This window comes from Xanthomonas sp. BRIP62411 (assembly GCF_003993525.1).
Classification (GTDB): Bacteria; Pseudomonadota; Gammaproteobacteria; order Xanthomonadales; family Xanthomonadaceae; genus Xanthomonas; species Xanthomonas euroxanthea.
The window spans coordinates 1-57,525 of record NZ_QEZI01000012.1 but is presented as its reverse complement, the minus strand read 5'-3'; the positions used below and the strand labels follow the sequence as shown (position 1 = coordinate 57,525).

Sequence of the window (57,525 nt, the reverse complement as noted above, 5' to 3'; positions counted from 1 at the left end):
TCTCCGAGATGCTAGAGAACGTCAAGCGCGAAGTGATCAACCTGCTGGCGCGCGTGCGCATCCGCAGCGAGGAGGAAGTGGCCGAGCTGGAAGAGCAGGAACGCCTGCAGGCGCAGGCGCGGCTGATGGCCTCGCAGTTCCAGCATCAGGACGCCGGCGGCTACGGTGCCGACGAGGAAGTGGAACAGATGCAGGGCGGCAACGCCCCGGTGCCGGTGTCGCAGGTAACCCGCGACGAGCCCAAGGTGGGCCGTAACGATCCATGCCCCTGCGGCAGTGGCAAGAAGTACAAGCACTGTCACGGTCAACTCAGCTGAGCTGAGTTGACCGTGGTGCAGCCCGCCTGGCGGGCTGCACACCAGGCGTCCGCGTAGCGGACGCCTGGTGCACGGTCCTTGCTTCCGATCCCCGCGCCGTTGGCGCGCCCCCTTACCAAGGGGGCTCTGCTGACGGAGGGATTCGTTGGAGCTGCTGATACTCAGGCGTGGAATGTGGGTGGCGGGGTGCAATGACCCCACTGAATCTCACGCTTTTTCCAACTCTCCGCCTAGTCCCTGCCAACGGCTTGGCTTGCGTGGTTGCCAGGCACGGTCTGCAACCCGTGGCATAGACGCCAGGAGCGTTCGACCAGCTCGATGGGCGCTGTCCTGGTGAGCCTGGGCTTGGCGCGGTTCGCCCCACGCTTGTCCATCGCGCGCCGGTGGCAACCATGCCTGCTGCACGCAGGCTTTTCCGCCTGCGACACTGCGGGGCGTATGCTCGATCCACGTCCCACGGGGGAGTGCGTCATGTCGCAGCTGTCGAGCCAGCAACTGAAGGTGTTCGTGCCTGCACGCGACTACGCGCTGTCGCAGCGGTTCTATCGCGCGCTGGGCTTCGTGCAGGAGGACGAGGTGGGCAATGTGACCTGCTTCCGGCATGGCACGCATTGCGCATTCCTGCTGCAGGATTTCTACCTGCGCGAGCTGGCCGAGAACCTGATGCTGCACCTGTGGGTGGACGATGCCGACAGCTGGTGGCAGCACGTGCACGATACCGGCCTGGACGCGCAGTTCGCAGTGACCTGCAGCGTGCCGGAAGACCGGCCATGGGGCGCACGCGATTTCACCCTGCACGATCCCAGCGGAGTGCTCTGGCGCATCGGCCATCCACTGTAGACGTGAATCGGGAATCGGGAATGGGGAATGGGGAGTTGCAAAGGCGGGCATGGTGCGTGCTTCAAACGATTCCCGATTCCCGAATCTCCAATCCCCGCCCTCAAGCGATTGCGCTGAACCGCTCACTCACGGCACTCTTGTGCCCATGCCCGATTCTCTGAGATCCATCCACGTCGTCGCCGGCGTGATCACCGACGCCCGCGGCCGCATCCTGCTGACCCGCCGCACCGAAACCCGCGACATGCCCGGCCTGTGGGAATTTCCGGGCGGCAAGCGCGAACCCGGCGAAACCTCCGAACAGGCCCTGGTGCGCGAACTCAATGAAGAGCTCGGTATCGAGGCGCAGGTCGGCGAGTGGTTGATGGACGTGCCGCAGCTATATCCGGACAAGCGGCTGCGCCTGGAAGTGCGCCACATCACCGCCTGGAAGGGCAGCCCGCGCGGCCGCGAAGGCCAGGCAATGACCTGGGTGGCCGCAGACAAGCTGACCCGGTATTCGATGCCGCCGGCCGACGTGCCGGTGGTCGGCGTGCTGCGCCAGCCCGACCGCTATCTGATCACGCCCGAGCCGGACGATGACGCGTTGTGGCTGGAAGGCCTGGAGCGTGCGCTGCAGGACGGCATCACGCGCATCCAGCTACGTGCGCGGCAGGCCGAACCGGCACGCTGGCAGGTGTTGCTGCAACAGGTGCTGCGCCTGCGCGGCCGTACGCGCGCGCAGCTGCTGCTCAACCGCGACATCGCACTGGCCGGCGAACTCGGCATCGGCGTGCACCTGGGCGCGGAGCAATTGGCCAGCCTGCAGGAGCGCCCGTTGCCGGCCGAACACCCGGTTGCCGCCTCGTGTCATGGGTTGGAGGATCTGCGCCACGCCCAGCGTCTGGGCTGCGATTTCGCGGTGCTGGGGCCGGTGCAGGCGACTGCATCGCATCCGGGTGCGACACCCCTGGGATGGGAGGGGTTCGAACGCTTGCGCGAGCAGGTCTCCTTGCCGATCTACGCACTCGGGGGCATGCAGGTCGACGACCTGCGCGCGGCACGTGCGCATGGCGCGCAGGGCATCGCGGCGATTCGCGCGCTGTGGCCGCAGTGACTGCGCCGTCAGCGACCTTGGTGGTGTTGGGCGGATTGCCCGGTGTCGGCAAGAGTTCCATTGCTCAGGCGCTGCTGACGCACTGCACTGCGTTTTATTTGCGTATCGATACGATCGAGCAGTCACTGCGCGAAAGTGGTGCACTCGCCAACGACGTCGGACCAGCCGGCTACATGACCGCCTATGCGCTTGCCGCGGCCAATCTGCGGCCGGGTCACGTGGTGGTCGCCGATTGCGTGAACCCACTGCCGGTCACCCGTGAGGCGTGGCGTGATGTGGCGCGCCGCACACGCAGCCGCCTGCTGGAGATCGAAGTAGTGTGCAGCGATCGCAAGATGCATCGGCAGCGCGTGGAATCGCGGCAGAGCGAGGTGCCTGGATTGCGCATGCCGGATTGGTCCTCCGTGCTCGTGCATGACTACGTGGCATGGACCGAGCCGCATTGGGTGATCGACAGCGCCGGGCTGGACCCGCAGCAGGCGGCTAGCCAGATCATGGACCGGCTCGCCGCGTAGCCTGCAGATGAGGCATGTGGTCCGAAGGGTTCTCGCAGCCGATGCGCTGCTTACCTTTGCAACCCACGCAGATACTTCGCCACTGCGATCCGCCGGCGTCCGTCAAGGCGGGCGTTGCGCTAGAACGTCACCCAGAAGCAGTTGTACTGCCGACGCAGCCGCAACACGCTGCGCGCGGGCGTGCCGCTGGCGAGATTCTGCTCCAGGCGCAGGCCCCAGGGGCGTGGGCGGCCCGGGGGTGCCGGGAGTAGGGTGTCGGTCGCACTGCCGTCCAGTGATGGAGCCGCCGCCGATGTGTTCGCATCGGCTTGCCAGGTTGGCGGATCGCGTTGCGGGTACATCGGGACGATATCCAGCAACGGGCGTTGCACGATGGCTTCCAGCCGGCTCAGTACCTGGCTGGCGGCCGCGTCGGACTGGCCGCTCCACAGGTACAGGCTGGAGAGCCGGTTGACGTCGCGGCTGTCCACCGCCAGTTGCAGCAACGACACCAGTTCGCTCAACCGGCGCGGGCAGCCGTAGCCAGACAGGCCGGTAGTGCCCTGCGTGCGCGTGGCCGGCGGCGGGCGCGCCGCGGCGCCGACATCTTCGCAGCGGCGGTCGGTGAACATGGTCTGCCCGTCTGCTGTCACGCAGCGGCGGATCTCCTGCGCCTGCCCGCGCATGGCCGGGCAAAGGCAGGACAGCAGCAGCAACGGCAGCAGGAGGCGGGGCATCGACGCAGCGTAACGGGCCGTGCGTGAGCCGGCGCGCAACGTGCCAAGACAGCGGTAGCCTGTACGGCGCTTGCGCATCACGCGCGCCTGCCGGTGCCGTGCCCGCACAGACAGCCAGCATGGCATGGCATCGCTGGCGTGGCTCAGCGCCCGAGCAGCTGCAGCACCTGCGTGGTCGGCTTGGCCAGGTTGAGCGTGTAGAAGTGCAGGGCAGGCGCGCCACCGGCGATCAGGCGCTCGCACACGGTGGCCACCACTTCCGCACCGAAGGCGCGCACCGCCTCGGCATCGTCGCCGAAGGACTGCATCTTCTTGCCGATCCAGCGCGGAATTTCCGCGCCGCATTGCTCGGAAAAGCGCCGCAGCTGCGAGAAATTGGAGATCGGCATGATGCCGGGGATGATCGGGATCTCCACGCCCATGCGCTGCACCGTGTCGCGGAAATGAAAGTACGCATCGGCGTTGTAAAAATACTGGGTGATTGCGGCATCGGCGCCGGCATCCACCTTGGCCTTGAAGTAACGCAGATCGCTCAGTGCGTCGGTCGCCTGCGGATGGGTTTCCGGATACGCACCGACCTCGATCCGGAACGCATCGCCATGCTCGGCGCGGATGAAGGCGATCAGGTCCGAGGCATAGCGCAGGTCGCCCGGATGGCCCATGCCCGAGGGCAGGTCGCCGCGCAGGGCGACGATGCGGGTACAGCCGATCGCGCGATACAGCTTGAGCAGCTCGCGGATCTCCTGGCGGCTGCCGCCGACGCAGGACAGGTGCGGGGCGGCCTCGAAACCGTGCTTCTGCTTGAGGTGGCGCACCGTCTCGGAGGTGTAGCTGAGCGTGGAGCCGCCGGCGCCGAAGGTGCACGAGACGTATTCCGGCGCGTAGCCCTTCAACCTGGCCGCCGTGCGGTCCAGCTGTGCGCGCTGGTCGTCGGTCTTGGGCGGGTAGAACTCGAAACTGAGAGGCGTCATCGCGGCGGGTCCGGCGGATCGTGCCGGCATAATATCGCTTCATCGCGATGAATGCATATTTGGTTGCGGGTGTCCTGGATGCGGCTGCCTCGGGGAACTCGTGCATGCCTGCGCCATGTGCGACAGGGTTGGGGCCGCTTCGGGCGCCAGTCTCGGGGTGCGGCGTACACGCTAAGCTCCAGTCCCCAGGCCACTTGATCGGAGCGCGACATGCAAGAACAGCAAATGGATGTCATCGCCGAATCGCTGGGCCGCATCTGGGTTGCGTTGGCACGCAGCGTCGGTGATCTGGCGCTTGCCCTGGCCGAGCAACCCGGCGTGGATGGCGACAAGTTGCTGAGGCACTTCGCCACCCGCCTGCCGTCGGATCAGGATGACGGCACCTCCAAGGTGTTCGAGGCGATTCGCCAGTACAATCGACCAGGACGCCGCGCCCAGCGCGCAGTGATGCGTTGCCACGTGCCTCTGCAATGCAGGCGCGCGTGCTGATGCGGTGTGGTCTTGCGATGCGCTTGCCGGCAACGGATGACGGCCCGGTCTGCGGGCCTGCGGGCAGTCGCCGCACAGCGGCGCACCCGGACTGGCATCAGCGGTGGCGTGCGTCCGTTGCAACACCGCTTCAACGCGTGCGCCGGCCATCGCGTAGTCGCTCGCCCTGCGTTGGTTGAGAGTGGGGTCGCGCCGCGCGTGGGTGAGGTGTCGCGACCGGGCGTGCGCCATGCCTTGACGCAGGGATCCCTACACTGGGCGCACTTTCTACGGAGTGCTGCGCATGAGCGATACCACGATGACCGCAATCGCCATCCGCGATGGCAAGGGCGATGCGGATGCGCTTTACCCCGACGAGCAGCCGCGTCCCCGCCCCGCGCCGGGGCAGGTGCTGATCCGCGTGCATGCGGCCGGCATCAATCGTCCCGATCTGCTCCAGCGTGCCGGCCACTATCCGCCGCCGCCCGGCGCACCGCAGACGCTCGGGCTGGAAATCGCCGGGGAGATCGTGGAGCCGGCCGGCCGCTGGAAGGTGGGCGATCGGGTATGTGCACTGCTGGGCGGTGGCGGTTACGCGCAATACGCAGCGGTCGATGCGCGGCATGTGCTGCCGATTCCGGCCGGCATGGAGATGGCGCATGCCGCGGCGCTGCCGGAAACCGTCTTTACCGCGTACGCCAACCTGTTCGAGCATGGCCGGCTCGCCGCCGGGGAATGGCTGCTGCTGCACGGCGCCACCTCTGGGATCGGGGTGACGGCGATCCAGATGGCCAAGGCCGCCGGTGCGCATGTGCTGGCCACCGCGCGTTCGGCGGGCAAGGCGGCGCAGGCACGCGAGCTGGGCGCCGATGTGGCGATCGACTCCACCACCGAATCCTTTGTCACCGTGGCCAAGGCGCACGGCGGGGTGGATGTGTCGCTGGACATGGTGGGCGCTGCAGTATTCGCCGACACCCTGGAGGCGCTCAATCCGCGCGGACGTATCGTCTACATCGCCTCGCAGGCCGGCTCGACCATCGAGGTACCGATTCCGTTGCTGATGCGCAAGCAGGCCATCCTCACCGGCTCGACGCTGCGCCCGCGCAGTGCCGACGAGAAGGCGCGCCTGGCTGCGGAAGTGGAGCGCGTGGTGTGGCCGTGGATCGCGCAGGGCAAGCTGCGCGTGCTGCTCGACAAGCGCTTCCCGCTCAGCGAAGCCGCTGCAGCGCACCGCTATCTGGAGCAGGGCAGCCACCTGGGCAAGGTCGTGCTGGAGATGTGAGTGCATGCGGCGGCCTGCCTGACAGGCGCGTGCGTGTCGGGCAGGTGGCGCGGACTGTCGCAGCGTGAGGTTGCCGGCCAGCGCATCGCAATGCGCGTCCAGGCAGCTGTCTGCAGCCGGCGTGGCTGCCACGGCAGGTCATGCAGGCGTGTCGACCACCGCTTCGAGGTGGTGCCCATCGGGATCGATGACGAACGCGGCGTAGTAATCGTCGCCGTAACCCGGTCGCAGGCCGGGGTGCGCCGTTGCAGCTTCGCTTGTTGCCGCAATGGCCGCCCTTGCACGGCCGCCGGGCGCCGCAGGTATAGCAAAACAAGCAGGAGCGATGTCTCGCAGCGAACCGCGGCCTGACCGTACACTGCGCCGTTGCGTGCGCTTGTGCATCGCGCCGCTGCCGCAGTGTCCGTGTACAAGCGCCTGAAACGGGCGATCGCGGGTCCCGCCACTTCACCATCAGCCCGAAGGTTTCGATGAAGCATCCAGACGCATTGCGCATTGCCCTTGTCGGCATCGGCAAGATCGCCCGCGACCAGCACGTGCCCACCATCGCCGCGCGCGCCGATGTGCAGCTGGTGGCCACCGTGAGCCGGCATGGCACGGTCGACGGCGTGCCGGCCTATCACACCCTGGAAGAGGCCTTCGCTGCGCATCCACAGATTGAAGCGGTCGCGCTGTGCACGCCACCGGTGGGGCGGCATGCGCAGGCACAGGCCGCGCTGGCGGCCGGGCGCCATGTGTTCCTGGAAAAACCCCCGGCCGCCACCCTGGCCGAGATCGACGACCTGCGCGCATTGGCGCAGCGCGCGCAACGCAGCCTGTTCACCAGCTGGCATTCGCGCTGCGCCGCCGCGGTGGCGCCTGCGCGGGCGTGGCTGGCCGACAAGCAGATCCTGCGCGCGCATATCACCTGGAAGGAAGACATCCGCCATTGGCATCCGGGCCAGGACTGGATTCTGGAGCCGGGCGGCATGGGCGTGTTCGATCCCGGCATCAACGCGCTGTCCATCGTCACGCATCTGTTGCCGCGCCCCTTCGCGCTGCGCGAGGCAGAGCTGCACACACCGGAGAACCGTCAGGCACCGCTGTACGCCAGGCTCGGCTTTGTCGATACCGCCGGTGTGCCGGTGACGGCAGAATTCGACTTCCTGCAGACCGGCCATCAGCGCTGGGATATCGAAGTGGACACCACCGATGGCCTGCTCATGCTCAGCGAGGGCGGCGCCAGGCTGAGCATCAATGGCCAGCCGCAGCCAGTGGAGGCGGCCGGCGAGTACGACGGTTTGTACCGCCGTTTCGTGCAGTTGGTGCGTGCCGGCGAGTCGGAGGTGGACGTCACCCCGTTCGTGCATGTGGCCGATGCGTTCATGCTCGGCGCGCGCAAGGTCACCGCGCCGTTTGCCTGGTAAGTCGGCGCGGCATCGCTCGCGTTCCAGCATGGCGTTGAATGGAAGTGCGCTGTGCGCAACACCCCGACTGAGGTCTCGACGACCCGGGCAATGACACGGCACCAGGCGCATGCAGCGATGTGCCTGGTGCCTGCGCTCCTACCTGCTGTCCAGCGCCACGGTGCCAGCTGCCACGCCGCTCGCATCCAGCGGCCTGGCACGCGTCGCAGTGCGCGCAGCGTGCTGGCGCAGTGCGGGAGTGATCTGCGCACGGAAGCGCCGTACCACCCATGTCTCGTCCAGTAGCGCAAAGGCGAAAAAGCCCAGCAGCGTGCCGGCAACCAGCGTGGGTGCATGTGCGAACGTGCCGGGCAGCAACAGGCTCAGCCACAGGAAGATGTTCGGCGAGGTCTGCAGCAGGTGGATGTCCGAGGCGATCGCCGCGGATACGGCCTTGCCCGTCACGCGCTGGTAGGCGGACAGATACGCTGCGCTGCCCAGGCGGCAGGCCAGCAGCAGCGCAAACGGCAGCAGCAAGGCGGCCCATGCCTGCCAACCCCCATGCCGCAGGGCGTCTGCCAACGGCCTGCCACCCGCTTGCAGCCCCACCAGCAAGGCCAGCGGCACCATCGTCAGCGAGCCCGCCCAGCCCCAGTTGGTGGCCAGTTTGCCGGCTGCGATCGGCCGCGCACGTCGCCAGCCCTGTGCCAGCAGGGACGGCGCCGCCAGCGCGATCAGCAACACCACGAAGAAGCGTTCCAGTGCATGCGCATTGCCCAGCACTTCGTGGTGATCCAGGAACAGCAACAGCAATGCAACCGGCAACACGATCGACAGCACCAGCGTGTAGCGCGCCGCAAAGAAATAATCGCCGCCGCGCGCAAGCGAGAAGGTGGGCACCGACAGCGCTGGTGGCACGATCAGCAGCAAGCCGAGGACATGCACCCATTCGTTATGCGACTGCGTGAGCAGCACCATGGCCAGCCCGGCGCGTGCCGCACTGACCACGCTCAATGCGAGGTTCTCCGGTCCTCCGGTCAGGCGCAACGCACCCGGTTCGATACGGACCGACAGGAAGAACGCATTCACCGCCAGCAGCGCCACGATGATGGTGGAGATCAGGCCATGCGGTAGTGCGAGGCCCATGCACGACAGCGCAAAGCCGGCCACGGCGGCGATCAGCATCCATTGCAGCAAATGGATTTCGGTCTGCTCGCCCAGGTAGTTAAGACGCGAGGAACTGTGCGCGGTCATGCGCTTGAGCTCCTCCCACGACAACGGGCGCGAATTGGGCAGCCGGAAGTCGATGTACTCGGCGGGCGGCAGGCCCGAGGCGATCAATGCGAACACTTCGACGATGTACTTGTGCGCCACCACCAGCACCTGCTTGCCCTGGCGGTCCAGCGGTGCCAGCACCGTGTCGTAGTAGTGCTTGCAACGCGCGTACATGTCCATCCAGTGCTCGCCGTCAGGCGGTGCACCATCGGCATCATGAAAACAGGCATCGAAGAGGCCATGGCCGATCGACTTCTTGATCAGCGTCTTGTTCTTGCCGGCGAAAATGCCGAAGTCGCGCTCCTTCAGCGCATCGCTGTACAGCACCTGCGGTGCGTCGCGGACGCCTTCCAGGATGATCGCCGCGGTGGCCTGGGCGCGTTCGAGCGTCGAGACATGCACCTGGTCGAAACGCAGCCCGCGTTGTCGAACGAAGTCGGCTGCCTGCCGGGCCTGTCGGCGGCCCAGTGGCGTCAGCGGCGAATCCTGCGCACCGGCAAAATAGTTCTGCTCGTTGGCGAGCGACTCGCCATGGCGGACGAAGTACAGAGGCATCGGCTTGCTCCGGTTGCTCGATTGTTCGGCGATCGAGAGCGTTGTCCAGATGATCTGGCAACGCCCTTCGCTGCACTCGGCACGCCTGCCTGCAGACGACAACGGCGTGCATCGGGCTGCCACATAGGTCCGGGGCGCAGCAGGATTCGTTGCACCAACAAACTCTCCGTGCCGGTTTGGTTCAGCGCCTGTCCAAGTTTGTGTTGATGGCCACTGGATACAAAGGCGACAGCTGCGGCACGACCGCCCGCCATGCCGCATGCCGATGCCTGAAAGCACGCGGCCTGCGCGCGCATGCTGCGGCGCAGGCCGCGTATCGAGCCGCTGGTGACGCGGTGCTGCACAGGCGTGCGAATGCTTACCTGCCCGGTCAACGGTCACCTGCGTGCGGCCGATTCAACGACCGTGGCGATCGCTCAGCGACGCCACATGCGCGCGCCACGCGCCGGCAGCGTAAAGGTGTGGGAGCTGCCGGTGATGCGGACCACGTTGCCGGAGCCCAGCGCATCGGTGTAGTCGGCATTCCAGTACAACACGCTGTTGTTCATGCCCACCGTGGTGGTGATCGGATTGCCGCACTTGTTGATGCCAACGATGCCCAGGCTGCCACGACGGAACAGGATATGGCAGGCGCTGGACGACAGCATCTGCATGTCGGTGCCCTGCATGCCGTTGTGGAAGCCGATCATGCGACGCAGATCCTCGCGCTGGTAGGCGTTGACCCAGCGGTTGTCGCCGCTTTCGTTGTTGTCGGTGTAGATCATCGGCATGCCACCGTTGCGGCCGATCAGATACACATATGCCAGCGTCTCATCGACCGGGTCGAGGATGGCGTAACGGAAGCCGGCATTGTTGGGGATGTCGTGGGTGACGGCGAAGGTCACCGCGCGATTGCCCGGCAAGGCCTGCCCGGTGGATGCCGGATCCACCAGCTGCTGCAGGCTCGCGCCAATGGCGAATGCATTGCGGACCGCGTTGAACAGCGGGAAGTCGTAGGCCGCATGCGGTGTGGATTGCAGATACGGTGCCAGGAATTGATCGTGATCGCCGTTACCGGTGCCGCCGCCGGTGATGACTTCGCCGAACACATACACGCCGGAGCGGATGCCGGCATCGAACACGCGGTTGAGGTGGTCGAAGGACATATGCTTGGCCGCGTCGACCCGGAAGCCGGTAACGCCCAGGCCCTTGAGTGCCTGCAGATAGGCGCGCTGTTGTTGCACCACCCACTCATTGCCGAGCAGATCCGGCAGGCCCGGATCGCTGCCGCCACCGCAGATGCGGTAATTGCGCACCTGATAGGCGTCGTTGTAGTTGGTGATGCACTGCGCCGGGCCGAAATCGCTGGCGCTCAGCAAGTTCGATTGCAAGGTGCCGAACAGGCGCAACGTATCGTAACGGCCCGGATCTGCAGCATATTGCGCGAGCACGGCGCTGCCGGGGTAATTGAGGTCCGAACGTGTCGCCGCCTCGTTGGCCATGTGGTTGAGCACGACATCGGCATAGGTTTCCACGCCGTTGTTGGCCAATGCCTGCACCATGCGCCTGAAGGCGATGGTGTCGCCGAGCGGGTTGTCGATCAGGCGGATGTCCTGCGGCTGGTAGCGCGCCCACCAGGCGCTGCCTTCGGAGCGGTACGCCGGCGCAACCAGGACCTTGCGATACCCGGCATCGGCAATCTGCCTGGCGCGCGCTTCCACGGTGGCATACGGCCAGTTGAAGGCATGCAGGATGACATCGGCCTGGACGTTGGCTGTCATCAGCAGCAAGGCCAGCGCGGTGAGCAATGCGCGGGCGCCGCGCTGCAGGGCCGAGGTTGGAGAGTGGGCAGGTGTGGTGCGCATCGGGTGGTTCTCCAGTGGTAGGCGCAGGCCGGCGTGTGCATCACGCTGCCCGCGGCAAGGCCTCCGGCCCCTGTTCCGGAGAGCGCGCGCACGGCGTGCAGCGCGCGGTGATGCTAAGCGTGCATCGCGACGCAACATCGGTGTTGTGCATACGTATTCAATGCAATGGACCCCTGAACTGCGCACGGCGTTCGGCGGCAACAGGGTGGCCGGTCGCACAATGCAGCACAGTGGCGAGCGGCGCCGCGCTTGGTTTCGGCCGGGAGCTCGCGGAAGCCGGGTGCCGGGCGCGCTAAACTAGCGGCCAGTTCATTGCCGATCCTTCCCATGCGTAATCCATTGCAAGAACAACTGCTCAAGGCCGGGCTGGTCAAGAAGGCCCAGGTGGACAAGGTGGCGCGTGAGCAGGTCAAGCAACGTCATGCCAAGGGCGGGGCGGCATTGCCCGCAGATGCCGACAAGGTGGATGCAGCGCGCCTGCAGGCCGAGCGCGCCGAGCGTGATCGCGCACTGGCCGAGGAGCGCAAGGTGCAGCTGCGGCGGCAGGAACTGCTGGCCCAGGTCCGGCAGATCGTGGAGACCAACAAGATCAAGCGTGAGGGCGAGATCGACTACCGCTTCAACGACGGCAGCGTCATCCGCAGCGTGCTGGTCAACACTGCGCTCCGCAGCCAGCTGGCCAGCGGCGCGCTGGTGATCGTGCGGCATGGCGATGGCTTCGAGCTGATTCCGCGCGCCGCCGCCGACAAGGTCTACAGCCGCGATGCGGACGCTGTGGTGCTGGACCATGGCCGTAGCAGCACGCCAGCGGCGCCGGACAGCGACGACGACTATTACAGCCAGTTCAAGGTGCCGGACGATCTGATCTGGTAAGTGGTCGCGCCGCAGGGCGGCAGGCTACCCTGGCGTCCTTCGCCATCCGACCACGCTCATGTCCATCGTTCTCACACCGTTCGCCCGCACCCGACTGTTTCCCCGCGATGGTCGTCGCAACGCCATCCAGGATTGCACGCCCGAGCAGTTCATCCAGCGGCTCAACGAAGAAACGCCGGTGCGCGTGATCGCAGGCTATGCGCCGTTCTGCCAGCTGCATGTGCACCGCAACTGGACCTCGACGCGCTGCCTCACTGCGCCGATCACCGACGACAACCGCCACCAGCTGCGCTCCGGCTACGAGGCACGCAGCACGCAGGAGTTGCCGGTGCTGGTGCGTTGGTTCGAAGGGGTGGAGCCGCCGGTGGCGACGTACTTGCTGCCGATCCTCTACAGCCGCGATCAGCTGGCCAGGGAGGGCGCGCCGATCGACGCCGATTGGGGTGTGGTCGGTTGCCTCTACACCACCGAGCCGGAAGAAATTCCGATGGCGCCCATCACCATGCTGCGCAACGCACTGGGCGTGGACGAGGGCGGCTCCGGTGTGGCACTGGACCGCGACGCGTACCGGCGCAGCGTTGCGTTCTGGGAACGCAATGCGAACTGGCGGCCGTAGCGGGCGGATAGCCACGGCGTGTCTGCAATTCTTCCGCGCGGCGGGGAACGCAGCGCTGCTCTTGAACTCAGGCGTGGCGGTGCGGTGCCGCTCGCCACTGCGGGCGCTTGCTTTGGTCGAGCATAAACGTAGCTGCAGGTGCGACTGCAGAGCCGAGCTGCGTCTGCAGTTTTCGGACTTGCCGCAGCGCGACATTACGTGGATTGCACCGGATCAGCTGCCGGCAACCCTGGCGCAGATGCGTGCTAGCCGACGCCGAGCACGGGCATGTCCGGGGCGACCCATGCGACAGTAGTGATTGCGCCTTGCACCAGTCCCTGATCCCTGAGCTGCGCGAAGACGGCTGCAGGCGGCCAGCCCGCAGGTGTGTCGGCAAAGGGAATCTGCACTGATTGCAGCAGGCTGAGGATTTCGGCAAGTTCTTCAGAGCCCTTGAAGCTCAGACTGATGCGGTCTTGCATCGAACTGCCGCGCATCTGCAATGTCTGGCGCATGGCACTGTCGCAGATCACATGGACATGTTGATCCAGGACAGCGGAAACATGGTTCATGCGTTGCAGCCGCTGCTCAGATCTCGCTGAGGATATGGCTGCGGCGCTGTTGGTACTCCGCATCCGTGATCAACTGCTGCGACCTCAGCGTGTCCAGCTCCAGCAGTCTGGCTTGAGCGCTCTTTGGCGCTGCTGACCCTGTCGTTGCCCCAGTCGATTTGCGCGACGCGCGCTTTGCGATCCATACGATCAGGCTGATGACCGCAGCGATACTGCAAAAAAAGAAAAGAATGATGATCCAGTGCCAGATGCTGAAGCCGCCCATGTTGGTTCCTTTTGACGATGGGTGTTACGTAGTGGTTGACCAGTCTTGCTGCCATGCAGGTAAGCCGCAAGCCTTGGCCGAGTATCGCATACGGCAACGGCTGGCACGCCGACGGCAAGGCTGCCCGGCGTGCTGGACTCCATGGTGTCTTGCTCGAGACGTTGCATCCATGCGATGCATGTGGATGCCTCATGGCGCGAACGCAGATTGGTCGCCATGTGGGGCCGCTTGCACGCGGGGCCATCCAGCATCCTGCAAAGAAAACGGGCGCCTTGCGGCGCCCGTCCTGTTCAAGCGGTGACATCCGGGCAATCAACCGCTCGGCTGATCAGTAGCGGTAATGATCCGGCTTGTACGGTCCGGCCACGTCCACGCCGAGATACTCGGCCTGGTCCTTGGTCAGGGTGGTCAGCTTGACGCCGATCTTTTCCAGATGCAGACGCGCGACTTCCTCGTCCAGGTGCTTGGGCAGGATGTAGACCTTCTTCTCGTAGCTGTCGCGCTTTTCCCACAGGTCGATCTGCGCCAGGGTCTGGTTGGCGAACGAGTTGGACATCACAAAGCTCGGGTGGCCGGTGGCGCAGCCCAGGTTTACCAGGCGGCCGTCGGCCAGCAGGAAGATTGCATTGCCGTTGGCGAACACATACTTGTCGACCTGCGGCTTGATGTTGATCTTCTCCACGCCCTTCAACGCATTCAGCGCATCGACCTGGATCTCGTTGTCGAAGTGGCCGATGTTGCAGACGATGGCCTGGTCCTTCATCGCCTGCAGGTGCTCGACGGTGATGATGTCCTTGTTGCCGGTGGTGGTGACATAGATGTCGCCGCGGCCCAGGGTGGATTCGATGGTGTTGACCTCGAAGCCTTCCATCGACGCCTGCAAGGCGCAGATCGGGTCGATCTCGGTGACGATCACGCGGGCACCGTAGGCACGCAGCGAGGCGGCACTGCCCTTGCCGACGTCGCCATAGCCGCAGACCACCGCAACCTTGCCGGCCAGCATCACGTCCATCGCGCGCTTGAGGCCATCGGCCAGCGACTCGCGGCAGCCGTAGAGGTTGTCGAACTTGCTCTTGGTGACCGAGTCGTTGACGTTGATGGCCGGGATCAGCAGCTTGCCGGCTTCGGCGATCTGGTACAGACGGTGCACGCCGGTGGTGGTCTCTTCGGAGACGCCCTTCCAGTCCTTGACCACACGGGTCCAGTAACCCGGACGCTCGACGGCCACGCGCTTGAGCAGCGCCTTGATCACGCCTTCCTCGTGCGAGGAGGCCGGCTCGTCGACCCAGGTGCTGCCGTTTTCGAGCTCATAGCCCTTGTGGATCAGCAGGGTGACGTCGCCGCCGTCGTCCACCACCAGCTCCGGGCCGGTCTGGGTGCCGTCGGGCAGGGTGAAGGTCAGCGCGTCCAGGGTGCAGTCCCAGTACTCTTCCAGCGTCTCGCCCTTCCAGGCGAACACCGGCGTGCCGGAGGCGGCGATCGCGGCGGCCGCGTGGTCCTGGGTGGAGAAGATGTTGCACGAGGCCCAGCGCACGTTGGCGCCGATGTCCTTGAGCGTTTCGATCAGCACCGCGGTCTGGATGGTCATGTGCAGCGAGCCGGTGATGCGGACATCCTTCAGCGGCTTGGTCTGCGCATGCTTGCGGCGGATCGACATCAGGCCTGGCATCTCGTGCTCGGCGATGTCCAGTTCCTTGCGGCCCCAATCGGCCAGGGAAAGATCGGCGATCTTGTAGTCCGTCTGCGCGACGGTTTTTGCGACAGCGTTCATGCAATAGCTCCGGTAGGCAAACAAATGTCTGCAGTTCCGGGCGCCGTTGAACGATGAATGCTGGTCGAGCCTGGCCGTAGTTTCCTGCACCTGTGGTGCAGTAGGCAGATCAGTCCGCCATACCGGTCGCAGCGCCCCTCGACGAGAGCATCGATTATATCGGCAGCACCCCCCTCCGGCATGAATTGGTGTGCACCCAACCAACGGCAGGGGGAGCGGTGCGCGGGCGGCTGCTATGGTCCGGAGTCGATCGACACTGGGGATGGACAATGCAGGCGATACCCGATGCACGGCACGGCAGGCGGCGGCAGCGATGGGTCCTGGTCGGCGCGCTGGCGCTGAGCGCAACACCACTGGCTGCAGCGGCAGCCGTCGCACCGGCCGCCCAGCCTGCCGCGGCGGCAAGCACCGGCTACCAGTTGCCCTCCAAGGCGCTGCAGGCGGTGGTGGATGCCCCGCGCGCACCGCTGCTGCACCTGTCGCCCAAACGCGATCTGGGCGCGATGGTGCAGTTGCCTGCATTGCCGGACATCGCCGAAGTGGCCCAGCCCGAGCTCAAGCTGGCCGGCCTGCGCATCCATCCCAAGACGGTTGCCAGCAGCCGGTTTGCCTTTGCCGACAAGCTGTGGCTGCTGTCGGTGGCCGATGGCAGCGAGCGGCAGATCACCGGGCTGCCGACGCCGTTGGCGCTGGCCACGGTGAGCTGGTCGCCGGATCAGCGTTATCTGGCGTTCCGCCGCGAGGACGCGGCCAGCGGGGCCAACGAACTGTGGCTGGTGGACGTGGCGGCCGGGCAGGCCAGGCGCCTGGTCGCCGGCTTGAACACCAGCGTCGACGACGCCTTGCACTGGTTGCCCGATGGCAGCGGCCTGTTGCTGCAACAGCAGGTGGCCGGGCAGGGCACGCCACCGGCGCGCGACGCGACCCCGGACGGCCCGGCGATCCAGCAGACCAGTGCCGCGGCCGGCGTGCGCTCGCTGCCGACCTACCAGGACCTGCTGCGCAACGAGGCCGACGCACGCGTGTTCGAGTACTACGCCACCGGCCAGCCCATCATCGTCGGCGTGACCGGGCAGGTGCGCCCGATCGCCACGCCCGGCATCTATCTCAACCTGTCGGTATCGCCGGATGGCCGCTACCTCCTGAGCGAACGCGCCCAACGGCCGTTTTCATATGTGGTGCCGGTGGACAACTTCGCCCGCCGCATCGAGGTGCTGGACCTGCAGGGCAAGCTGGTGCGGCAGATCGCCCAGCTGCCGTTGGTCGAAGGCCTGCCGACCGGCAACGACGCGGTGCCCACCGGCGTGCGCGATATCGCCTGGCGCGCCGATGCGCCGGCCACGCTGGTCTGGGCCGAGGCGCAGGACGGCGGTGATCCGGCCCGCGCGAGCACGGTCCGCGATGCGGTGCTGATGCAGGCCGCGCCGTTCGCGCGCGCGCCGGTGACGCTGGCACGGTTGGGTAGCCGGTATGAAGGCATCCAGTGGGGCCGCGGCGATCTGGCCATCCTCAGCGAAAGCTGGTGGAAGACCCGCCGCACCAAACAGTGGCGCATCGCGCCGGACCAGCCACAGCGCGCACCCGAATTGCTCTGGGACCGCTCCTCGCAGGACCGCTACAACGATCCCGGCACGCCGGCGACCGTGGCCGACGGCAAGGGCCGCACGCTGCTGCAGACCGGCGCCGACGGCAACAGCCTGTTCCTGCTCGGCAAGGGCGCTTCGCCGGAAGGCGACCGCCCGTTCGTGGATCGCTTCGATCTGCGCAGCAAGCGTGCCACGCGTCTGTTCCATTCGCAGGCGCCGAGCTATTCCGCGCCGCTGGCGTTGCTGGACGCGCAGGGCACGCAGTTGCTGCTCAGCCGCGAATCGCCCGAGGAGCCGGCCAACTACGTCGTGCAGACGTTGGGCGACGCAGCGCCTGCACCGCGGGCGTTGACGCATTTCGCCCACCCGCTGCCGCAGTTGCGCGGCGTGCAGAAGGAGCAGATCCGCTACAAGCGCGCCGATGGCGTGGACCTCACCGCCACGCTGCTGCTGCCGCCCGGTTACGACCCCAAGCGCGACGGCCCGCGGCCGCTGCTGATGTGGGCCTACCCGGGCGAGTTCAAGAGTGCCGATACCGCCAGCCAGGTCACCGACTCGCCGTACCGTTTCAACGCGATCAGCTACTGGGGCCCGCAGGCGTTCCTGGCGATCGGCTATGTGGTGCTCAACAACCCGACCATGCCGATCGTCGGCGAGGGCGATGCCGAGCCCAACGACACCTACGTGCCGCAGCTGGTCGCCGATGCGCAGGCCGCGGTGGACGAAGTGGTGCGGCGCGGGGTCACCGACCGCGAACACATCGCCATCGGCGGGCATTCCTATGGCGCCTTCATGACCGCCAACCTGCTTGCGCACACGCGACTGTTCAAGGCCGGCATCGCGCGCAGCGGCGCCTACAACCGCTCGCTGACGCCGTTCGGCTTCCAGGCCGAGGAGCGCAACTACTGGCAGGCGCAGTCGGTGTACCAGGCGATGTCGCCGTTCAACTATGCCGACAGGATCAAGGATCCGCTGCTGCTGATCCACGGCCAGGACGACAACAACACCGGCACCTTCCCGATCCAGAGCGAGCGCATGTTCGCCGCGATCAAGGGCCTGGGCGGCACCGCGCGGCTGGTGCTGCTGCCCAACGAATCGCATGCGTATCGCGCACGGCAGTCGATCCTGCAGATGCTGGCCGAGAGCGAGCAGTGGTTGAAGACCCATCTCGGCGAACCGGTGAAGGAGACCGGCGCGACGCGTACGCGTTGATCGATGGTGGGCCGGCACCAGTAGGAGCGCGCTTGCGCGCGATGCGGGGTTAGCGGTGAAGCGTCGTCGCGCCCGGGTGCGCTCCTACGTGGATGCGGCCCGCGCGTCCCGGGACGAATCGCCGCGCCGCCCACGCGATTGCCGCGGTCACCCGTAGGAGCGCACCCGGGCGCGACGGGGCATGACCAGGACAACCCCGCCCCGCAGGCGCGGCTTGTCCGCGATGGGCGTTACCCGGACAGCCCCACCTCGCAGGAGCGGGCTTGCCCGCGATGGGGCATTACCGGGAAAGCCCTATCGCGCGCCAGCGCGCTCCTACGAGAGTCATCGGACAAAGCGCTGGCACACGATGGTTGATGATGAAACCGTCGTGCCGGTCGCGATCATCTAATCCTTTTGGGTTAGTCTTCGACGACTTTGCGCTTGAGAGGGTGTGCGTTTCCGATGAACGAGTACCGCAGCAGTCTTGTGTTCGCTACCCCCGACCTGCCCTTGCGCGACGACGTGCGTCGGCTCGGCGCCCTGGTCGGTGACCTGCTCGCCGAGCAGGTCTCTGCGGAATTCCTCGAGGAAGTCGAACGCGTTCGCACCACCGCGATTGCGCGGCGCGAGGGCGATGCGCCGCCGTCCACGCTGAGCGCGCAACTGGCCGGGCGCGAGCCGCGCCAGGCCGAGGCGCTGGTGCGTGCCTTCAGTACCTATTTCCAGGTGGTCAACATCGCCGAGCGCGTGCACCGCATCCGCCGCCGCCGCGAGTACCAGCGCAGCGGCACCGACACGCCGCAGCCCGATGGCCTGCACGATGCATTGCGTCGGCTCAAGGCACAGGGCGTGAGCCTGGACGAACTCAGCGCGTGGTTGCCGCGCATCGACGTGGAGCCGGTGTTCACCGCCCATCCCACCGAAGCGGTGCGCCGCGCGTTGCTGGAAAAAGAACAGCTGATGGTCGCCAGCCTGGTCGACAACCTGGACGGCATGCGCACGCCCAACGAGCGCGCCACCGACGCGGCGCGCTTCCGCATGGCCCTGACCGCCTCCTGGCAGACCGCCGACTCCTCGCCAGTGCGTCCCACTGTGGAGGACGAGCGCGAGCATGTGGGGTTCTACCTCACCCAGGTGCTCTATCGCGTGGTGCCGGTGATGTACGAAACCCTCGAACACGCCATCGAAGAGACCTACGGCAGCGTGCCGACCCTGCCGCGGCTGCTGCGCTTCGGCACCTGGGTCGGCGGCGACATGGACGGCAACCCCAATGTGGATGCCACCACCATTGCCGGCACGCTGGATGCGCAACGGCGTGCGGTGCTGGACCGGTATCAGAAGGAACTCTGGCAACTGGCCAGCCTGCTCAGCCAGTCGACCACGCTGGTGGCGGTGAGCCCGGCGTTGAGCGAGCAACTGCAGCGCTACCGCGCGTTGTTGCCGGAGGACGCCGCACGCTCGCGTCCGCGCCATGGCGACATGCCGTACCGGCTGCTCAACGATCTGATGCGCGCGCGCCTGCAGGCCACGCTGGACGATGCCGAGGGCGCCTATACCAGCCCGTCCGAGCTGGAGCACGATCTGCAATTGATCCTGGACAGCCTGCAGGCCAACAAGGGCCTGCACGCCGGTTGGTTCGCGGTGCGCCGCCTGTTGTGGCGCGTGCGCAGCTTCGGCTTCCACCTGGCGCGTCTGGACGTGCGCCAGGAATCGAGCGTGCATGCGCGCGCGGTGGCCGACGCATTGGGCCAGGCGGACTGGGACGAACAGGACGCCACCCAGCGCGCCGCATTGCTCGGCCCGTATGCCTCCGGCGAGCAGGCATTGCCGCGCGTGGATGACGAAGGCAATGCGCGGCTGGATGCGGTGTTCGCCGCGCTCGCCGACGCGCGCAGCCGCCATGGCGCCGATGCGCTGGGCAGCTACATCATCTCGATGGCGCACAACCGCGCGGACGTGCTGACCGTGCTGGCGCTGGCGCGCCGTGGCGGCCTGGTCGACGACGCCGGCACGGTGCCGCTGGATATCGTGCCGCTGTTCGAAACCGTGGACGATCTGCGCGGCGGTACCGGCACCGTGCAGGACCTGCTCGCCGACCCGGTCTACCGCCAGCACCTGGCTGCGCGCGGCGATACGCAGATGGTGATGCTGGGGTATTCGGACAGCGGCAAGGACGGCGGCATCACCGCCTCGCGGTGGGGGCTGCAACGCGCGCAGGTCGAACTGCTGGAGGCTGCCGCCGAACTCGGCGTGCGGCTGACCTTCTTCCACGGCCGCGGTGGTTCGATCGCGCGTGGCGGCGGCAAGACCAGCCGCGCGCTGGATGCCGCGCCGCGCGGCAGTGTCGATGGCCGGCTGCGCGTGACCGAGCAAGGCGAGGTGATCCATCGCAAGTACGGCATCCGTGCCCTGGCACTGCGCTCGCTGGAACAGATGACCGGCGCGGTGCTGCTGTCCAGCCTGCGTCCGCGGGCGCCGGAGCCGCGCGAGGAGCGCTGGCGCCCGGTGATGGATCTGGTCGCCGAGCGCAGCACCGTGGCGTATCGCGCCTTCGTTGGCGCGCCGGATTTCATGCAGTACTTCCGCCTGGCCACGCCGATCGATGTGATCGAACGCATGACGCTGGGCTCGCGTCCGTCGCGCCGGCTCGGCCAGGACGCGGCCCTGTCCAACCTGCGCGCGATTCCGTGGGTGTTCGCCTGGAGCCAGGCGCGTGCGGTGATCCCGGGCTGGTACGGCGTGGGCAGCGGCCTGCAGGCGGCAGTGGATGCGGGGCATGAGGAGACCTTGCGCGAGATGGCGCAGGACTGGCCATTCTTCCGCACCTTCCTCGACGACGTGGCGATGGTGCTGTCCAAGGGCGACCTCACCATCGCCGAGCTGTTTTCACGTTTGTCGGGCGACCTGCATGCGCGGTTCTTCCCGGGCATCGGCGCCGAGCTGGCGCTGACCAAGGGCTGGGTGAAGGCGTTGACCGGCCAGCAGTCGCTGCTGCAGCACGACCCGCGGCTGGCCTTGTCGATCCGCCTGCGCAACCCCTACATCGACCCGATCAGCGTGCTGCAGGTGGACCTGCTGCAGCGCTGGCGCGCCACCGATGGCGAAGACGACGAATTGCTGCGCGCGCTGGTGGCCTGCGTCAACGGTGTCTCGCAAGGCGTGCAGAACACCGGCTGATCCGTTCGCTGCTCCGGCCGTCGGAGGCGCTGCCGGAGCAGGCTGCCGGAGCAGACCGTTGGTCGGAGAGGGCGCGGATTGGTGAAGCGGACTCTGGTGTTACCGGACAAATCTGTCCGATAATGCCGCGATGACGACTTCCCGCCCTGATGCCGCGCTGCGCCGCCGGCAGATACTCGATGCTGCCGACGAAGTGTTCAGCGAACACGGCGTCAACGCCCCGCTGGAACTGGTGGTCGAGCGTGCCGGCCTTGGCCGCGCCACGCTGTACCGCAATTTCCCCGACCGGCTCGCGCTGATGACCGCGCTGATGACCCGTGGCCTGGATGGCCTGGAACGGCTGGCCGCCGATCTGGCCGAGCGCCCGGACGGGCTGGCCGTGCTGCTGCACGATGTGGCCGAGCACATCGCCCAGTCCGCGCCGCTGGTGGATTTCTGGCGTTCGATCGAGCGCGCGCACCCGGCCGTGGACGCGGCCGACCGGCGTGTGGTGCGCATCTTCCTGCCGTTCGTGCATCGCGCCCGCGACGCCGGCCTGTGCCGTGCCGATGTCGATGACGAGCAACTGCTGCTGGTGATCGACATGCTGGGCAGCTGCCTGCGCGGCAACGACGAATCCGAACGCAAACGGCTTGCCCATCGCTCGGCCGACCTGTTGATGCACGCACTGGGCATGCAGGTGCCGGAAGGCGGCACCCGATGAAACCGGCCACGCGTTCGCGCATCAGGCGCTGGGCGTTGCGGGGGGCGCTGGTGCTGGCCGCGCTCTGGGGCGGGCTGGCGATCTACTTCGCGCTGACCGGCAATGCGTTCGTGCGCGCGGCGTGGGTGGGCTCGTGGTGCGCGATGGCAATCGCGGCGTTGTGGGGATTGCGGCGTGGCCGCGAGAACTGGGCCTTGGTGGGCATCTTCAGTGCCGCCTTCGCGGTGCTGGCGCTGTCGTGGTGGATGATGCAGCCCAGCCAGGACCGCGACTGGGCCGACGATGTCGCCCAGCGCCTGCAGCCGGAGGTGCACGGCAACATCGTCACGCTGCACAACGTGCGCAATTTCGACTGGCATGGCGAAACCGACTACCAGCCGCGCTGGGAAACCCGCCAGTACGACCTGGATCGCCTGGTCAGCGCCGATCTGGCGCTGTCGTACTGGATGGGCCCGGCGATCGCGCACACGTTGGTGTCGTTCGGTTTCGACGACGGCTCGCACGTGGTGTTCTCGCTGGAAATCCGCAAGGAGCGTGGCGAGTCGTTCTCGGCATTGGGCGGGTTCTTCCGCAGTTTCGAAGAAACCCTGGTGGCCGCCGACGAGCGCGACATCCTGCGCGTGCGCACCAACGTGCGCGGCGAGGACATGTACCTGTACCGGCTGGCGCTTCCCAAGGCCGGGCTGCGCCGCATGTTCATGGGCTACGTGGGCCTGGCCAACGACCTGAATCGCGCGCCGGCGTTCTACAACACGCTCACCAGCAACTGCACCACGATCGTGTTTGCGTTGGCGCGCCAATTGCAGCCCACCTTGCCTCTGGATCATCGCCTGTTGCTGTCCGGCTACGTCGACGAATACGCCTACGATCACGATGGGCTGATGCCCGGCTACGACTTCGCCACCCTGAAGCAGCGCGGGCATTTCACCGCACGTGCGATCGCCGCCGACAAGGCCGCGGATTTCTCCGAGCGCATCCGTGCCGGCATGCCGCAGGCGCCAGCACCAGCACCAGCCCGGAGCGCAGTGCGATGACGCCGCGGCTGCGTGGATGCCGCGTCGCTGCCGTGCTGGCAGGACTGCTGGCGAGCCTGTGGCTGAGCGGCTGCGCGATGGTCACGGTGCAATCGCACAGCAGCGGCGACTACATCGCGCGCACGCGCGGCGATGTGCTCAGTACCGGCGCATTGAGCCAGGCCAGCAGCGAGACGGTGCAGGTGGCCGGTCTGCAGCCCAAGGCCTGCCGCAGCGACCCGCTGCCCTGCCTGCAGCAGCTCACCACCGTCGCAGGCATCGGCAATGAGCGCCGGCTGGCGACGCAGGCCGAGCTCTGGACGGCGCAGGCGATTGCCCTGGGCGGGCGCGACCCGGCAACGATGAGCGATGCGGCAGTCGACGCCTGGCTGGAAGCGGCGCGGCATGCCTACGCCTACCTGTTCTTCACCGATCGGGCGCCCAGTGCGCGTGCGTTCGAGAATCGCCAGACGCAGGTACGCGACTACTACAACTATGCCGTGCAGCAGGTGATCGAACGCCTGTTCGCGCGCGCGCAGCAGACCGGCCAGACCGAGCGCGAACCCACCACCCTGGGGCGCTGGCAGGTCAGGATCGACATGTCTGCGTATCGCTTGCCGGGCGGTGGCAACACGCCGCGCGCGATCTTCGCCGCCTCGGCGTTGCGCTTCGATGGACTGCGCAGCACGTATCGACGCGATGGCTTCGGGGCCGAACTGGTGGCCGAGGTGGACCCGCAAGTGGTCGGCGACCCCGCCGGGCTGGCCTTGCAACCAACCGCCGCCGTCGCAGCACCGGAGCGTCCGCTGCCGACCTTCAGCGAGATGCCGTACGCACCGGCAACGCTGCTGCTGCGTTTCGATGGACAGACGCTGGATGCGGTGCTGCGTGGCCATGCCGCCACCGTGGTGCCCTACGATCCGTATCGCCAGAACGAGGTGGTGCTGCATGGCCAGCGCGTGCCGCTGGCGGCCAATTTCACCGCCGCCTATGGGCTGTGGCTGGCCAGGTCCGGGTTTGCCGCGCAGTCGCTGCGGTCGATGCTGGGCCGCGCGCGCGGCATCGACCGCCCGCATCTGTATCTGATGCAGCCCTACGACCCGGACCGGCGCGTGCTGCTGATGCTGCACGGGCTGGCCAGCAGCCCGGAAGCCTGGGTCAATGTCGCCAACGAAGTGATGGGCGATGAAGCGCTGCGCCAGCGCTACCAGATCTGGCAGGTGTACTACCCCACCAATGCGCCGGTGGCGGTCAACCGCGCCGAAATCCAGGCCCTGGTGGAGCGCAGCCTGCAGCACTTCGATCCGGCCGGCACGGCGATCGCATCGCAGGACATGGTGTTGATCGGCCACAGCATGGGCGGGGTGATCGGGCGCCTGCTGGTGTCCTCCTCCGGCGAGCGCCTGTGGAATTCCCTGCTGGAAAACTACCGGCTGGACGGCGAGCGCGGCGCACGCATCCGCGCGAAGTTGTCGCCGCTGCTGCATTTTTCGCCGATGCCGCAGGTCGACCGCGCCATCTTCATCGCCGCGCCGCATCGCGGCACGCCCCTGGCCGAGGGTGGGCTGGGGCGTTTCGTCGGCCGCCTGGTGCGTTTGCCGATCGCCTTGCTGGATCGCTTCGGCGATGTGTTTCAGGACCTGGCCAGCAGCGAGCGTGGGCAGGGCGGCGACCCGCGCCGCAAGCGGCGCCTGCTGCCGCCGACCAGCATCGACAACCTGCGCGATACCGATCCGTTCGTGCGCGCCAGCATGGACCTGCCGATTTCCCCGCAGGTGCATTACCACACCATTGTCGGGCGCGAGAAACCGCAGGTGCCGCTGGCCGACTCCGACGATGGCCTGGTGCCGTATCGCAGCGCGCACCTGGACGGTGCCGAGTCCGAACTGGTGGTGACCTCCTGGCACAGTGTGCAGGAAACGCCGCAGGCGATTCTGGAGATCCGCCGCATCCTGCACGAGCAATTGCGCTCCGAGGCGGCGAGCGCAACGGATGCGCAGGGCAAGCCAGCGGCCGCAGCGTCCGCGACATTCTGATCGCGCTGCAGCGCACTGCCGGAAGGCGTGGCTTACAGGGCACGCACTACGGATGTGGAATTTGCCAGCGGCCGACAATGCGCGCTGCCATCCGATGCGCGTCCCGCACTAGCGCATTGTTTATCTGGCCCGTGCTATCAGGCGGTTTCCCGAAGACGCTTGAACCAGGGAAGAGGCAATGCGCACGATGCGGTCGGCAGTGATCCGGGTGCCCCTGCTATTGGCCGGCCGCGGCCGCAACGAAGGCCAACGGCAGGCGGCCGGTCCCGCGGGCACCACGCCGCCGCCAGCGCGGACCGCAGCGCCTTCATCCGCAGCGCCGTCCGTGGCCGATCAAGCGCTACCCGAATTCCCGGCCATCCCGTCGATCGTGATTGCATAAGGACGCAGGACAACGACGATCCCGGGCAGGTGGCGCAGCATGCGCGTGCTGCGGGCAGATGTGCCGATGGGTTGATGCCGGCCCATCGCAAGTCATCGTGCCGCGGCCCTGTGCAGGGCGTCCTGACGGCCAGTGCGAAGGCTATCCACGCAAGGTGGCGCACCATGCGGCGCGGTGCGATTCGTAAGGACGCCTGCCGCGCCCGTCACCGCGGCCGCGCGGCTGATGCGCAGCATCATCGTCGCGTGGTGCCTGCCCGGACATGTTCGCGAAGTTCCGCCGGATGTCGTCTGCCTTGCATATTGGCAACGTAGATTCCGCAATGACCAACGGGATGACCACCAAGCATGTGTTCTGGGCACGCGATGACAACGGGGCAGGATAGTGACCCGACGCCTGCAGGCGATGACGGCAGCGACGCGATGGGGGTTGCGTTGTTGCCATCATGCAAAGGCGTCGCGCCGTTGCGCGCAGGCATCAGGCCGGCATCGACGACAGCGTCTTGGCTGCGATGGCTGGTGCCGGCGCTCAGCTTCGGCGCGCTGCTGCTGATCGGCTGCACGCCGCGTCCGCCCGGACCGCCCGCAGTCGCAAAGACCGCGCAGGCCGCGCAACTGGAACGCGTGGTGGTTGTCTTTCGGCACGGCGTGCGCGCGCCGCTGCAGGGCGAAGCCGCCGCGGCGCACTACGCCGACGCGCCATGGCCGCAATGGTCCACAGCGGCCAGTTTGCTGACGCCGCGTGGGCGCATCGGCGTGCAATTGAGCGGCGACTATTTGCGCCAATGGCTGGTGCAGCAGGGCGTGTTGCCACCGAGCGGGTGCCCGGTACCAGGCAGCGTGTCGGTCTGGGCCAATACCGACCAGCGCACCATCGACAGCGGCGCCTTGCTGGCCGCGGCGCTGGCACCGGGCTGCGGGATCGTCGCCGGGCATCGCCAGGCCGGCAGCAACGATCCGTTGTTCCGACCGATCGAGGCCGGTGCAGTGCCGTTCGATGGCGCGGCGGCAGTTGCGGCGATCGAGAGAGAAACCGGTGGCCCAGCCGCAGTGTTGCGAGGGCACGCGGCCGAGCTGCAGGCGATGCAGCAGATCCTGGGCTGCACGCGCACGCCCTGCGACTTTGCGCAGATGCCGTCCACGCTGAGGCCGTCGGCCAACGGGCGCGGCCTGGCGCTGGGTGGGCCGATCGATCTGACCTCCGGCACCGGCGAGGTGTTGCTGCTGCAATACGCCGAAGGCCTGCCGCTGGCGCAGGTCGGCTGGGGCCGTGCCACACCCGAGCGGCTGGCGCAGGTGTCCCGACTGCATGCCTTGTTGTTCGACATCTACGCACGTCCGCATTACATGGCCTCACGCTCGGGCGCACCGCTGGCGCGCAACGTGCTGCAGCGCTTTGGCAATATGCCGGCGCCAACGGTCTCTGTTTTCGTCGGTAGCGATACGCATATCGCCGCGTTGAGCAGTTTGCTGGGCCTGCACTTCCATCTGCCCGGCTACGGCGCCGACGATCCGCCGCCAGGAGGCGCGCTGTTGCTGGGACTGTGGCGCGAGCCGAACGGGCAGCAGGTAGTGCGTGCGCAGTACCTGGCGCAATCGCTGGATCAACTGCGGACGTTGGCGCCGTTGGATCTGGCGCACCCGCCGTTGCAGCAGACGTTGGCGCTTGGCATTTGCACAGCAGGGCAACGCATGGCATGCCCGTTGCCGGAGTTTATGTACGCGCTTGAGAAACAGCTGCAGCTCGATCGTTAACCGTGCAGCAGCAATCCTGATCTGGAAAAGGCGACCACCAGTTGTTCCTTCTCCCACCGGGAGAAGGTGCCCCGCAGGGGCGGATGAGGGTACGTGCGACGCCTGGTGTCATCGAATATGCAAAGAGGCTACGCCCCGTACCCTCACCCCAACTCCTCTCCCGCAGGAGAGGGGCTTTTCTTTTTTCAGCCGCCGACGATGATCGGTGGTGCTTGCGCGCGTGCCGGTGTGGGGCCTTGAGCGGCATGGATGCCGTGCCAGAGCCTACAAGGACGTACTTGCGGCGTGTCCCACCCGGTACGCGTGCAAGCGCCCGCAGCAGACCGAAGCTTCTACAGAGCACCAGCAGATCTCATGCGCAGGTTGGTCGGTGTGCGGAGGTGGTCGGCAGCGCGGCGCCGCATCCAGTGTCGGGACACGCCGTGAATCCATTCCTGGAGGCTCGGTGGCGGCATCCATGCCGCCACACGGTCCCGCCCCCGGACGCAGCACCGCGCTCCCAGCGTTGCCACTGCTGATCGGCAGGCGATTACGCTTGCAAGCGCCTTCAGTGGCCGAAGCCTTCAGTCACAGAGCGTCAGTGACTGGAGCATTCGCACAAACCCACTAGATGTCCAACGCGCAGATTCGTCAGTAAGCGGTGGCCGCATCAAAAACCCGGACACGCGGTGAATCCAGCCGTGGGCTTCGGTTGGAAGCATCCATTCCACCAAAACGCACATGGGCCGCATCAGCGGCCCATGTGCAATTCACTGCATCCGCTCCCGCAGGAGCAGTCTGCTTACTTCAGCTTGGCGTCGGCGCGCAGCGCGTCGGCGCGGTCGGTCTTTTCCCACGAGAACGCGGTGGCGTTGTGCTGCTCCCCGGTTGCGTCGGTGTAGGAGAAGTCCTTCGGCTTGCGGCCGAAGTGGCCGTAGGAGGCGGTCTGCTGATACATCGGGTGGATCAGGTCGAGCATCTGGATGATGCCGAACGGACGCAGGTCGAAATGCTTGCGGATCAGCTTTTCGATCTGTTCGTCGGCGATCTTGCCGGTGCCGAAGGTGGTGACCGAAATCGAGGTCGGCTCGGCCACGCCGATGGCGTAGGAAACCTGCACTTCGCAACGGTCGGCCAGGCCGGCAGCCACCACGTTCTTGGCCACGTAGCGCGCGGCGTAGGCTGCCGAGCGATCGACCTTGGACGGATCCTTGCCGGAGAACGCGCCGCCACCGTGGCGCGCCCAGCCGCCGTAGGTGTCGACGATGATCTTGCGGCCGGTCAGGCCGCAATCGCCCACCGGCCCGCCGATCACGAACTTGCCGGTCGGGTTGATGTGGAACTTGGTGCCCTTGTGCAGCCACTTGGCCGGCAGCACCGGCTTGAGGATTTCCTCGCGCACGGCCTCGACCAGGTCCTTCTGCTTGATGCCCGGATCGTGCTGGGTCGACAGCACCACCGCGTCGATCGCGGTCGCAACGCCGTCTTCGTAGCGCAGGGTGACCTGCGACTTGGCGTCCGGACGCAGCCAGGACAGCGCCGAGTTCTTCTTCTTGCGGATCTTGGCCTGCTGCTCGACCAGGCGGTGCGCCAGATGGATCGCAGCCGGCATGTGGCTGTCGGTCTCGTTGGTCGCGTAGCCGAACATCAGGCCCTGGTCGCCGGCGCCCTGCTGTTCCGGGTTCTTGCGATCCACGCCCTGGTTGATGTCCGGCGACTGCTTGCCGATCAGGTTGAGCACGCCACAGGTCTCGCCGTCGAAGCCGACGTCGGAGCTGTTGTAGCCGATGTCCAGAATGACCTTGCGGGTCAGCGCTTCCAGGTCGATCCAGGCACTGGTGGTCACTTCGCCGGCAACGATCGCCACGCCCGTCTTGACCATCGTCTCGCATGCCACGCGGGCGCGCTTGTCCTGGGCCAGGATGGCATCCAGCACTGCGTCGGAGATCTGGTCGGCGATCTTGTCCGGATGGCCTTCGGAGACCGATTCGGAGGTGAACAGGTAGCTGGACATCAGGCTTATATCCCTTGATTCGGATGAAAAGATGGGTGCGGATGATACACCGTCCGACAACCCTGTGCATTGTGCGCCTGAACAGCCCGGTGTAGCGTTAAACCCGTGTCGTGGCACGGGTTTGCACGGTCATCGGGGTGTCGTCAGCTTGCCATGCAGTGGTCGTATCGAGCGGTCAGCATGCGCGCGTACCTGGCGCCTTGGCTGCTTGCGGCCGGGGCGCCGCAGGGGAATAAGCGATGCCGTTGGACAGCGTGCCGGGGCGAGGGCGCATGGCTGCCATGGCGCCCACGACCCGCGATGCGGTGTTCGATGCAGTGCGTCGCGGCTTGCGGCGGGGTGTGCATCTACGCGCGTGCGCTGCCGGCGCCTGCGGGCGGCGCACGCACCCTGCCTGCGCCGCGCCCGATCGCAGCGCCGAGATTTCTGCCCCGGAGACGCCCGCATGCACTTGTCCACGTTGCATCCACCGGTCCGTGCCTTGTTCCTGTCCGACCTGCACCTGGGCTCACGGCATTGCCATGCCGCCGAGATCGCCGCCTTCATTGGCCGCCAGCAGTGCCAGAGGCTGTATCTGGTGGGCGACATCATCGACCTGTGGTGGATGGCGCAGCGGCGCGCGGTCTGGGATGCGGCGCATCAGCAGGTGATCGCGGCCCTGCATGCGCAGGCCCGGCGCGGCACCGAGATCATCTACGTGCCCGGCAACCACGACCGTGCCATCCGCCGCTTCTGCGGCCTGGTGATGCCGGCCATGCAGGTGCGCCGACGCAGCGTCCACACCTTGCTGGACGGGCGCCGGCTGCTGGTCACCCATGGCGACGACTACGACGCGCAGACCCATTTCGGTGGCCTGCAGGAACGATTTGGCGACTGGCTCTACTACCGCATCCTCACCGGCAATCAGCTGACCAATCGTCTGCGGCGTCGGCTGGGCATGCGCTACTGGTCGCTGGCCGAGTTTCTCAAGCGACGCAGCGATGCAGCCGAGCGTTACATCGGCCGCTTCGTGGCGGCCGGCCTGGCCGATGTGGTGCGCCGCGATCTGGACGGCATCGTCTGTGGGCATATCCATCGCGCCGCACTGCGCATGCAGGCCGGCCATCTGTACGCCAACACCGGCGACTGGGTGGAGAGCCTGACGGCGCTGCGCGAGACGCAGTGCGGCGCACTGCAACTGGTCAACCATCATGGCGAGGTGCTGGCCGAGCTGGCGCCGCAGCCCCACGCCGCGCAGCAGCGCGCGGCGTGAGGTCGTCATGCGTAGCGCATGTCGGCAGGCCGCGGCTGCCGGGAGCCGCCATCGGGCTGCAGCGTCCGCCATCCTGGTGCAGGGCATCCAGACGCCGGCAGCGGCCTCGTTTTTTTTTGTCAGCTAACCGCAGCGCGATGCGGGCAACGCACCTGCTGGCTGACTGCCCCCCGGTCGTAACGCACGCGATGGCACTGAACGATGCCTGGCCTGCTAGCATCGGCCGATGGATTCATTGACCCAGATCGTTCTCGGCGGCGCCGTCGCCGCTGCCATCGCACCGGCCGGACAGCGCCGTGCGGCCCTGTTGGCCGGCGCCGCACTGGGCACCTTGCCCGATCTCGATGCGCTGGTGTTGCTGCCGTTGACCGACGATCCGGTCACGCTGATGACGGTGCATCGCAGCGCCAGCCATTCGTTGTTGGTGCTGCCGTTGCTGGGCTGGCTGATCTGGTGGCTGTTTCGCCGCTACGGCAACGGGCGCGTGGCCAGTGCGCCCAAGCGCTGGTTCTGGGCGATCCAGCTGGCCTTGATCACCCATCCCTTGCTCGATGCCTTCACCGTCTACGGCACCCAGCTGTGGTGGCCGCTGCAGCCGCATCCGGCGATGTGGTCGAGCGTCTTCATCATCGACCCGGCCTACACGCTATGGCTGTTGCTCGCCTGCGCGGTGGCATGGTTTGCACGCGCGCGGCCCATCGCGCAGCACGCGCTGGTGATCGGGCTGGCGCTCAGCTCCGCCTATCTGGGTTGGTCGTTGCTGGCCAAGCACCTGGTCGACCAGGAAGCGGACCGTGCGCTGGCCGCACTCGGGTTGAAGGATGCGCCGCGCTTCTCGGTGCCGATGCCGCTCAATACCCTGCTGTGGCGCGTGGTGGCGATGACGCCCAACGGCTATGTGATCGGCGAGCGCTCGCTGGTGGCCGACAAGGGCCCGATGCAGTTTCGTGGCTATTCCAGCAATACCCAGGCGCTGGGCGAAGTGGCCCGGTTCGATTCAGTGCGCCGGTTGACCTGGTTCAATCGCGGTTTCATGCGCGCACGCCTGGTCGATGACGAGCTGATGCTCAGCGACCTGCGCATGGGCCTGGAGCCGGACTACAACTTCAATTTCGTGGTGGCCCACCGCGAAGACGGGCAGTGGCAGCCGATCGCGCCGCGACAGATCCAGGCCGCCTACCGCGCGCCGGTGGCGCGCGATCAGATCGGCCAGGTGCTGGCGCAGATGTGGCGCCGCATCTGGCACGAGCCCACCGGGACGGTGCTGACCGGTGATCTGGAACACGCCGCGATGCCTGCACCGGCGGCCCGGTAGGCGTGCCCAGGTGGTTGGCCAGCAACGCGCCTGCCGCAGCTCCGTGCAGCACGCCGGCTCAATACACCGTCGCGCGTGCCTGCACGAACGAGTAGAAGAACACCGCGTCCGGGTCGCTGTGCACCTGTGCCAGTTCGCGGCGCATGCCGTCCACGGTGTCTGCGTTCACCGCACCGGCCGCAAGCAATTGGTCGGCCGCCGACAGCAGCACTTCTTCCCAGAATCCGATCATGGTCTTGCGCCGGCCCGGCTCGCGGTTGTCCAGATGCAGCGTCTTGATCTCGGTATGCACATCGCGAAAGCCGCCGGCCAGCAGCAGGTTGCCCAGCTTGGCGCCGACGAACGGGTCGCCGCCCTGGTCGTACTGGAAATCGTTGAAGGCCATCCAGTAGCGCCATAGGTTGGGCGAATACGGATGCAGCAGGAACGAGGCGTTCATCACCTCGGTGACATACACCGGCGAGCCCGGCAGCAGCACGCGCCGTACCTCGTTGAGCACACGCGCAGGCGAGGGCACATGCTCGAGCACCCAGCACAGGAATGCCGCATCGAACTGCCGCGCCTCGAACGGCAGGTCGCTCGCATCGGCCTGCTGCAGCGTGTAGCGCTCGCGGCACCATGCCAACCGTTCGAGATTGGCGCGTGCCGCGCCCAACTGGGCCTCGCTCAGATCCACGCTGGTGACATGCAGGTCGGGAAAGCGGCGCAGCAGGATTTCGGTCTGCGCGCCCACGCCGCTGCCCACCTCCAGCAGCCGGCGTGCGCCGCTGTAGTCGATCTGGTTGAACAGCGTGGCTTCCAGCAGGCGCGCCTGTTTGAGCAGGCGTGCCTGTTCGGTGGATGAAAACCCATGCAGATAGGTCGGGGTGTCGCTCGGTGCGCTCATCGCTGCAGCTCCAACAACGCAGGAAAACTCAGGCGGCAACCGACAGTGCCGGTGGCACGCCGGCGATCAGGGCATCGAAATACGCGCCGGTCAGTTCCAGCTGCGCTTCCGGTGTTTCGGCGCGATTGACCACCGCGCGGAAGTCGGCGCTTTGCGGGTGATCCTTGGCGTACCAGCCCAGATGCTTGCGCGCGATGCGCACGCCCTGCGGCTGCCCATAGAACGCATGCAAGGCTTCCAGGTGGCCGAGCAGGGTATCGCGCACGAACGCCAACGGCGGCGGCGGCAACAGCTCGCCGGTGGCCAGATAGTGCGCCACCTCGCCGAAGATCCACGGACGCCCCTGCGCCGCACGCCCGATCATCACCGCATCCACGCCGGTGGCGTGCAGTACCTGCGCCGCCTTCTGCGGCGAATCGATATCGCCATTGGCGATCACCGGAATCTGCAGCGCGGCCTTGATCTGCGCAATCGTGGCGTACTCGGCAGTGCCGGTGTAGTGCTGGTCGCGGGTGCGCCCGTGCACCGCCAGCGCGGCGATGCCGCAGTCCTGCGCGATGCGCGCGATGGTCGGGCCGTTGCGGTGATCGCAATCCCAGCCGGTGCGGATCTTCAAGGTCACCGGCACATCCACCGCCTGCACCACTGCGCGCAGGATGCGGGCCACCAGCTCCTCGTCGCGCATCAGCGCCGAGCCGGCCCAGGCGTTGCAGACCTTCTTGGCCGGGCAGCCCATGTTGATGTCGATCAGCTGCGCACCGTGGTCGACGTTGTAGCGCGCCGCCTCGGCCAGTTGCTGCGGCTCGGTGCCGGCAATCTGCACGCTGACCGGATCCGGCTCGCCGGCATGGTCCATGCGGTGCAGCGATTTGCGCGTGCCCCAGAAACGCGGATCGGAGATGGTCATCTCCGACACCGCCAGCCCGGCGCCCAGCCGCTTGCACAGCAGCCGGAACGGCTTGTCGGTGACGCCGGCCATCGGGGCCAGGATCACCTTGGGGTCGATGGAGTAGGGGCCGATCTGCATGGCGGCATTGTAGCTGGGTGGGGGAATCGGGATTCGGGAATGGGGAATGGGGAATGGGGAATGGTGAATCGGGAATCGGGAATGGGGCATGGGTAATGGGATTCAGGAATTCAGGAATTCAGGAATTCGGGAGTCGGGAGAGCGTTCGCCTTCGGTGCTGCGCGATTGCGGTGCGCCTGGTTTGAGCGAAGTGGCGCGACGGGTAAGGATGGCAATTGCGAATACTTGCCGGCCGTACGCTCACCCCAACCCCTCTCCCGAGGGGAGAGGGGCTTCTATTCCTTCTCCCGCCGGGAGAAGGTGGCGCGTCAGCGCCGGATGAGGGTAGGGCGCCCGACGCTGCATCACGCCTGGTGCCGCCGCCCAGCCTGCTATCAGATGAAGAAGATCGAAGCGCCGGCGCAGCGGGGCTCGCAGCCTCCGTCGACGGACAGGCCTCGACATGCCGGTCGCACATCAAATCAGTCTGATGGGTATAGCGGACGCCCTGAACGCAGAAGGCGACCGCATCGCTGCGGTCGCCTTCGTTGTTTGCCTGAAGCGCGCGGATCACACAGCCGGTTCGGGGGCCATGCGCGGCATCGAGGTGGCGGCGCCTTCCACTTCGGTGGAGCGCGCGGCGTAGCGGGTGGCAAAGCGCACGTGGGTGATGAAGCTGGCAGTCGGCGCCTGTGCCAGCGAGGCCACCAGCGCGCCGTTGAAGGCGTCACCGGCGCCGGTGGTGTCCACGGTCTGCGCGCTTTCCGCGCCCACCCGGTAATGCGCGGCCGTGTCGCCGCGCAGCTGTTCTTCGGCGTGCGAGATGAAGGCGCCCACCGATCCCAGCGTTACCACCACGGTACCGCCCGGCAACAGCTTGCGGCACAGCGAATGCAGCGTGTTGCCGTCCAGCGCCGCCACATCGTCGGCATTGATGCGTTCGCCGACGTGGCGGCCGAGCAGGGCCGCAAACTCGGTTTCGTTGGGCGTCAGCACATCCGACAGCTTGAGCAGGCCGATCGAGGTCGGTGCATTGGCCGGTGCGGCGTTGAGCACGGTCAGCACGCCGCACTCGCGTGCCAGTGCCAGCGCCGACTCGATGGTTTCCGCCGGCGATTCCAGCTGCGCCAGCAACACGCTGGACGAGGCCACCAGTGCGCGTTGGTTGTCCACGAATGCAGCGCTCAGCACGGAATTGGCACCAGCACCGATCACGATGGTGTTGCGGCCGTGCGCGTCGACGTAGATCCCGCCGGTGCCGGTCGGCTCGTTGCTGGGCTCGGCGATCAGTGCGAAGCCGTCGTGCGCCGCCAGCGAGCGCGCCAGCGCACCGCCGGCATCGTCGCCCAGCGCGCACAGAAAGTGCGTCCTGGCGCCGGCACGTGCAGCCGCGACCGCCTGGTTGAAGCCCTTGCCCCCCGGGCCGGTGCTGTAGCGACCGGCGATGGTGGCGCCCGGCGCAGGCAGCACGTCGCAGCGCCACACGTGATCGACATTGAAGGACCCGACAACGACGACCGAACTCATAAATACCCTTGACTTGAATGACTGAATGAAACGTGGCGTGCGGCGATTAGACCGTCACACCGATGAACCCGCGCCCCTCAACCGAAATGCGAGAGCACACCGGCAATGGTAGCGGTCATGAACGTGGCGATCGAACCGCCCAGCACCGCGCGCAGCCCGAACTTGGCCAGATCGTGACGGCGTTCCGGTGCCAGCCCGCCGATGCCACCGATCTGGATCGCAATCGAGCTGAAGTTGGCAAAGCCGCACAACGCATACGTGGCAATCAGCCGACCCTCCGCGCTCAGGCCCACGCCCGGCACTTCGCCCTTCACGATACGCGACAGTTCGCTGTAGGCGACGAACTCGTTGATCACCACTTTCTGCCCGATCAGCGAGCCGACCGTGGTCGCGTCCACCCACGGGGTACCGATTACCCAGGCGATCGGCGCCAGCACGTAGCCGAAGATCGTCGACAGGTTGGTCGGGCGGCCCAGCAGCGCGGCAGCGCCGGTGATCTCGCCCAGCCAGGTCAGCGGTGCGTTGATCAGGGCGATCAGCGCAATGAAGGCCAGCAGCATCGCGCCGATGTTCAGCGCCAGCCGCAAGCCATCGCCGGCGCCGGCCGCGGCCGCATCGATGACATTGCTGGTGGTCTTTTCCACTTCCATCTTGACCGTGCCACGCGTCAGCGGGGTGCCGGTTTCCGGCACCAGCAGCTTGGCCACCACCAGGGTGGCGGGCGCGGCCATGATGCTGGCGGCCAGCAGATGCTTGGCGTAGAACGCCTGCTGCGCGGGATCGCTGCCACCGAGCATGCCGACGTAGGCGGCCAGCACGCCGCCGGCGATATGCGCCATGCCGCCGATCATCATCGTCAGCAGCTCGGACTGGGTCATCTTGGGGATGTACGGGCGCACCGTCAGCGGCGCCTCGGTCTGGCCGATGAACACGCTGGCGCACACGCTGGTGGTTTCCGCGCCGGACACGCGCATCACCTTGGTGATCGCCCAGGCCATCGCGCGGACCACCACCTGCATCACGCCCAGGTGGTAGAGCACGCCCATCAGCGCCGAGAAGAAGATGATGGTGGGCAGCACCTGGAACGCGAAAATGAAGCCGTAGCTGTCGATGTTCATCAGGTTGCCGAAAATGAAGGTGGACCCTTCATTGACGAAGCTCAGCACCTTGACGAAGCCCTTGCCCAGCGAATCGAACACATCGCGTCCGCCCGGCACCAGCAGCACCAGCGCGGCGAACGAAATCTGCAGCGCCAGACCGGTGGCGACCAGCCTCCAGTCGATCGCGCGGCGGTTGCTCGAAAACAGCCAGGTGATGCCGATGAGCACCGCCAGACCGAACAGGCCGAAACCGATCCTTCCCAAACCTTCGACCATTCCAATCCCCGGGGCTGCTGACGGCAAAACGAGAAGCCTAGAGCAGGGGGTGACCGCGGGCAAGGCGAGCAGCATTCAGGCCCCGCCCGTTGACCCGCAGGCGAGCCAGGGCGGGCGCGGGCAGTTCCCTGCACGCGGGCGGGCGAGCCGCGCTTGCGCAAGGTCATGGATCGGGGGGCATCGATTCGCTGCCCGTGCGTCGCCCGCAAAGACCGCGCCCCGAAGCGCGATCACCCGACCGGCCGCCGCTTTTCCCCTCAGCCATCGACGAAAACCGGTGGTGCTTGCGCGCGTACCGGCGTGGGACCTTGAGTGGCATGGATGCCGCGCCAGAGCCTACATGGACGTACTTGCGGCGTGTCCCATGCCGGTACGCGTGCAAGCGCCCGCAGCAGACCGAAGCATTCGCGTGGAACTCTAGATGTTGTGCACAAGAATGATCGGTGTGCGGCGTCGGTCGGCGGCGCGGCGCCGCATCCGGTGTCGGGACACGCCGTAAATCCGTCCCTGGAGGCTCGGTGGCGGCATCCATGCCGCCACACGGTCCCGCCCCCGGACGCGACACCGCGCTCCCAACATTGCCGCCGCTGAAAGGCAAGCAAGGCTTCAAGCACGTGTCGATGGCTGTGGACTCCGTGGCCGATGTAATCGGTAAGCCATCCATCTGCTGTCACGCCGCCAGGAATGGACGCTCGGAAGAACGTGCAGCTCATCTGGCTGTTCGCATTTCATTCCGGAACCGATAGCAACCGGTGGTGCTTGCGCGCGTATCGGTGTGGGACCTTGAGCGGCATGGATGCCGCGCCAGAGCCTACATGGACGTACTTGCGGCGTGTCCCACGCCGGTACGCGTGCAAGCGCCCGCCGTAGACCGAAGCTTCCACGTAGCACCGGCAGATCTCATGCGCAGGGTCGGTCGGTGTGCGGAGTCGGTCGGCGGCGCGGCACCGCATCCGGTGGCGGGACACGCCGTAAATCCGTCCCTGGAGACTCGGTGGCGACATCCATGCCGGCAGACGGTCCCGCCCCCCGGACGCGACACCCCGCTCCCAAGCTTGCCGCCGCTGATTGGCAAGCAATGCGTCAAGCAGGTGTTGATGCCCGTGGACTTCGTGGCCGATGTGATCAGTAAGCCATCCATCTACTGTCATGTCGCCAGCGATGGTGACGCTCCCAAAGACTTGCAGACCACCGGGCCCTCGGCATTTTCTTTCCGCAACCGACAATAACTGGTGGTGCTTGCGCGGGTGTCGGCGTGGGACCTTGAGCGGCATGGATGCCGCGCAAGCCTGTCGCGCCGGCAGCACCACGTCCTACACTGCGCACGCCGATCCGGGGCAGGGCGCCGCGGAGGTTGTTGGAGTGTGCCAATGCATTACCGTCGTCTGGGGTCCACCGGGCTGCAGCTGTCGGCCCTGTCGTTCGGGGCCTGGGTCACCTTCGGCAAGCAGATCGGGCGCAGCGAAGCGCGCAACCTGATTGCCGCCGCCTGGGACAACGGCGTCACTTTCTTCGACAACGCCGAGGTCTACGCACGCGGCCGCGCCGAAGAGGTGATGGGCGATGTGATCGCCGACCTGCGCCTGCCGCGCGACGGGTACTGCGTGTCGAGCAAGGTGTTTTTCGGCGCGGTGGACAGCCCGCGCCCGACCCAGCGCGGGCTGTCGCGCAAGCATGTCACCGACGCCTGCCATGCCGCACTCAAGCGCCTGCGGGTGGACTATCTGGACCTGTACTTCTGCCATCGGCCCGATCCGGACACGCCGATCCGGGAGACCGTGCGCAGCATGGATGCCCTGATCCGCCAGGGTAAGGTGCTGTACTGGGGTACCTCCGAGTGGAGCGCCGAGCAGGTGCGCGAGGCCATCACCATCGCCGAGCAGGAACACCTGCACGCTCCGTCGATGGAGCAACCGCAGTACAACCTGCTGCACCGCGACCGGCTGGAACGCGAATACGCGCCGCTGTGCGAGGGCGGGCTGGGCACCACGATCTGGTCGCCGCTGGCCTCGGGCCTGCTGACCGGCAAGTACAACGCCGGTGTAGACGCCGATAGCCGCCTCGGCCAACCGGACAATCACTGGCTGCAGGACGAAGTGCTGGGCGCGCCGGAAGCGCGCCGCCTGGAACGCGCCCGCGCGTTCTGTGCACTGGCCGCCGAGCTGGGCCAGTCGCCCGCACGCCTGGCCATCGCCTGGTGCCTGCGCAACCCGCACGTATCCACGGTGATCCTGGGGGCCAGCCGGGTGGCCCAGCTGGAAGAAAATCTCGGCGCGCTGGACACCTTGACCCAGGTCGATGCCGCCGGCTGGGCGCAGGTGGAGGCGGTAACGCGCTAAGAGCACGCCACGCACTGGGGGTGGTGCGGCTGCAAGGTTGTCGGCTTTGTCTTGCTAGCCGACCGAGCCGGTGAGGCTGCGTCTTCCCTGTCGTGCACGCCGGCCAGGTCGCTGTGGCGTCAGGCGCTGGCTGCTTCTCGCTCGACCAGAAACGCATGCCAGAGCGATGTGATCGAGCCGCGATCATCGCGCAGAAGACAGCGCTGGATGGCTTGGCTGGAATACTCCGATAGATTTTGTGAATCAGAAAGGTTCAGTCCATGCAAAGATCGTGTGGCGAAGATGAGAATGGCTCTTGATCATTAAATGAGAATGGTTATTATTTGTCTGGCCAACCGACTGGAGATCCAGATCATGACCGCTCATCCCGTGCTGCTCCGCTCCGAACCGGTCAACCTGCGCGACCGCGCTGCTCCGCGTGCCGTCCCAGCAGAAGACCTCATCAGCAGCGAGGCGCTGCTCAAGGGCCGTCGCGAAGTGCTGATCCAGCATGGCGACCGCGTCTATCGCCTGCGCCATACCAGCAACGACAAGCTCATCCTGACCAAGTAAGCGCCTTGCTCCGATCCGCGCCTTGCGCAGGGTCGGACCGTCTGTCGCGGGCGTTGCCGCCGCCGTCCGCGCACCCCACGCTGTTCCCCGGCGGCCGGCCGCGGCCTTGTCTGCAGCACACGCTGCCGGGAATGTCCTTTCAAGGGTTCCCGATGAGTCGCCTGCATCCGCTGGTGGTCGCGCTGTCGCTTGCGCTGCCTGCCGTTTCGTCGTGTGCCCACGCTGCCGACCTCGCTGCCGCGGATGACGGCGCGCGCGAGGTCCACGACTTCGACCGGCTGCAGGTCACCGCCACCCGTACCCAGCGCGCCCTGGTCGATGTGCCGAGCACGGTGGATGTGATCGACCGCGAGCAACTGGACAATCAACTGGTGCGCGAGCTCAAGGATCTGTTCCGCTACACGCCGGGCGTGTCGGTCACCAGCACCAGCGGCCGCTTCAGCGGCGCCAACGGCATCCGCATCCGCGGGCTGGATGGCAACCGCGTGGCGATCCTGGTCGACAACGTGCCGGTGTCGGACACCTTCAGTTTCGGCAGCTACCTTAACGCCAACCGCAACTTTGTCGATCTGGAAACGCTCAAGCGCGTCGAAGTGGTGCGCGGGCCGGCCAGCTCCCTGTACGGCTCCGACGCCCTGGGCGGCGTGGTGGCCTTCGTCACCAAGGACCCCTCCGATTACCTGCGCGCCGACAGGCACAGCTATGTCGGCCTGAAGTTCGGCTACGAAGGCGACTGGAACGGCCTGTTCGCCGGTGCCACCGGTGCGTTCGGCGGCGAACGCTGGAGCGGCATGGTGGCGGTCAGCCATCGCCAGGGCCAGGAGGCGCAGAACCAGGGCGACATCCGCAGCCGCGATGTCACCCGCACCGCGGCCAACCCGCAGCGCATCGATGGCCGCAGCGTGCTGGCCAAGCTGGTGTACGCGCCCAGCGCGCAGCAGCGCTTCAAGCTCACCGTGGAAGGCAACGAAGACTACGGCAGCATCGAGGCATTGACCGGCATCGACCCGCGTGTGACCACCCCATCGTTGCGCATCCTGTCGCAGGACGGGCGCGACCATCAGACCCGTGCGCGCGTTTCGCTGCGGCACGAACTGGATGCGCTGGGCTGGTCGCTGGCCGACGACCTGCAGTGGCAGCTGTATCGCCAGGACAGCGAGAGCCTGCAGCGCACCGACGAGCTGCGTGGCAACAACACCCGCCGGCATAACGAACACAACTTCGATCAGCGCGTGTACGGCCTGCTGGTCAACGCACACAAGGCCATCGACACCGGCACGCTCAGTCACGCCATCACCTATGGCCTGGACGGTACCTGGACCGACACCCGCGCCAAGCGCGATGGCTACTCGGTCAATCTGGCCAATGGTACCATCACCAATCGCGTGGGGCAGGACGTGTTTCCGGTGCGCGACTTCCCCAAGAGCCAGACCACCAAGCTCGGGTTGTATGCGCAGGACGAGATCGGCCTGTTCGATGGCAAGCTGTCGCTGACGCCGGGCGTGCGCGTGGATTATTTCCGGCTGTCGCCGCAGGTGGACGACATCTTCCGCGAAGACAATCCCGGCGTTGCCGCCGAGACCATCGACGAGACCCAGGTCTCTCCCAAGTTCGGTGCATTGTGGCGGTTTTCGGACGCCTGGTCGGCCTATGCCAATTACGCGCACGGCTTCCGCGCACCGCCGTACAACGACGTCAATATCGGCTTCACCAACCTGCAGGCGCGCTACACCGCCATCGCCAATCCGGACCTGAAATCGGAAACCAGCCGCGGTGGCGAGCTGGGGCTGCGCTTCAATGATGCCATCGGCTATCTGGGCGTCAGCGTGTACTACACCGACTACCGCAACTTCATCGAATCCTATGCGCCGGCCGGCTTCAACGCCGACGGGCTGATGCTGTTCCAGTCGCGCAACGTGGACGATGTGGTGATCAAGGGTGCCGAAGCGCGCGGCGGGATCGATCTGGGCGCCCTGGCCGGTTGGCAGGGCTGGTCGCTCAACAGCGCCGTGGCGTACTCGGAAGGCGACAACCTCACCGACGGCACCCCGCTCAACTCGGTCGACCCGCTGCGCGGCACGCTCGGCGTGGCCTTCGACAGCGATGGCTGGGGCGCGGAAGTGATCGGCACCTTCGTCGCACGCAAGCGTCGCCCACAGCTGGACAGCTATTACACCCCGGCCGGCTACGCCACGCTGGACCTGATGGGGCATTGGGAGTTCGCACCCGGTGCCAAGGTCACCGCCGGCATCTTCAATCTCGCCGACCGCCGCTACGTGGACTGGAACGCGCTGCCCAACGGCACGCTGGCCAGCAGCACGGTGCTCGACCGCTTCACCGGCGCCGGGCGTACCGCCTCGGTCAGCCTGGCAGTGAGCTGGTAGCGGCCATGCCCATCGCCCGCCCGCTGCCGTCGTTGTCGCATGCACGTGCCACCCGCGCCGCGTTGCCGCGGCCGCAGCAGCTGGCCGCGCTGGGCACGGTGCTGTGTCTGTATCGGCCTGCCTTGGGCAACGAACTGGACGGCTGGCAGCACGCGGTGGATGCGGCGGCGTGCCGGCAGGTCGACAGCGATGGCGTGCGCGAAAGCATCTGGTTCTTCGATGCCGAAGGGCAGTGCTGCTGGCGGATCTGCCTGTTGCCTGACAGCGACTTCCTGGTCTGGGATCGCCTGGTCTCGCGCCTGCCGCCGCTGCCGGTGGAAACCCATGAGCTGGGCGTCGGGGAGCGGCTGTGGCGTCGCCTGGCCGGACGCATGCGGGGGCAGGCGTGGCGATTGAGCGCGCTGCGGCTGCAGACCGCCGCCACCGGCGAGCAACCGTTTGTCGCCAGCCTAGCGAGCGTGTCGGCGCTGGGCGCCGAGGTTGCCGCACGCCTGGCACGCGAGGAGGGCATCGACGGACGCGTGGCGGTGGACGATTGCTGCTGCGCACGCGCTGCCGCCTTGCGCACGGCCTCCGCCACATCCAGCAACACCAACCCATCCGACATGACGACGGCGCTGGTGCGCCTGCGCCGCTGACGGTCTCCAACACTCCCGAGAGTTCCGAATGAGCCGACTGTTTCCCCGTTGCATCGCAGTGACGCTGAGCCTGTTGCCGTTGATCGCCGCCGCCGACGTCCAGCGCGACCGCCAGAGCATCCTGGCAATGCAGGGCGAATACGCGGTGGACTTTGCCTTTGACGAAACGGTGCTGCTCAAGCCCGGCTACGAGCGTGCGTCGGCCATGCGCAGCGGTGCCAGCGAAGTGGTGATCGTGGTGGAGGATTCACCGCGCAAGCTGGTGCTGCAGCACCTGCTGGTGGATGAGAAAAGCAAGCATGTGACCAAGCACTGGCGGCAGGACTGGATCTACGAAGCGCCGCAGCGGTTCGAGTTCAGCGCCGATCAGACCTGGACGGTGCATGCGCTGCCGCCGGCAGTGACCACCGGCGCCTGGACGCAGTGCGTCTACGAGGTCAGCGACGCGCCGCGCTATTGCGGCACCGGTCGCTGGGACTATGCCGACGGCCATCCCACCTGGACCAGCGATCTGAGCTGGCGCCCGTTGCCGCGCCGCGAGTACACCAAGCGCAGCGACTACAACGCGCTCGCGGTGATCAATCGCCATACGCTCACGCCCAACGGCTGGACCCACGAACAGTTCAACACCAAGGTGCTGCGCAAGCCCGACGGCAGCCAGGAAGCGATCGCGCGCGAGTTCGGCTTCAACGATTACCGCAAGACCAGCGAGGTCGACTTCGCCCCGGCCTATGCGTACTGGAAGGGCACCCAGGGCTACTGGGCCAAGGTGCGCACGCGCTGGGCCAGGTTCCTCGACACGCCGCCTGGCGTGCATCTGAAGACCAAGCCGGACGGCATGGCGATGATCATGCCGATGTTCCAGCAGGCCGAGGCGGTGCAGGACGGCAAGCGGGTCAAGGACGCGCAGCTGGACGCGGTGTTCGCGCAGTGGGTCGAACCGGCGAACTAGCCACCTCGGTTGTAGGAGCGCACCAGGGCGCGACGTGGCATTCCCGACACGCCCGACATGTCCCAACATGCCCATCGTGCCCGACACGCCCATCACGCCGCGCCCCGGGACGCTGCTGCAAGGTCGCGCCCTGGTGCGCTCCTACGGGTAAGACGGCGGTTAGCCCTTCAAAGGGCGGTTATTCCTTGAACATCAAAAACGCCGCGACCAGTATCAAGCCGAACGCGGCCCAGTGATTCCACTTCAACGACTGGCCCAGGTAGAACGTCGAGAAGCCCGCGAACACCAGCAGCGTGATCACCTCCTGCATGCCCTTGAGCTGCGGCGCCGAATACACCGCGCTGCCCAGCCGGTTGCCCGGCACCTGCAGGCAGTATTCGAAGAACGCGATGCCCCAGCTGACCAGGATGGCGATCATCAGCGGCGTGCTCTTGTACTTCAGGTGCCCGTACCAGGCGAAGGTCATGAACACATTGCTGGCGATCAGCAACAGCACCGGATACAGATAGGCAGTGAAAGGAGCGGTAGGCATGACGGCAGGCGGCAGGAGAGGGGCCGGCAGCATAAGCCAGGCCCGTTAAGCGCACGCGACCGTGCCGATGAGCCCGGCACGCGGGCTCAGGCCGTTGGTGGCCGGCGCGGCACGTTCATCTGCAGCGTGGCCAGGCAAAGCGCCTGCCCACGCATCGCGGCGCCCGGGGTTCCCGCGGTCATCCCGCTAGCGCTGCATGCCCCAGCGGCGCACGGTCAGCCGCTCGATGGCCTGAAACACCACGCCCTCCACCAGCAGGCCCAGCACGATCACCATCGCCAGGCCGGCGAACACCCGGTCGGTATACAGCTCGTTGCGGTTCTGGAAGATGTACCACCCCAGGCCGCCCTGGCCGGAGGTGGCGCCGAACACCAGTTCGGCCGCGATCAGGGTGCGCCAGGCGAAGGCCCAGCCGATCTTCAGCCCGGACAGGATCGCCGGCAGCGCGGCGGGAATCAGCAGTTGCGCCACGTAGCGCGGCCCGCGCAGCCCGTAATTGCGCCCGGCCATGCGCAGGGTTTCCGGCACCGCCTGGAAGCCGGCGTAGGTGGTCAGCGCCAGCGGCCACAGCACCGAATGCACCAGCACGAACACCAGGCTGCCGGTGCCCAGGCCGAACCACAGCAGGGCCAGCGGCAGCAGCGCGATGGCCGGCAGCGGATTGAACATGGCTGTCAGCGTGCCGAGCACGTCGCGGCCCCAGCGCGTGGAGGCGGCCAGCGCGGTCAGCACGAAGGCCAGCACCACGCCCAGCGCGTAGCCCTGCGCCAGCACGCGCAGCGAGGCGCCCACGCGGCGCAACAACTCGCCCGACAGCAGCCCGTCGTAGAACGCGCGTGCGGTCTGCAGCGCGCTGGGCAGCATCAGATCGTCGCCAACCACGCGTGCGGCGATCTCCCACACCGCGATCAGCACCACCAGCACCAGCGCCTTGCGCAGCCACGGTGGTGCCTGCCAGCGCGTCGGCGCGGCGGCTGCAACCAATGCGGGATCCAGCGGCTGCAGGGCCACTTCGTACTCGGCCCGCACCGGTGGCAATGGCGGCAGCGCGGTGGCGTTGCCGCCGCTCATGGCAGCACCTCGCGCTGGCGCTCGGCAGGGCGACGCAATGGCGCCACCTTGGCATCGTCCAGGGTGTCGTCGGGCAGGTCGAACAGTAGCCGATGGATCCGCTGCGCGGTCTGCTGGAACGCCACGCTGCCGGCGCTGTGCGGGCCGAACGCATGCGCGTTGAGCTCGGCGCGTACCTGGCCCGGATGTGGCGACAACAACAGCACGCGGTTACCGACCACCAAGGCCTCCTCGATCGAATGGGTGACGAACAACAAGGTGAAGCGCGATTGCTCCCACAGCTCCAGCACCTGCTCCTGCATGCGCGAACGCGTCAACGCATCGAGCGCGGCGAACGGCTCGTCCATCAACAACACGCGCGGCCGCATCGCCAACGCGCGCGCAATCGCCACGCGTTGCTTCATGCCGCCGGACAAGGTGTGCGGATACGCCTGCGCAAACGCGCTCAGCCCGACCTGCGCCAGGCTGTCGTCGGCACGTTCGCGCGCTTCGGCACGCGACAGCTTGCGGGCGGCACGCAGGCCGAACACCACGTTCTCGCGCACGGTCTTCCAGGGCGCCAGCTGGTCGAATTCCTGGAACACCACCACCCGGTCCGGTCCGGGTCCGGTGACCGCGTTGCCATCCAGGCGGATCTGCCCCTCGCGCGGGGTGACGAAGCCGGCCACCGCCTTGAGCAAGGTGGATTTGCCGCAACCCGACGGCCCCAGCAGCACGAAGCGATCGGCCTCATGTACGTCGAAACGCACGCGGTGGGTGGCACGCACCACGCGCTGCGCGGAGGCGTATTCCAGGCTGACGTGGTCGACCTGCAGCAATGGTGTGGGCGTGGCCATCGCTCAGCTCCCGCCTGCGATCAGCGGATCGTCGAAGAAATAGTCGCCCAGCTTGCCCGGCGTCTGCTTGATCGCGCCGCTGTGCTGCATGAACTTGCCCAGTCCCAGCGTGTTCTGCGGCACCACGGTGAACTGTACCTTCGGGTCCTTGAGGATCTGCAGCACCAGCGCGCGATCGATGCTCGAGCCATTGCGACGCAGGAAGATATCCGCCGCCTGCTCCGGATGGGCGGTGACAAAGCGCGCAGCCTGATCCAGCGCCGCGACGAAGGCGCGGTAGGTCTTGGGATTGTCGCGGCGGAATTTCTCGGTGGCATACAGCACGGTGGCCGACGAGGGGCCGCCTTCGATCTCGTAGGAGCTGGTCACAATGTGCGCGGCCGGATTGCGCGCCAGCTCCTGCTCCTGGAATGGCGGGCTGGCGAAGTGGGCGGTGATCTCGGTGCGGCCGCGGATGATCGCTGCGGCCGCGTCCGGATGCGGCAAGGCGACCTGCAGCGGATCCAGCTGATGGGTGCCCTTGTCGCCCCAACGCTGTTGCGAGGCATGCTGCAGGAAACGCGACTGCACCGACACGCCGGTGGCCGGCACCGCAATGCGGTCCTGCGGGGTGAAATCGCCGATGGACCTGATGCGCGGATTGTTGCTGATCAAGTAGTAGGGGAAGTTGCCCAGCGATGCCACGCCGCGCACGTTCTGGCGGCCATGGGTGCGGTCCCAGATGGTGAACAACGGCCCGACGCCGGCACCGGCGATATCGATCGACCCGGTCAGCAGGGCATCGTTGACGGCCGCGCCACCGGACAACTGCAGGAACTGCACGTCGATGTCCACGCCGGCCGCCTTGCCCTGCTGCTCGATCAGCTTCTGATCCTGCGCCACGTCCAGCAGCAGGTAGACGATGCCGAACTGCTTGGCGATGCGCAGCTTTCCTTCGGCCTGTGCCTGTGCGGTGTGCAGTAACGGCAGTGCGGCCAGGAGCAGCAGCGCAATACGCCGGGAAACGCGTCGGCGCTGCGGACGCGCGTGAGAGGTGACGGTCAAACGCATGCGGCGCTCCAGTCGGGAGGGGGAGGGGATGGCGCGTTTCACAGCGCATCACGCGCTGTAAACCGTGCGCGAGGCGGCACCTTGGCTAGAACGGCGCATCGCCTTCGATGGTGGTGCGGTTGAGGCGGCGCCGCAGGTGATCGGGCGTGCCGGCGGCCAGATGCATGACCGAGCGGTTGTCCCAGAACACCATGTCGTGCGGCTGCCAGCGATGCCGGTACACCAAGGCATCGCGGGTGCTGTGGTCGAACAGGGCCTGCAGCAGCGCGGCACTCTCGTCGTCGGGCAGGCCGACGATGCGGGTGGTGAAATGCTCGCTGACAAACAGCGCTTTCCGGCCGGTTTCCGGGTGCGTGCGCACGACCGGATGCTGCACCGGTTTCACTTCGGCGATCTGTTCCGGCGTCAGCGCCGGGCGCCACGGATTGCGCGCACGCAGTTCCTCGTACTTGGCCAGGTAGCTGTGTTCGGCACGCAGGTCCTGCACCGTTTGCTTGAGCGCGTCGGGCAGGGTCTGCCAGGCCAGGTGCTGGTTGGCGAACAAGGTGTCGCCGCCTTCGCTGGGCAGTTCCTGCGCGTGCAGCAGCGATCCCAGGCTGGGGGTGTCCTTGTAGGACAGATCCGAGTGCCAGTAGTGGCCGGCGTCGCCCAGGCCGATCGGCTTGCCGTTTTCCTTGATGTTGGAGACCACCAGTACCTCCGGATGCCCGGGCAACTGGAAATTGCGCAACACATGGATCTGCAGCGGGCCGAAGCGACGGCTGAAGGCGACCTGCTGTGCCGGCGTGATGCGTTGCTCGCGAAACACCAGCACGTGGTAGTCCAGGTGCGCCTGGTGGATGCGCGCGAAGGTCTCCGCATCCAGCGGCTGTGACAGATCCAGGCCGATCACTTCGGCGCCCAGCGGGGCATCGAACGGCACGATCCGGACACTGGAGGAGTACGCGGTGGAAACCGCATCGCGCGGCGGCTGCGCACGTGCAGCAGAAGGGACGCTGGCCATGACGGTGGCACCTCGACGGCAACGAAGGGCCGCCTGGGCCGGCGGCCGGACACACCACTGTAGGCAGTCCGCTCGCCGCTGCGAACGTACGATTGGCAAGGTGCTTATGCGCTGCCGGTATATGCACCGGGGCGACGGAACGCAAAAGGGCGACGCCTGCGCGCCGCCCTGCTCACGTGTCCAGCCAACCCGGCCTCAGTCGGTCCGCAGTGCCAGCACCGGCGGCGTGGACAGGATGCGGCGCGTGCCCGACCAACCGGCCAGCAGGCTCAACGCCAGGCCAAACGCGCCGCCGATCAGCAGGCGCGGCCAATCCGGCGTCAATGGAATCTCGAATGCCTTCTGTCCGACCACTGCCCCGATCACCGCCGCGGCGGTCACCGCCAGTGTCGCTGCCAGCAGGCCAAGCGCGCCGAACTCCACCAGCACCGCACCACGCAACTGGCCGCGCCGCGCGCCCAGCGTGCGCAGCACCGCACTGTCATAGCGACGCTCGCCGGCGGTGGCCTGCAGGGCTGCCAGCAGCACCAGCACACCGGCCAGCAGGCTGAAGCCCATCACCAGTTGCACCGCCTGCGCCACCTGGTCGATCACCTCGCGCACGCGGCCGAGGATGGCATCGATATCCAGCACCGAAATGTTGGGGTAGTCGCGGCTCAACGACGCCAGCCTGGGCGCGTTGCCGGGCGGCAGATGGAAGCTGGAAATCAGGTTGTACCGCGCATCGCCGACCGCGCCCTGGTTGAGCAGCAGGAAGAAATTGACGCGGAATGAATCCCAGTCGGCCTTGCGGATGCTGGTGACGGTGAAACTGCGCTGCTGCTCGCCCAGCAGCAAGGTGATGCGATCGCCGAGTTTGAGCTGATACCGCTGCGCCCAGCCTTCTTCCACCGAGGCCTCCGGCGCAGTGCTGTCGGCCGCCCAGAATCTGCCTTCCAGCAAGGTGTTTGCCGGCGGGAATGCGTGCCGCCAGGAGAAGTTGACCGGGCGGTTGTCGCCGTCGCCATCGTCGGCCGGATCGCGGTCGCCGCGCAGCGGTGGCTTGTCGTTGATCGCCACCAGCCGCCCGGTCGAAAACGGCTCCACGGCCGCATCGTCCACGCCCAGGCCGCGCAGCGTCTGCAGCACCGGCCCGGTCTGCTCGGGCTGGATGTTCATCAGGAAATAGTTGGGCGTCTCCGCCGGCAGGCGGTCGCGCCATTGCCCGAGCAGGCCGGGGCCGACCACCGCCAGCAGCAGCAGCGCGCACAACGACAGCGACAGCCCGACCAGCTGCACCACGCTCAGTCCGCGACGCCGCGTCAGCGAGGCCAGGCCCAGCTTCCACGCGCCGCGCAGGCGGTGCTGGATCGGCCGCAGCAAGGCCAGCAGGCCAAGCCCCAGTGCCATCGCCACCAGCGCCAGGGCGGCCAGCCCGCCCAGCACCCAGCCGGCCAGCACCAGGTTGCCGGTCGCATACACGGTCAGCGCCAGCGTGGCCGCCAATGCCGCGGCGTAGACCAGCAGGGAACTCGGCGGCACCGCGGCAAAGCTGCGGTTGAGCACACGCATCGGCGGCACGTTGCGCAGCCGCAGCAGCGGCGGCAGGCCGAAGCCCAGCAACAGCACCAGGCCGATGCCTGCACCGGCCAGGGCCGGGGTGGCCTGCGGCAACGGCAGCCGGTCCGGGATCAGGCTGCCCAGCGCCTGCACCAGGCCTTCCTGCGCCAGCATGCCCAGCCCGATCCCGACCAGGCAGGCCGGAATCGCGGTCAGCAGCAATTGCAGCGACAGCATCGCCAGGATGTCGCGCTGGCGTGCGCCCAGGCAGCGCAGCACCGCCACCGTGTCGATCCGGCGCATCGCAAAGCGGTTCGCTGCCAACGCGGTCGCCACACCGGACAACAGCACCGCCAGCAAGGCCGACAAGGCCAAAAAGCGCCCCGCACGATCGAACGCCGCGCGCATGCCGCGCTGGGTGTCCTCGATGCCGACCAGGCGGAATTCGCTGGCGCGCGGTTTCAGCCAGGCGCGCAGTTCGGCGATGGCATCGGGCGCACCGGAGAACATCAGCCGGTACGAAGCGCGGCTGCCGGGGCCAAGCAATCCGGCACCGTCGATATCGGCGCGATTGACCAGCAGCGGTGGCGACAGCTGCATCAGCTCGCCGGATGCATCCGGCTCTGCGCGCAGTACGCCGGTGATGGTGAGGTGGCCGGCGCCGAATTCCAGCTGTTCGCCCACACGCAGGCCCAGGGCCTCCAGCAGGCGGGGGTCGGCATAGGCCTGGCCCGGCGGCGGTGCGCCCGCAGGCGTGCCCTGCATGCCGGCGCTGTCCCTGGACACCAGCAACTGCCCGCGCAACGGGTAGCCCGCGCCAACCCCGCGGATATTGGCCATCTGGCTGGCCTCGCCGTGAAACAGCACGCTGGGGAAGCTGACCATGCGCGTGCTCTGCAGGCCGCGGCGTTGCGCTTCGGCGGCGAAGTCGGCCGGGATTTCCTGGCGGCCGGTCACGCCCAGATCGCCACCGAGCACCTCGGCCGCGCTGGAGGTCAGCGCCAGGGTCACCCGATCGACCAGCGTGCCAACCGCCGTCATCACCGCCACGCCCAGCACCAGCGCGGCGAATACGGTCAGCAGGTCGCCGGCCAGGAACTCGCGGCGCACCGCGCGTGCGGCTTGACGCAGCACGTTCATGCGGCCGGACCGGTCTGGGCGTGCAGGCGGCCGCTGTCGATGCGGTAGATATGCTTGCAACGCTGCGCCAGCGTCATGTCGTGGGTCACCAGCACCAGGGTGGTGTCGCTGGTGGCGTTGAGCGCGAACAACAGGTCGCTGATCTGCGCGCCGGTGGTCTGGTCCAGGCTGCCGGTGGGCTCGTCGGCAAACAGGATGCGCGGTCTGGCCACGAATGCGCGTGCCAGCGCCACGCGTTGCTGCTCGCCACCGGACAGCTGGCGCGGGTAGTGGCGCGCACGCGCGCTCAGGCCGACCGCCTCCAGTACCTCGCGTACCCGCGCCGGGTCCTCGCGCCCGGCCAGTTCCAGCGGCAGCGCGATGTTTTCTTCGGCGGTCAGCGCCGGCAGCAGATGGAAGCTCTGGAACACGAAGCCCACCTCGCGCGCGCGCAAGGCGGCACGGGCCTCTTCGTCCAGCTGGCCCAACTCCTGGCCGGACAGCGCAATGCTGCCGCGGCTGGGCAGGTCCAGCCCGGCCAGCAGGCCGAGCAGGGTGGTCTTGCCCGAGCCGGATGCGCCGACGATGGCGATACTGTCGCCTTCACTGACCGTCAAGCTGACCTTGTCGAGGATGTGGAGTGTTCCCTCCGGTCCACTGACGGACTTGCCGACGTCGCGGACGTCGATGGCAATGCGGGTACTGGAGTGGGGGGCCAGACTGTCGATGAGGAATCTCCGAATGCGTGAAAGAACACTGCGATATGGCGTGCTGGTCCTGTGGCTGCTGACACTGTCCCTGCTCGCGCCGGGAATTGCCTCTGCCAAAAGTCCGGTGGCGACCGCCCCGATCCTGGTCGTCGGCGACAGCCTGAGCGCTGCGCACAACATCCCGGTGCAGTCTGGCTGGGTCACCTTGCTGGACCAACGCCTCAAGCGTGACATGGCGACGCCACCGGCGGTCGTCAATGCCAGCATCAGCGGTGAGACCACCTCCGGTGCATTGACGCGGCTGCCCGGCCTGCTGCAGAAGCACCACCCCGGCGTGGTGGTGATCGAACTCGGCGGCAACGATGCGCTGCGCGGCCTGACCCCGGCCCAGCTGAAGGGCAACCTGGAAAAGATGATCCAGCTCAGCCAGCAGGCCGGCGCGAAGGTGCTGCTGCTCGGCATCGATGTGCCGCCCAACTATGGCCCCGCCTATCGCGACCGCCTGAAGGCGACCTATGCCGACCTGTCCAGCCAGTACAAGACCGCATTGGTGCCGTTCTTCCTGGAAAAGGTCGCGTTGCAGCCAGGCCTGATGCAGGCGGACGGCCTGCATCCCACTGCCGCGGCCCAGCCCAGGGTGCTGGAAACGGTGTGGCCCGCGCTGCGCCCCCTGCTCGGCCGTTGACAGCCGGCGGGCAACGCCCGCCGTCACAAAACGTTAGATCGTCTTCACGCCCTTTCCACTGCCAATCCGGCATGTTTCACAAAGCTGAAGACCGAGGAAAGTCCATGCGTCAGACCAAGGAAACGTCCGGCCTCGTGCTGGTCGTCGAAGACAACCGCAATATCTCAGAAATGATCGGCGAGTACCTGGAAGGCCGTGGCTTCGAGGTCGACTATGCGCAGGACGGACTCGACGGCTACCGTCTGGCCGCCGAGAACAGCTACGACGTGGTCGTGCTGGATCTCATGCTGCCACGTCTGGACGGCATCGAAGTGTGCCGCCGCCTGCGTAACGACGCACGCAAGTCCACCCCGGTGCTGATGCTGACCGCCCGCGACACGCTGGACGACAAGCTCACCGGCCTGGGTTTCGGCGCCGACGACTACCTGACCAAGCCGTTCGCGATCCAGGAACTGGAAGCGCGCCTGCGTGCCCTGATCCGTCGCGAGCGCCGCCAGGTCGGGTCGGAAGTGCTCAAGGTCGCCGACCTGGTGCTCGATCCGGTCAGCATGCGCGCCACCCGCGCCGGTACCGAGCTGCAGCTCTCGCCGATCGGTCTGCGGCTGCTCACCATCCTGATGCGCGAGTCGCCGCGGGTGGTGACCCGCCAGGAAATCGAGCGCGAGATCTGGGGCAACGGCTTGCCGGATTCGGACACCCTGCGCAGCCATCTGTACAACCTGCGCAAGATCATCGACAAGCCGTTCGATCGCCCGCTGCTGCACACCGTGCAGAGCGCCGGCTATCGCATTGCCGACATCGCCCAGCCGATGGCCTGATGTCGCCGGCCGGCCGCCATGCTGGCGGCCGGCCACCTCCTGTAGGCGCCCACGCGCCGCTCGTTTCCGCGCGCTGCCGTCTGGCTGCACGACGGGCTTACGGAAGCGTTGCCTATAATCCGGCGCTCTCCCCTGGATGCAGCAATGCCGCACGGGCTTCCACGAAAAATACGTCTGGCCTTCCTCCTGCAGGTCGCTCTGGCGAGCCTGGCGATCGTGCTGGGTGGCTATCTGCTGTCCTTCGTCATCAAGTACAGCCTGGTACGGACCGTGCTGGCCGACGAGGCGGTGCATTTCTGGCGCGTGCACAAGGACGCACCGAACAACCCGCCACCGAATACACGCAATATCCAGGGCTATTTCTTGCCTGCCGGCCAGGGCCGCGACACGGCGCCGGCGGAGTTGCAGCGGTTGTCGCCAGGCTTCAGCGAAGTGGCTGCCGCCGATGCCCTGGTGTACGTCGATCAACGTCCGGAAGGGCGTCTGTACCTGGTGTTCCCACGCTCGCGTGCGGCCCATCTGACGCTCTGGTTCGGAATCGTGCCGGCGATGCTGGTGCTGCTGGCGATCTATGGCGTGTTCTGGGTGACCTACCGGATCTCCAAACGCCTGGTGTCGCCGATCAGCTGGCTGGCACGGCGCGTCTCGCAGTGGGACCCGCGCAACCCGGATGTCGACGAACTGGCACCGGAGCGGTTGCCCGCCGACCTGCAGGGTGAAACGCGGCAGCTGGCCGCTGCCCTGCATACGCTCGGGCAGAAGGTCAGCGACCATGTCGCGCGCGAGCGCAACTTCACCCGCGATGCCAGCCACGAACTGCGCACACCGTTGACGGTGATCCGGGTGGCCAGCGACATGGCGCTGGCCGACGACGAATTGTCGCAACGCACCCAGCGCAGCCTGCGCCGGATCCAGCGCGCCGGCCGTGACATGGAAGCGGTGATCGACGCCTTCCTGATCCTGGCGCGCGAAGCCGAGATCGACCCGCAAAGCGAGACCTTCGATGCCGCCGAACTGGCCAGCGAGGAAGTCGATAGCGCCCGCCAGCTGCTGGGCGACAAGCCGGTGTCCCTGACGATGGTCGGTGACCGCAGCCTGCAGATGTTCGCCCCGCCGCGAGTGATGCGCGTGGTGCTCAGCAACCTGCTGCGCAATGCATGCGCCTATACCGATACCGGCAGCATCGAGGTGGAAGTCACCCAGGACCGCATCATCGTGCGCGATACCGGGATCGGCATGAGCGAAGAGGCGCGCGCGCGCGCGTTCGAGCCGTTCTTCCGCGCCGATCCCACCCGCCCGCAGGGCACCGGCCTGGGCCTGTCGATCGTGCGCCGGTTGTGCGATCGCTTCGGCTGGCGGATCGAACTGCATAGCGAGTCCGGTGTCGGCACCTCGGTTGCGGTGGTGGTTGCCTGAGGGAGTAGTGGCCGTAGCGGCATGTGGCTGCCTGCAATCTGCCACTGACCAGGGAGATGCGCCGCATGCGCCCAGGGCGCCGTTTGCGGTTGCCGATGCTGCTGTTTTCCACCACATGGCAACGAGGCTGCGTGCCGTGCCGATATGCCGCAGACGCCAGGTGCCTCTGCGGGATCGGTGACGCAATGGGTTGATCTGGCGAGTGCGACGCCAGATCGACCCGCCAAGCGTTACTTCTGCTCCAACACCGGTGCCACGGCCTTGCGCCAGATGGCATAGCCATCGGCGGTCATGTGCAGCATGTCGTCGCGAAACAACGCGGCACGTGGCTTGCCGGTGGCATCGAGCATCGGCGTGTAGACGTCCACGTAGTCCACCTGCGGCAGCGGCGCGAGTGCGTCCTTGATCAGGCGATTGGCGGTCACGATCGCCGGCAGCAGATGGGCGCGCGAGGGGCTGGGTTTGATCGACAGGTAGCTGATGCGCGCGCTGGGCAGATCGCGGCGGATGCGCGTCACGAATGCCAGCACGTCGTCGCGGACCTGCTGCGGCGTGCGGCCGCTGTTGAGATCGTTGTCGCCGGCATACAGCACCACCTGGCGCGGCGCATACGGGATCACGATGCGGTCGGCGTACCAGGTGCTGTCGCGCACTTCCGACCCGCCGAAGCCGCGATTGATCACCGGCATGCCGGGGAAATCCTGTGCCAGCGTGTCCCAGAAACGGATCGACGAGCTGCCGACGAAGACGATGCCGTGCCTGGGGGGCGGTTGCTGCGCGTCGCTGTCGGCGAAGCGCTGCATATCCGCTTCCCAGGCGGCATTAGACACCTGCGCCGGTATCTGCGGCGTGGTGTGCGGGGTGGCGGCGTGTAGCTGGCCGGACAACAGCACAAGGGCGCACAGCAGCGTGCGCAAGGGATGTTTGGTCATGCGAAGGAACCTGCAACAGTAAAACGGGCCATCATGGTGCGACAGGCTGGAAGCGCAGGGCAAACCCATTGTTTCCAGCACCCGCGATCGCCGTGCGTGCAGATCGCCTCGCCGTGCCTGCACCGACGCTGTGGCGAAGATTGCGCCATGCGGCAGCACCTGACGGCCCGGCAGGCCCAACGTCAGCTGTTCGACCGCGTGGCAGCGCCCTGGCGGCGCGCTGCACGACGGTGCAAGATTCGCACTTTCCTCAGCAGTGACCCCGCCATGCGTTTTAGCCGTCCCCAGACATGCCCTTGCGGCCGGAAGCACTGACCGCATGGCCGATCAACTGGGACACGTGCCGCGCGGTCCGCGCCGCATGCTCAAGGCGGCGATCTGGTCATGGCAGGGATTGCGCGCGGCATGGCTGCATGAATCCTCGTTTCGGCTGGAGGTGTGTCTGGCGGCAGTGATGTCGCCGCTTGGGCTGTGGCTCGGCCAGTCCGGCCTGGAACGTATCGCGCTGGTGGCGCCATTGCTGATCGTGCTGGCGGCCGAATTGCTGAATTCGGCGATCGAGGCGGTGATCGAGCGCTACGGCCCCGAGCACCATGTGCTGGCCGGCCGCGCCAAGGACATGGGTTCGGCGGCGGTGTTCCTGCTGTTGATCAATGTGCTGCTCTGCTGGGGACTGATACTGCTGCCGCGGTGGTTCTGACGGCCCGTGCGTCTGCGCAGGCCACAGCCGCCGATCAGCTTCTGCAGGCGATTGGATAGGCGGAGGTGGAGACGTTCGTGCGAGCGACGCACCAGAGCGCGCCGGCGGTCGTGGCGGCCGCCACGGAGCCAGCGGTGACTGCCGCGGTTGCAGGCTTTCTCGCATCTGGCCGGGATCAGCTGCCTGGCGGGCGCATGTGCATGCCGGGTTGACTCGCCGCGTGGCATGCTGCGGCTCTCTTTCAACGGAATCGCCTGCATGCCCGTCCTGATTCGCGCCCTGGTGTTGCTGATGCTGACCGTCTCGCTGTCCGGTTGCGGCTACAACGCGATCCAGCAGAAGGAAGAAGGCGTCAAGGCAGGTTGGTCGGAGGTGCTGAACCAGTATCAGCGTCGTGCCGACCTGATTCCCAACCTGGTGCGCACCGTGCAGGGCTATGCCCAGCAGGAGCGTCAGGTGCTGACCGAAGTGACCAACGCGCGCTCGCGGGTCGGGCAGATCCAGGTCAATGCCGATGACGAAGCCTCGCTGAAACGGTTCCAGCAGGCGCAGGGCGAGCTCGGCAGCGCGCTGTCGCGCCTGATGGTGGTCAGCGAAAACTATCCGCAGCTCAAATCCGACCAGTCGTTCCGCGATCTGCAGGTGCAACTGGAAGGCACCGAAAACCGCATCACCGTGGCGCGCGGTCGCTACATCCAGACGGTGCAGGACTACAACACCTACATCCGTTCGTTTCCGCAGGTGATCACCGCCAAGATCTTCGGCTACCAGCCCAAACCCAACTTCAGCGTGGAAAACGAGGCGCAGATCTCACGCGCACCGCAGGTGGATTTCGGCAACCAGCAGGCGCCGCAGCAACAGCCTGCGCAGCAACCGCAGCCTGCGCAGTAACAGCGCTTACCAGGCAGGAGTCAGGCAATGCGGCAAACGCACAGCTGGGTGTTCTGGATGTTGGCGCTGTTGCTGCTGCCGGCCTCGCTGCTGGCGCAGGACCTTGCAGCCATTCCGCCACTGCGCTCGCCGGTGGTCGATACCACCTGCACATTGGACGCCACGCAGACCCGGCAACTCGAGCAGCAAGCGCTGGCCCTGCAGCAGCGCAAGGGCGCGCAGTTGCAGATCCTGATCGTACCCACCACCCAGCCGGAGGCGATCGAGCAGTACACCCAGCGCGTGTTCGACCAGTGGAAGATCGGTCGCAAGGGCGTGGACGACGGCGTGCTGCTGCTGGTGGCCAAGGACGATCGCCGAGTGCGCATCCAGCCCGGTTACGGCCTAGAGGGCGCGATCCCCGACATTGCCGCCAATCGCATCATTCAGGAGTACCTGGCACCGCGCTTCCGTGAGGGCGACTACGCTGGCGGCATCGGCGCTGCGACTGCGACGCTGGCCGGCCTGATCGAGGGCGAGCCCTTGCCGGCGCCGGTCAGCGGGCACGCCGCTGCCGGCACGGGCAATGGTTCGGGCGGAGGCGGTGGCTGGATCATGGCCTTGTTCATCGGCTTTGTGGTCGCGATGGTGGCGCGTGGCATCCTCGGCGCCCTGCCGCGGCCGCTGCGCGCGTTGCTGACCGGCGTCGCGGCCGGCGGCGCTGCCTTGCTGTTTACCTCGCTGCTGTTTGCCAGCGCCGGCGCTGCGGTGATCGGGCTGCTGGCGGGCCTGGCGTCCGGTTCACCGGGGCGCTTTGTCGGCGGCGGTGGCTGGGGCGGTGG

47 protein-coding genes, 2 pseudogenes and 1 riboswitch (1 of these 50 only partly in view) are annotated in these 57,525 nt (G+C 67.0%); of the genes and pseudogenes, 28 read left to right on the top strand and 21 right to left on the bottom strand.

What is annotated here, in order from left to right; all coding sequences use genetic code 11:
• The 4 genes from secA to EO139_RS10675 form a co-directional block, all read left to right on the top strand.
• A protein-coding gene (gene secA, locus EO139_RS10690; RefSeq protein ID WP_104584574.1) for a preprotein translocase subunit SecA crosses the window boundary here: on the top strand, positions 1-317 show its 3' portion. Its footprint begins 2,422 nt before the window's first position; only the last 317 of its 2,739 coding nucleotides appear in the window; its start codon lies beyond the left edge, outside the window; its stop codon occupies positions 315-317.
• A gap of 471 nt (positions 318-788) precedes the next feature.
• Positions 789-1,157 carry a VOC family protein gene (locus EO139_RS10685; protein WP_126946183.1) on the top strand — a complete coding sequence of 123 codons (369 nt, stop codon included), beginning with the start codon at positions 789-791 and terminating at the stop codon, positions 1,155-1,157.
• A gap of 145 nt (positions 1,158-1,302) precedes the next feature.
• Entirely contained in the window at positions 1,303-2,250 is a 948-nt protein-coding gene (locus EO139_RS10680; protein WP_126944406.1) for a Nudix family hydrolase, read from the top strand.
• Entirely contained in the window at positions 2,247-2,765 is a 519-nt protein-coding gene (locus tag EO139_RS10675) for an AAA family ATPase (protein ID WP_126970538.1), read from the top strand. Before EO139_RS10680 ends, EO139_RS10675 begins: the two co-directional genes overlap by 4 nt.
• A gap of 119 nt (positions 2,766-2,884) precedes the next feature.
• Here the strand turns inward: EO139_RS10675 and EO139_RS10670 are convergent, their stop codons facing one another.
• Positions 2,885-3,481, bottom strand: coding sequence for a hypothetical protein (locus tag EO139_RS10670; protein WP_126970536.1), 597 nt, complete (start codon positions 3,479-3,481; stop codon positions 2,885-2,887).
• Between the two features lie 143 nt (positions 3,482-3,624).
• Positions 3,625-4,452, bottom strand: coding sequence for a methylenetetrahydrofolate reductase [NAD(P)H] (gene metF / locus EO139_RS10665; protein WP_126970534.1), 828 nt, complete (start codon positions 4,450-4,452; stop codon positions 3,625-3,627).
• A 210-nt stretch (positions 4,453-4,662) separates the two neighbouring features.
• Between metF and EO139_RS10660 the strand changes: the two genes are divergently transcribed.
• Positions 4,663-4,941 (top strand): hypothetical protein, encoded by a 279-nt coding sequence (locus tag EO139_RS10660; protein ID WP_241235948.1) that lies wholly within the window; start codon positions 4,663-4,665, stop codon positions 4,939-4,941.
• Between the two features lie 283 nt (positions 4,942-5,224).
• Positions 5,225-6,202 (top strand): NAD(P)H-quinone oxidoreductase, encoded by a 978-nt coding sequence (locus tag EO139_RS10655; RefSeq protein WP_115676120.1) that lies wholly within the window; start codon positions 5,225-5,227, stop codon positions 6,200-6,202.
• Between the two features lie 138 nt (positions 6,203-6,340).
• Here EO139_RS10655 and EO139_RS21820 read toward each other — a convergent pair.
• A pseudogene (locus tag EO139_RS21820) lies at positions 6,341-6,439 on the bottom strand (VOC family protein); the annotation flags it as partial.
• A 233-nt stretch (positions 6,440-6,672) separates the two neighbouring features.
• On the opposite strand from EO139_RS21820, the gene EO139_RS10645 reads away from it, so the two are divergent.
• A complete protein-coding gene (locus EO139_RS10645; protein ID WP_104584583.1) occupies positions 6,673-7,608 on the top strand; it encodes a Gfo/Idh/MocA family oxidoreductase in 936 nt (311 codons plus the stop codon).
• Positions 7,609-7,746: 138 nt separating this feature from the next.
• On the opposite strand, the gene EO139_RS21695 is transcribed toward EO139_RS10645, so the two are convergent.
• Both EO139_RS21695 and EO139_RS10630 read right to left on the bottom strand, forming a co-directional pair.
• On the bottom strand, positions 7,747-9,417 hold the full coding sequence (locus tag EO139_RS21695; protein WP_241235947.1) for a histidine phosphatase family protein: 1,671 nt from the start codon (positions 9,415-9,417) through the stop codon (positions 7,747-7,749).
• A gap of 416 nt (positions 9,418-9,833) precedes the next feature.
• On the bottom strand, positions 9,834-11,204 hold the full coding sequence (locus EO139_RS10630) for an alpha-amylase family protein (RefSeq protein WP_206515139.1): 1,371 nt from the start codon (positions 11,202-11,204) through the stop codon (positions 9,834-9,836).
• Positions 11,205-11,588: 384 nt separating this feature from the next.
• Here EO139_RS10630 and EO139_RS10625 point away from each other — a divergent pair, with 384 nt between their 5' ends.
• Complete coding sequence (locus tag EO139_RS10625; protein ID WP_126970528.1) at positions 11,589-12,134, top strand: DUF2058 domain-containing protein; 546 nt, start codon at positions 11,589-11,591, stop codon at positions 12,132-12,134.
• A gap of 58 nt (positions 12,135-12,192) precedes the next feature.
• Positions 12,193-12,750, top strand: a complete 558-nt coding sequence (locus EO139_RS10620) for a DUF3228 family protein (protein ID WP_104649676.1) — start codon at positions 12,193-12,195, stop codon at positions 12,748-12,750.
• Positions 12,751-12,995: 245 nt separating this feature from the next.
• Here EO139_RS10620 and EO139_RS10615 read toward each other — a convergent pair whose 3' ends face one another.
• The 3 genes from EO139_RS10615 to ahcY form a co-directional block, all read right to left on the bottom strand.
• On the bottom strand, positions 12,996-13,301 hold the full coding sequence (locus EO139_RS10615) for a hypothetical protein (RefSeq protein WP_126970526.1): 306 nt from the start codon (positions 13,299-13,301) through the stop codon (positions 12,996-12,998).
• 16 nt (positions 13,302-13,317) lie between these two features.
• Positions 13,318-13,566, bottom strand: a complete 249-nt coding sequence (locus EO139_RS10610) for a hypothetical protein (protein ID WP_104584590.1) — start codon at positions 13,564-13,566, stop codon at positions 13,318-13,320.
• A 328-nt stretch (positions 13,567-13,894) separates the two neighbouring features.
• Positions 13,895-15,337, bottom strand: coding sequence for an adenosylhomocysteinase (gene ahcY, locus EO139_RS10605; protein WP_115676125.1), 1,443 nt, complete (start codon positions 15,335-15,337; stop codon positions 13,895-13,897).
• Between the two features lie 31 nt (positions 15,338-15,368).
• A riboswitch (S-adenosyl-L-homocysteine riboswitch) is annotated at positions 15,369-15,483 on the bottom strand.
• Between the two features lie 123 nt (positions 15,484-15,606).
• Here ahcY and EO139_RS10600 point away from each other — a divergent pair.
• The 6 genes and pseudogenes from EO139_RS10600 to EO139_RS10570 form a co-directional block, all read left to right on the top strand.
• Entirely contained in the window at positions 15,607-18,135 is a 2,529-nt protein-coding gene (locus EO139_RS10600) for a prolyl oligopeptidase family serine peptidase (RefSeq protein ID WP_126970524.1), read from the top strand.
• 444 nt (positions 18,136-18,579) lie between these two features.
• A complete protein-coding gene (ppc, locus tag EO139_RS10595) occupies positions 18,580-21,294 on the top strand; it encodes a phosphoenolpyruvate carboxylase (protein WP_119130748.1) in 2,715 nt (904 codons plus the stop codon).
• A gap of 130 nt (positions 21,295-21,424) precedes the next feature.
• Positions 21,425-21,997 carry a TetR/AcrR family transcriptional regulator gene (locus EO139_RS10590; protein WP_102583939.1) on the top strand — a complete coding sequence of 191 codons (573 nt, stop codon included), beginning with the start codon at positions 21,425-21,427 and terminating at the stop codon, positions 21,995-21,997.
• Positions 21,994-23,031, top strand: a complete 1,038-nt coding sequence (locus EO139_RS10585) for a DUF4105 domain-containing protein (RefSeq protein ID WP_126970522.1) — start codon at positions 21,994-21,996, stop codon at positions 23,029-23,031. Before EO139_RS10590 ends, EO139_RS10585 begins: the two co-directional genes overlap by 4 nt.
• Positions 23,028-25,046, top strand: coding sequence for an alpha/beta fold hydrolase (locus tag EO139_RS10580; RefSeq protein ID WP_126970520.1), 2,019 nt, complete (start codon positions 23,028-23,030; stop codon positions 25,044-25,046). The genes EO139_RS10585 and EO139_RS10580 overlap by 4 nt, the downstream gene beginning before the upstream one ends.
• Before the next feature lie 984 nt (positions 25,047-26,030).
• A pseudogene (locus tag EO139_RS10570) lies at positions 26,031-27,182 on the top strand (histidine-type phosphatase); the annotation flags it as partial.
• 781 nt (positions 27,183-27,963) lie between these two features.
• Here the strand turns inward: EO139_RS10570 and metK are convergent.
• Positions 27,964-29,175, bottom strand: coding sequence for a methionine adenosyltransferase (metK, locus tag EO139_RS10560; protein ID WP_104584603.1), 1,212 nt, complete (start codon positions 29,173-29,175; stop codon positions 27,964-27,966).
• A gap of 445 nt (positions 29,176-29,620) precedes the next feature.
• Here metK and EO139_RS10555 point away from each other — a divergent pair, with 445 nt between their 5' ends.
• Together EO139_RS10555 and EO139_RS10550 are read left to right on the top strand one after the other, a co-directional pair.
• Positions 29,621-30,427: a UDP-2,3-diacylglucosamine diphosphatase gene (locus EO139_RS10555; RefSeq protein ID WP_126970514.1), complete on the top strand. Its 807-nt coding sequence runs from the start codon at positions 29,621-29,623 to the stop codon at positions 30,425-30,427.
• Between the two features lie 226 nt (positions 30,428-30,653).
• Positions 30,654-31,742 (top strand): metal-dependent hydrolase, encoded by a 1,089-nt coding sequence (locus EO139_RS10550; RefSeq protein WP_104584607.1) that lies wholly within the window; start codon positions 30,654-30,656, stop codon positions 31,740-31,742.
• Positions 31,743-31,800: 58 nt separating this feature from the next.
• Here the strand turns inward: EO139_RS10550 and EO139_RS10545 are convergent, their stop codons facing one another.
• From EO139_RS10545 to EO139_RS10530, 4 genes are all read right to left on the bottom strand, one after another.
• Positions 31,801-32,628, bottom strand: coding sequence for a class I SAM-dependent methyltransferase (locus EO139_RS10545; RefSeq protein WP_119130754.1), 828 nt, complete (start codon positions 32,626-32,628; stop codon positions 31,801-31,803).
• 28 nt (positions 32,629-32,656) lie between these two features.
• Positions 32,657-33,655: a tRNA dihydrouridine synthase DusB gene (gene dusB, locus EO139_RS10540; protein WP_126970512.1), complete on the bottom strand. Its 999-nt coding sequence runs from the start codon at positions 33,653-33,655 to the stop codon at positions 32,657-32,659.
• Between the two features lie 549 nt (positions 33,656-34,204).
• A complete protein-coding gene (locus tag EO139_RS10535; RefSeq protein ID WP_104584613.1) occupies positions 34,205-35,161 on the bottom strand; it encodes a ribokinase in 957 nt (318 codons plus the stop codon).
• Positions 35,162-35,238: 77 nt separating this feature from the next.
• A complete protein-coding gene (locus EO139_RS10530; RefSeq protein ID WP_016903833.1) occupies positions 35,239-36,537 on the bottom strand; it encodes a nucleoside transporter C-terminal domain-containing protein in 1,299 nt (432 codons plus the stop codon).
• Between the two features lie 1,370 nt (positions 36,538-37,907).
• Between EO139_RS10530 and EO139_RS10520 the strand changes: the two genes are divergently transcribed.
• From EO139_RS10520 to EO139_RS10500, 5 genes are all read left to right on the top strand, one after another.
• A complete protein-coding gene (locus EO139_RS10520) occupies positions 37,908-38,876 on the top strand; it encodes an aldo/keto reductase (protein WP_115676145.1) in 969 nt (322 codons plus the stop codon).
• Positions 38,877-39,188: 312 nt separating this feature from the next.
• The gene (locus EO139_RS10515) at positions 39,189-39,428 is read left to right on the top strand and encodes a hemin uptake protein HemP (protein ID WP_024938306.1); all 240 of its coding nucleotides are present in this window, start codon (positions 39,189-39,191) and stop codon (positions 39,426-39,428) included.
• Positions 39,429-39,580: 152 nt separating this feature from the next.
• Complete coding sequence (locus tag EO139_RS10510) at positions 39,581-41,812, top strand: TonB-dependent hemoglobin/transferrin/lactoferrin family receptor (protein WP_119129648.1); 2,232 nt, start codon at positions 39,581-39,583, stop codon at positions 41,810-41,812.
• Positions 41,813-41,817: 5 nt separating this feature from the next.
• Entirely contained in the window at positions 41,818-42,450 is a 633-nt protein-coding gene (locus EO139_RS10505) for a Hemin transport protein (RefSeq protein WP_119129649.1), read from the top strand.
• Between the two features lie 28 nt (positions 42,451-42,478).
• A complete protein-coding gene (locus EO139_RS10500; RefSeq protein WP_119129650.1) occupies positions 42,479-43,402 on the top strand; it encodes a DUF6607 family protein in 924 nt (307 codons plus the stop codon).
• Positions 43,403-43,580: 178 nt separating this feature from the next.
• Here EO139_RS10500 and EO139_RS10495 read toward each other — a convergent pair whose 3' ends face one another.
• The 7 genes from EO139_RS10495 to EO139_RS10465 form a co-directional block, all read right to left on the bottom strand.
• Positions 43,581-43,934, bottom strand: a complete 354-nt coding sequence (locus tag EO139_RS10495; protein ID WP_024938302.1) for a DMT family protein — start codon at positions 43,932-43,934, stop codon at positions 43,581-43,583.
• Positions 43,935-44,120: 186 nt separating this feature from the next.
• The gene (locus EO139_RS10490) at positions 44,121-45,005 is read right to left on the bottom strand and encodes an ABC transporter permease (RefSeq protein WP_119129651.1); all 885 of its coding nucleotides are present in this window, start codon (positions 45,003-45,005) and stop codon (positions 44,121-44,123) included.
• Complete coding sequence (locus EO139_RS10485) at positions 45,002-45,841, bottom strand: ABC transporter ATP-binding protein (protein WP_115676154.1); 840 nt, start codon at positions 45,839-45,841, stop codon at positions 45,002-45,004. Before EO139_RS10485 ends, EO139_RS10490 begins: the two co-directional genes overlap by 4 nt.
• Before the next feature lie 3 nt (positions 45,842-45,844).
• A complete protein-coding gene (locus EO139_RS10480) occupies positions 45,845-46,891 on the bottom strand; it encodes an ABC transporter substrate-binding protein (RefSeq protein WP_119129652.1) in 1,047 nt (348 codons plus the stop codon).
• 85 nt (positions 46,892-46,976) lie between these two features.
• Positions 46,977-47,894: a TauD/TfdA family dioxygenase gene (locus EO139_RS10475; protein ID WP_126970508.1), complete on the bottom strand. Its 918-nt coding sequence runs from the start codon at positions 47,892-47,894 to the stop codon at positions 46,977-46,979.
• A gap of 195 nt (positions 47,895-48,089) precedes the next feature.
• Positions 48,090-50,573 (bottom strand): FtsX-like permease family protein, encoded by a 2,484-nt coding sequence (locus EO139_RS10470; RefSeq protein WP_126970506.1) that lies wholly within the window; start codon positions 50,571-50,573, stop codon positions 48,090-48,092.
• The gene (locus EO139_RS10465) at positions 50,570-51,187 is read right to left on the bottom strand and encodes an ATP-binding cassette domain-containing protein (protein ID WP_256359910.1); all 618 of its coding nucleotides are present in this window, start codon (positions 51,185-51,187) and stop codon (positions 50,570-50,572) included. Before EO139_RS10465 ends, EO139_RS10470 begins: the two co-directional genes overlap by 4 nt.
• 91 nt (positions 51,188-51,278) lie before the next feature.
• Between EO139_RS10465 and EO139_RS10460 the strand changes: the two genes are divergently transcribed.
• The 3 genes from EO139_RS10460 to EO139_RS10450 all read left to right on the top strand — a co-directional run bounded on the left by EO139_RS10460 (position 51,279) and on the right by EO139_RS10450 (position 54,181).
• Positions 51,279-51,947: an arylesterase gene (locus tag EO139_RS10460; protein WP_180496888.1), complete on the top strand. Its 669-nt coding sequence runs from the start codon at positions 51,279-51,281 to the stop codon at positions 51,945-51,947.
• 104 nt (positions 51,948-52,051) lie between these two features.
• On the top strand, positions 52,052-52,765 hold the full coding sequence (locus EO139_RS10455; RefSeq protein ID WP_002811889.1) for a response regulator transcription factor: 714 nt from the start codon (positions 52,052-52,054) through the stop codon (positions 52,763-52,765).
• Between the two features lie 144 nt (positions 52,766-52,909).
• Positions 52,910-54,181: a HAMP domain-containing sensor histidine kinase gene (locus tag EO139_RS10450; protein ID WP_104649656.1), complete on the top strand. Its 1,272-nt coding sequence runs from the start codon at positions 52,910-52,912 to the stop codon at positions 54,179-54,181.
• A gap of 230 nt (positions 54,182-54,411) precedes the next feature.
• On the opposite strand, the gene EO139_RS10445 is transcribed toward EO139_RS10450, so the two are convergent.
• A complete protein-coding gene (locus EO139_RS10445; RefSeq protein ID WP_104649655.1) occupies positions 54,412-55,113 on the bottom strand; it encodes an SGNH/GDSL hydrolase family protein in 702 nt (233 codons plus the stop codon).
• A gap of 319 nt (positions 55,114-55,432) precedes the next feature.
• Between EO139_RS10445 and EO139_RS10440 the strand changes: the two genes are divergently transcribed.
• From EO139_RS10440 to EO139_RS10430, 3 genes are all read left to right on the top strand, one after another.
• Positions 55,433-55,813 (top strand): diacylglycerol kinase, encoded by a 381-nt coding sequence (locus tag EO139_RS10440; protein WP_104533011.1) that lies wholly within the window; start codon positions 55,433-55,435, stop codon positions 55,811-55,813.
• Between the two features lie 258 nt (positions 55,814-56,071).
• Entirely contained in the window at positions 56,072-56,704 is a 633-nt protein-coding gene (locus EO139_RS10435) for a LemA family protein (RefSeq protein ID WP_104649654.1), read from the top strand.
• A 27-nt stretch (positions 56,705-56,731) separates the two neighbouring features.
• Positions 56,732-57,525 (top strand): TPM domain-containing protein (locus EO139_RS10430; RefSeq protein WP_126970504.1); only part of this gene is annotated, 794 nt, incomplete at its 3' end.

Bases quoted from the DNA above. Each gene is read 5' to 3' on its own strand.
- EO139_RS10685 (WP_126946183.1), top strand. From the start codon at position 789: ATGTCGCAGCTGTCGAGCCAGCAACTGAAGGTGTTCGTGCCTGCACGC.
- EO139_RS10680 (WP_126944406.1), top strand. From the start codon at position 1,303: ATGCCCGATTCTCTGAGATCCATCCACGTCGTCGCCGGCGTGATCACC.
- EO139_RS10670 (WP_126970536.1), bottom strand. From the start codon at position 3,481: ATGCCCCGCCTCCTGCTGCCGTTGCTGCTGCTGTCCTGCCTTTGCCCG.
- metF (WP_126970534.1), bottom strand. From the start codon at position 4,452: ATGACGCCTCTCAGTTTCGAGTTCTACCCGCCCAAGACCGACGACCAG.
- EO139_RS10660 (WP_241235948.1), top strand. From the start codon at position 4,663: ATGCAAGAACAGCAAATGGATGTCATCGCCGAATCGCTGGGCCGCATC.
- EO139_RS10655 (WP_115676120.1), top strand. From the start codon at position 5,225: ATGAGCGATACCACGATGACCGCAATCGCCATCCGCGATGGCAAGGGC.
- EO139_RS10645 (WP_104584583.1), top strand. From the start codon at position 6,673: ATGAAGCATCCAGACGCATTGCGCATTGCCCTTGTCGGCATCGGCAAG.
- EO139_RS21695 (WP_241235947.1), bottom strand. From the start codon at position 9,417: ATGCCTCTGTACTTCGTCCGCCATGGCGAGTCGCTCGCCAACGAGCAG.
- EO139_RS10625 (WP_126970528.1), top strand. From the start codon at position 11,589: ATGCGTAATCCATTGCAAGAACAACTGCTCAAGGCCGGGCTGGTCAAG.
- EO139_RS10620 (WP_104649676.1), top strand. From the start codon at position 12,193: ATGTCCATCGTTCTCACACCGTTCGCCCGCACCCGACTGTTTCCCCGC.
- EO139_RS10615 (WP_126970526.1), bottom strand. From the start codon at position 13,301: ATGAACCATGTTTCCGCTGTCCTGGATCAACATGTCCATGTGATCTGC.
- EO139_RS10610 (WP_104584590.1), bottom strand. From the start codon at position 13,566: ATGGGCGGCTTCAGCATCTGGCACTGGATCATCATTCTTTTCTTTTTT.
- ahcY (WP_115676125.1), bottom strand. From the start codon at position 15,337: ATGAACGCTGTCGCAAAAACCGTCGCGCAGACGGACTACAAGATCGCC.
- EO139_RS10600 (WP_126970524.1), top strand. From the start codon at position 15,607: ATGCAGGCGATACCCGATGCACGGCACGGCAGGCGGCGGCAGCGATGG.
- ppc (WP_119130748.1), top strand. From the start codon at position 18,580: ATGAACGAGTACCGCAGCAGTCTTGTGTTCGCTACCCCCGACCTGCCC.
- EO139_RS10590 (WP_102583939.1), top strand. From the start codon at position 21,425: ATGACGACTTCCCGCCCTGATGCCGCGCTGCGCCGCCGGCAGATACTC.
- EO139_RS10585 (WP_126970522.1), top strand. From the start codon at position 21,994: ATGAAACCGGCCACGCGTTCGCGCATCAGGCGCTGGGCGTTGCGGGGG.
- EO139_RS10580 (WP_126970520.1), top strand. From the start codon at position 23,028: ATGACGCCGCGGCTGCGTGGATGCCGCGTCGCTGCCGTGCTGGCAGGA.
- metK (WP_104584603.1), bottom strand. From the start codon at position 29,175: ATGTCCAGCTACCTGTTCACCTCCGAATCGGTCTCCGAAGGCCATCCG.
- EO139_RS10555 (WP_126970514.1), top strand. From the start codon at position 29,621: ATGCACTTGTCCACGTTGCATCCACCGGTCCGTGCCTTGTTCCTGTCC.
- EO139_RS10550 (WP_104584607.1), top strand. From the start codon at position 30,654: ATGGATTCATTGACCCAGATCGTTCTCGGCGGCGCCGTCGCCGCTGCC.
- EO139_RS10545 (WP_119130754.1), bottom strand. From the start codon at position 32,628: ATGAGCGCACCGAGCGACACCCCGACCTATCTGCATGGGTTTTCATCC.
- dusB (WP_126970512.1), bottom strand. From the start codon at position 33,655: ATGCAGATCGGCCCCTACTCCATCGACCCCAAGGTGATCCTGGCCCCG.
- EO139_RS10535 (WP_104584613.1), bottom strand. From the start codon at position 35,161: ATGAGTTCGGTCGTCGTTGTCGGGTCCTTCAATGTCGATCACGTGTGG.
- EO139_RS10530 (WP_016903833.1), bottom strand. From the start codon at position 36,537: ATGGTCGAAGGTTTGGGAAGGATCGGTTTCGGCCTGTTCGGTCTGGCG.
- EO139_RS10520 (WP_115676145.1), top strand. From the start codon at position 37,908: ATGCATTACCGTCGTCTGGGGTCCACCGGGCTGCAGCTGTCGGCCCTG.
- EO139_RS10515 (WP_024938306.1), top strand. From the start codon at position 39,189: ATGGTTATTATTTGTCTGGCCAACCGACTGGAGATCCAGATCATGACC.
- EO139_RS10510 (WP_119129648.1), top strand. From the start codon at position 39,581: ATGAGTCGCCTGCATCCGCTGGTGGTCGCGCTGTCGCTTGCGCTGCCT.
- EO139_RS10505 (WP_119129649.1), top strand. From the start codon at position 41,818: ATGCCCATCGCCCGCCCGCTGCCGTCGTTGTCGCATGCACGTGCCACC.
- EO139_RS10500 (WP_119129650.1), top strand. From the start codon at position 42,479: ATGAGCCGACTGTTTCCCCGTTGCATCGCAGTGACGCTGAGCCTGTTG.
- EO139_RS10495 (WP_024938302.1), bottom strand. From the start codon at position 43,934: ATGCCTACCGCTCCTTTCACTGCCTATCTGTATCCGGTGCTGTTGCTG.
- EO139_RS10490 (WP_119129651.1), bottom strand. From the start codon at position 45,005: ATGAGCGGCGGCAACGCCACCGCGCTGCCGCCATTGCCACCGGTGCGG.
- EO139_RS10485 (WP_115676154.1), bottom strand. From the start codon at position 45,841: ATGGCCACGCCCACACCATTGCTGCAGGTCGACCACGTCAGCCTGGAA.
- EO139_RS10480 (WP_119129652.1), bottom strand. From the start codon at position 46,891: ATGCGTTTGACCGTCACCTCTCACGCGCGTCCGCAGCGCCGACGCGTT.
- EO139_RS10475 (WP_126970508.1), bottom strand. From the start codon at position 47,894: ATGGCCAGCGTCCCTTCTGCTGCACGTGCGCAGCCGCCGCGCGATGCG.
- EO139_RS10470 (WP_126970506.1), bottom strand. From the start codon at position 50,573: ATGAACGTGCTGCGTCAAGCCGCACGCGCGGTGCGCCGCGAGTTCCTG.
- EO139_RS10460 (WP_180496888.1), top strand. From the start codon at position 51,279: ATGAGGAATCTCCGAATGCGTGAAAGAACACTGCGATATGGCGTGCTG.
- EO139_RS10455 (WP_002811889.1), top strand. From the start codon at position 52,052: ATGCGTCAGACCAAGGAAACGTCCGGCCTCGTGCTGGTCGTCGAAGAC.
- EO139_RS10450 (WP_104649656.1), top strand. From the start codon at position 52,910: ATGCCGCACGGGCTTCCACGAAAAATACGTCTGGCCTTCCTCCTGCAG.
- EO139_RS10445 (WP_104649655.1), bottom strand. From the start codon at position 55,113: ATGACCAAACATCCCTTGCGCACGCTGCTGTGCGCCCTTGTGCTGTTG.
- EO139_RS10440 (WP_104533011.1), top strand. From the start codon at position 55,433: ATGGCCGATCAACTGGGACACGTGCCGCGCGGTCCGCGCCGCATGCTC.
- EO139_RS10435 (WP_104649654.1), top strand. From the start codon at position 56,072: ATGCCCGTCCTGATTCGCGCCCTGGTGTTGCTGATGCTGACCGTCTCG.